At 68.1% G+C, this 51,294-nt stretch carries 50 protein-coding genes and 1 pseudogene (1 of these 51 cut by a window edge); 18 read left to right on the top strand and 33 right to left on the bottom strand.

All coding sequences use genetic code 11. The annotated features are described in order from the left end of the window. Positions 1–44: 44 nt before the first annotated feature. Together ABIB25_RS21505 and ABIB25_RS21500 are read right to left on the bottom strand one after the other, a co-directional pair. Positions 45–251, bottom strand: coding sequence for a hypothetical protein (locus ABIB25_RS21505; protein WP_502919875.1), 207 nt, complete (start codon positions 249–251; stop codon positions 45–47). Positions 252–446: 195 nt separating this feature from the next. After that, positions 447–677 carry a hypothetical protein gene (locus tag ABIB25_RS21500; RefSeq protein WP_354530572.1) on the bottom strand — a complete coding sequence of 77 codons (231 nt, stop codon included), beginning with the start codon at positions 675–677 and terminating at the stop codon, positions 447–449. A 17-nt stretch (positions 678–694) separates the two neighbouring features. Here ABIB25_RS21500 and ABIB25_RS21495 point away from each other — a divergent pair. Continuing rightward, positions 695–790 (top strand): annotated as a pseudogene (locus tag ABIB25_RS21495) (ATP-binding protein); the annotation flags it as partial. A 772-nt stretch (positions 791–1,562) separates the two neighbouring features. On the opposite strand, the gene ABIB25_RS21490 reads toward ABIB25_RS21495, so the two are convergent. The 3 genes from ABIB25_RS21490 to ABIB25_RS21480 all read right to left on the bottom strand — a co-directional run bounded on the left by ABIB25_RS21490 (position 1,563) and on the right by ABIB25_RS21480 (position 5,228). Further along, entirely contained in the window at positions 1,563–2,165 is a 603-nt protein-coding gene (locus tag ABIB25_RS21490; protein WP_354530564.1) for a DedA family protein, read from the bottom strand. Between the two features lie 168 nt (positions 2,166–2,333). Beyond that, positions 2,334–4,565 (bottom strand): beta-glucosidase BglX, encoded by a 2,232-nt coding sequence (gene bglX / locus ABIB25_RS21485; RefSeq protein ID WP_354530563.1) that lies wholly within the window; start codon positions 4,563–4,565, stop codon positions 2,334–2,336. Between the two features lie 81 nt (positions 4,566–4,646). Continuing rightward, positions 4,647–5,228 carry an ArsR/SmtB family transcription factor gene (locus ABIB25_RS21480; RefSeq protein WP_354530562.1) on the bottom strand — a complete coding sequence of 194 codons (582 nt, stop codon included), beginning with the start codon at positions 5,226–5,228 and terminating at the stop codon, positions 4,647–4,649. A 58-nt stretch (positions 5,229–5,286) separates the two neighbouring features. Here ABIB25_RS21480 and ABIB25_RS21475 point away from each other — a divergent pair, with 58 nt between their 5' ends. Continuing rightward, positions 5,287–5,868: a dienelactone hydrolase family protein gene (locus ABIB25_RS21475; RefSeq protein WP_354530561.1), complete on the top strand. Its 582-nt coding sequence runs from the start codon at positions 5,287–5,289 to the stop codon at positions 5,866–5,868. Positions 5,869–5,962: 94 nt separating this feature from the next. On the opposite strand, the gene ABIB25_RS21470 is transcribed toward ABIB25_RS21475, so the two are convergent. Together ABIB25_RS21470 and ABIB25_RS21465 are read right to left on the bottom strand one after the other, a co-directional pair. Beyond that, positions 5,963–6,577, bottom strand: a complete 615-nt coding sequence (locus ABIB25_RS21470; protein ID WP_354530560.1) for an HD domain-containing protein — start codon at positions 6,575–6,577, stop codon at positions 5,963–5,965. Between the two features lie 63 nt (positions 6,578–6,640). Next, positions 6,641–6,982, bottom strand: a complete 342-nt coding sequence (locus ABIB25_RS21465; protein ID WP_354530559.1) for a MarR family winged helix-turn-helix transcriptional regulator — start codon at positions 6,980–6,982, stop codon at positions 6,641–6,643. Here ABIB25_RS21465 and ABIB25_RS21460 point away from each other — a divergent pair. After that, a complete protein-coding gene (locus tag ABIB25_RS21460) occupies positions 6,968–7,366 on the top strand; it encodes a cupin domain-containing protein (RefSeq protein WP_354530558.1) in 399 nt (132 codons plus the stop codon). The genes ABIB25_RS21465 and ABIB25_RS21460 overlap by 15 nt on opposite strands. A 441-nt stretch (positions 7,367–7,807) precedes the next feature. Here the strand turns inward: ABIB25_RS21460 and ABIB25_RS21455 are convergent, their stop codons facing one another. Further along, positions 7,808–8,242, bottom strand: a complete 435-nt coding sequence (locus ABIB25_RS21455; protein WP_354530557.1) for a hypothetical protein — start codon at positions 8,240–8,242, stop codon at positions 7,808–7,810. A 213-nt stretch (positions 8,243–8,455) separates the two neighbouring features. Between ABIB25_RS21455 and ABIB25_RS21450 the strand changes: the two genes are divergently transcribed. Then, positions 8,456–9,010 carry a hypothetical protein gene (locus tag ABIB25_RS21450; protein ID WP_354530556.1) on the top strand — a complete coding sequence of 185 codons (555 nt, stop codon included), beginning with the start codon at positions 8,456–8,458 and terminating at the stop codon, positions 9,008–9,010. 50 nt (positions 9,011–9,060) lie between these two features. Then, the gene (locus ABIB25_RS21445) at positions 9,061–9,465 is read left to right on the top strand and encodes a secondary thiamine-phosphate synthase enzyme YjbQ (RefSeq protein ID WP_354530555.1); all 405 of its coding nucleotides are present in this window, start codon (positions 9,061–9,063) and stop codon (positions 9,463–9,465) included. 59 nt (positions 9,466–9,524) lie between these two features. On the opposite strand, the gene ABIB25_RS21440 is transcribed toward ABIB25_RS21445, so the two are convergent. The 4 genes from ABIB25_RS21440 to ABIB25_RS21425 all read right to left on the bottom strand — a co-directional run bounded on the left by ABIB25_RS21440 (position 9,525) and on the right by ABIB25_RS21425 (position 13,809). Next, on the bottom strand, positions 9,525–9,839 hold the full coding sequence (locus ABIB25_RS21440; RefSeq protein ID WP_354530554.1) for an MmcQ/YjbR family DNA-binding protein: 315 nt from the start codon (positions 9,837–9,839) through the stop codon (positions 9,525–9,527). Between the two features lie 81 nt (positions 9,840–9,920). Then, positions 9,921–12,902 carry a helix-turn-helix transcriptional regulator gene (locus tag ABIB25_RS21435; protein WP_354530553.1) on the bottom strand — a complete coding sequence of 994 codons (2,982 nt, stop codon included), beginning with the start codon at positions 12,900–12,902 and terminating at the stop codon, positions 9,921–9,923. A gap of 103 nt (positions 12,903–13,005) precedes the next feature. Next, positions 13,006–13,197 (bottom strand): hypothetical protein, encoded by a 192-nt coding sequence (locus tag ABIB25_RS21430; protein ID WP_354530552.1) that lies wholly within the window; start codon positions 13,195–13,197, stop codon positions 13,006–13,008. Positions 13,198–13,209: 12 nt separating this feature from the next. Then, on the bottom strand, positions 13,210–13,809 hold the full coding sequence (locus ABIB25_RS21425; protein WP_354530551.1) for a TetR/AcrR family transcriptional regulator: 600 nt from the start codon (positions 13,807–13,809) through the stop codon (positions 13,210–13,212). 102 nt (positions 13,810–13,911) lie between these two features. On the opposite strand from ABIB25_RS21425, the gene ABIB25_RS21420 reads away from it, so the two are divergent. Together ABIB25_RS21420 and ABIB25_RS21415 are read left to right on the top strand one after the other, a co-directional pair. Further along, a complete protein-coding gene (locus ABIB25_RS21420) occupies positions 13,912–14,811 on the top strand; it encodes an alpha/beta hydrolase family protein (protein ID WP_354530550.1) in 900 nt (299 codons plus the stop codon). A gap of 105 nt (positions 14,812–14,916) precedes the next feature. Beyond that, positions 14,917–15,642 carry a PIG-L deacetylase family protein gene (locus ABIB25_RS21415; protein WP_354530549.1) on the top strand — a complete coding sequence of 242 codons (726 nt, stop codon included), beginning with the start codon at positions 14,917–14,919 and terminating at the stop codon, positions 15,640–15,642. 34 nt (positions 15,643–15,676) lie between these two features. On the opposite strand, the gene ABIB25_RS21410 is transcribed toward ABIB25_RS21415, so the two are convergent. Further along, entirely contained in the window at positions 15,677–16,498 is an 822-nt protein-coding gene (locus tag ABIB25_RS21410) for a trypsin-like serine peptidase (protein ID WP_354530548.1), read from the bottom strand. A 94-nt stretch (positions 16,499–16,592) separates the two neighbouring features. Continuing rightward, entirely contained in the window at positions 16,593–17,081 is a 489-nt protein-coding gene (locus ABIB25_RS21405; RefSeq protein ID WP_354530547.1) for an anthrone oxygenase family protein, read from the bottom strand. A 139-nt stretch (positions 17,082–17,220) separates the two neighbouring features. Between ABIB25_RS21405 and ABIB25_RS21400 the strand changes: the two genes are divergently transcribed. After that, positions 17,221–18,198 (top strand): AraC family transcriptional regulator, encoded by a 978-nt coding sequence (locus tag ABIB25_RS21400; protein ID WP_354530546.1) that lies wholly within the window; start codon positions 17,221–17,223, stop codon positions 18,196–18,198. A 66-nt stretch (positions 18,199–18,264) separates the two neighbouring features. On the opposite strand, the gene ABIB25_RS21395 is transcribed toward ABIB25_RS21400, so the two are convergent. The 8 genes from ABIB25_RS21395 to ABIB25_RS21360 form a co-directional block, all read right to left on the bottom strand. Further along, positions 18,265–20,928: a GH116 family glycosyl-hydrolase gene (locus tag ABIB25_RS21395; protein WP_354530545.1), complete on the bottom strand. Its 2,664-nt coding sequence runs from the start codon at positions 20,926–20,928 to the stop codon at positions 18,265–18,267. Then, positions 20,925–21,710 (bottom strand): hypothetical protein, encoded by a 786-nt coding sequence (locus ABIB25_RS21390; RefSeq protein WP_354530544.1) that lies wholly within the window; start codon positions 21,708–21,710, stop codon positions 20,925–20,927. Before ABIB25_RS21390 ends, ABIB25_RS21395 begins: the two co-directional genes overlap by 4 nt. A 4-nt stretch (positions 21,711–21,714) precedes the next feature. Continuing rightward, positions 21,715–22,569 (bottom strand): carbohydrate ABC transporter permease, encoded by an 855-nt coding sequence (locus tag ABIB25_RS21385; protein WP_354530543.1) that lies wholly within the window; start codon positions 22,567–22,569, stop codon positions 21,715–21,717. Positions 22,570–22,583: 14 nt separating this feature from the next. Further along, positions 22,584–23,471: a carbohydrate ABC transporter permease gene (locus ABIB25_RS21380; protein WP_354530542.1), complete on the bottom strand. Its 888-nt coding sequence runs from the start codon at positions 23,469–23,471 to the stop codon at positions 22,584–22,586. Between the two features lie 68 nt (positions 23,472–23,539). Continuing rightward, positions 23,540–24,967 carry an ABC transporter substrate-binding protein gene (locus ABIB25_RS21375; protein WP_354530541.1) on the bottom strand — a complete coding sequence of 476 codons (1,428 nt, stop codon included), beginning with the start codon at positions 24,965–24,967 and terminating at the stop codon, positions 23,540–23,542. Positions 24,968–25,028: 61 nt separating this feature from the next. Further along, positions 25,029–26,108: a glycoside hydrolase family 172 protein gene (locus tag ABIB25_RS21370; RefSeq protein ID WP_354530540.1), complete on the bottom strand. Its 1,080-nt coding sequence runs from the start codon at positions 26,106–26,108 to the stop codon at positions 25,029–25,031. A gap of 1 nt (position 26,109) precedes the next feature. Continuing rightward, on the bottom strand, positions 26,110–27,783 hold the full coding sequence (locus ABIB25_RS21365) for a fucose isomerase (RefSeq protein ID WP_354530539.1): 1,674 nt from the start codon (positions 27,781–27,783) through the stop codon (positions 26,110–26,112). Continuing rightward, on the bottom strand, positions 27,780–29,303 hold the full coding sequence (locus tag ABIB25_RS21360) for an FGGY-family carbohydrate kinase (protein ID WP_354530538.1): 1,524 nt from the start codon (positions 29,301–29,303) through the stop codon (positions 27,780–27,782). Before ABIB25_RS21360 ends, ABIB25_RS21365 begins: the two co-directional genes overlap by 4 nt. A 334-nt stretch (positions 29,304–29,637) precedes the next feature. Between ABIB25_RS21360 and ABIB25_RS21355 the strand changes: the two genes are divergently transcribed. Together ABIB25_RS21355 and ABIB25_RS21350 are read left to right on the top strand one after the other, a co-directional pair. Further along, entirely contained in the window at positions 29,638–30,642 is a 1,005-nt protein-coding gene (locus tag ABIB25_RS21355; RefSeq protein ID WP_354530537.1) for a LacI family DNA-binding transcriptional regulator, read from the top strand. Between the two features lie 103 nt (positions 30,643–30,745). Further along, positions 30,746–31,906, top strand: coding sequence for a glycoside hydrolase family 183 protein (locus ABIB25_RS21350; protein WP_354530536.1), 1,161 nt, complete (start codon positions 30,746–30,748; stop codon positions 31,904–31,906). A gap of 16 nt (positions 31,907–31,922) precedes the next feature. On the opposite strand, the gene ABIB25_RS21345 is transcribed toward ABIB25_RS21350, so the two are convergent. Next, positions 31,923–32,891, bottom strand: coding sequence for a patatin-like phospholipase family protein (locus tag ABIB25_RS21345; protein ID WP_354530535.1), 969 nt, complete (start codon positions 32,889–32,891; stop codon positions 31,923–31,925). 202 nt (positions 32,892–33,093) lie between these two features. Here ABIB25_RS21345 and ABIB25_RS21340 point away from each other — a divergent pair, with 202 nt between their 5' ends. Next, on the top strand, positions 33,094–34,833 hold the full coding sequence (locus ABIB25_RS21340; protein ID WP_354530534.1) for a transglycosylase SLT domain-containing protein: 1,740 nt from the start codon (positions 33,094–33,096) through the stop codon (positions 34,831–34,833). A gap of 106 nt (positions 34,834–34,939) precedes the next feature. Here the strand turns inward: ABIB25_RS21340 and ABIB25_RS21335 are convergent, their stop codons facing one another. Both ABIB25_RS21335 and ABIB25_RS21330 read right to left on the bottom strand, forming a co-directional pair. Further along, a complete protein-coding gene (locus ABIB25_RS21335) occupies positions 34,940–35,221 on the bottom strand; it encodes an isoamylase early set domain-containing protein (RefSeq protein WP_354530533.1) in 282 nt (93 codons plus the stop codon). A 185-nt stretch (positions 35,222–35,406) separates the two neighbouring features. Then, entirely contained in the window at positions 35,407–36,306 is a 900-nt protein-coding gene (locus tag ABIB25_RS21330; protein WP_354530532.1) for an LURP-one-related family protein, read from the bottom strand. A gap of 181 nt (positions 36,307–36,487) precedes the next feature. Between ABIB25_RS21330 and ABIB25_RS21325 the strand changes: the two genes are divergently transcribed. Then, positions 36,488–38,416, top strand: a complete 1,929-nt coding sequence (locus ABIB25_RS21325; protein ID WP_354530531.1) for a S9 family peptidase — start codon at positions 36,488–36,490, stop codon at positions 38,414–38,416. A gap of 90 nt (positions 38,417–38,506) precedes the next feature. Here the strand turns inward: ABIB25_RS21325 and ABIB25_RS21320 are convergent, their stop codons facing one another. From ABIB25_RS21320 to ABIB25_RS21310, 3 genes are all read right to left on the bottom strand, one after another. Beyond that, positions 38,507–40,246, bottom strand: coding sequence for an AMP-binding protein (locus tag ABIB25_RS21320; RefSeq protein WP_354530530.1), 1,740 nt, complete (start codon positions 40,244–40,246; stop codon positions 38,507–38,509). Positions 40,247–40,352: 106 nt separating this feature from the next. Continuing rightward, positions 40,353–40,922 carry an NADPH-dependent FMN reductase gene (locus ABIB25_RS21315; protein ID WP_354530529.1) on the bottom strand — a complete coding sequence of 190 codons (570 nt, stop codon included), beginning with the start codon at positions 40,920–40,922 and terminating at the stop codon, positions 40,353–40,355. Positions 40,923–41,022: 100 nt separating this feature from the next. After that, positions 41,023–42,195 (bottom strand): WD40 repeat domain-containing protein, encoded by a 1,173-nt coding sequence (locus ABIB25_RS21310; RefSeq protein ID WP_354530528.1) that lies wholly within the window; start codon positions 42,193–42,195, stop codon positions 41,023–41,025. A gap of 97 nt (positions 42,196–42,292) precedes the next feature. On the opposite strand from ABIB25_RS21310, the gene ABIB25_RS21305 reads away from it, so the two are divergent. The 4 genes from ABIB25_RS21305 to ABIB25_RS21290 are packed head-to-tail and all read left to right on the top strand — an operon-like array spanning position 42,293 to position 44,454. Continuing rightward, positions 42,293–42,922: a hypothetical protein gene (locus tag ABIB25_RS21305; protein ID WP_354530527.1), complete on the top strand. Its 630-nt coding sequence runs from the start codon at positions 42,293–42,295 to the stop codon at positions 42,920–42,922. Further along, a complete protein-coding gene (locus ABIB25_RS21300; RefSeq protein WP_354530526.1) occupies positions 42,880–43,041 on the top strand; it encodes a hypothetical protein in 162 nt (53 codons plus the stop codon). Before ABIB25_RS21305 ends, ABIB25_RS21300 begins: the two co-directional genes overlap by 43 nt. Positions 43,042–43,099: 58 nt before the next feature. Then, entirely contained in the window at positions 43,100–43,546 is a 447-nt protein-coding gene (locus ABIB25_RS21295; protein WP_354530525.1) for a universal stress protein, read from the top strand. After that, entirely contained in the window at positions 43,543–44,454 is a 912-nt protein-coding gene (locus ABIB25_RS21290; protein ID WP_354530524.1) for a septum formation family protein, read from the top strand. The genes ABIB25_RS21295 and ABIB25_RS21290 overlap by 4 nt, the downstream gene beginning before the upstream one ends. 56 nt (positions 44,455–44,510) lie before the next feature. Here ABIB25_RS21290 and ABIB25_RS21285 read toward each other — a convergent pair whose 3' ends face one another. Beyond that, on the bottom strand, positions 44,511–44,870 hold the full coding sequence (locus tag ABIB25_RS21285) for a hypothetical protein (protein WP_354530523.1): 360 nt from the start codon (positions 44,868–44,870) through the stop codon (positions 44,511–44,513). 79 nt (positions 44,871–44,949) lie between these two features. Here ABIB25_RS21285 and ABIB25_RS21280 point away from each other — a divergent pair, with 79 nt between their 5' ends. Then, a complete protein-coding gene (locus ABIB25_RS21280) occupies positions 44,950–45,723 on the top strand; it encodes a hypothetical protein (protein WP_354530522.1) in 774 nt (257 codons plus the stop codon). 143 nt (positions 45,724–45,866) lie between these two features. Here the strand turns inward: ABIB25_RS21280 and ABIB25_RS21275 are convergent, their stop codons facing one another. From ABIB25_RS21275 to ABIB25_RS21260, 4 genes are all read right to left on the bottom strand, one after another. After that, positions 45,867–46,601, bottom strand: a complete 735-nt coding sequence (locus tag ABIB25_RS21275; protein WP_354530521.1) for a DUF429 domain-containing protein — start codon at positions 46,599–46,601, stop codon at positions 45,867–45,869. Positions 46,602–46,642: 41 nt separating this feature from the next. Continuing rightward, the gene (locus ABIB25_RS21270; RefSeq protein WP_354530520.1) at positions 46,643–47,713 is read right to left on the bottom strand and encodes an aspartate-semialdehyde dehydrogenase; all 1,071 of its coding nucleotides are present in this window, start codon (positions 47,711–47,713) and stop codon (positions 46,643–46,645) included. Beyond that, entirely contained in the window at positions 47,710–48,975 is a 1,266-nt protein-coding gene (locus ABIB25_RS21265; RefSeq protein ID WP_354530519.1) for an aspartate kinase, read from the bottom strand. Before ABIB25_RS21265 ends, ABIB25_RS21270 begins: the two co-directional genes overlap by 4 nt. A 960-nt stretch (positions 48,976–49,935) precedes the next feature. Next, positions 49,936–50,841: a hypothetical protein gene (locus ABIB25_RS21260; protein ID WP_354530518.1), complete on the bottom strand. Its 906-nt coding sequence runs from the start codon at positions 50,839–50,841 to the stop codon at positions 49,936–49,938. 147 nt (positions 50,842–50,988) lie between these two features. Between ABIB25_RS21260 and ABIB25_RS21255 the strand changes: the two genes are divergently transcribed. Beyond that, positions 50,989–51,294 carry the 5' portion of a nucleoside deaminase gene (locus ABIB25_RS21255; RefSeq protein ID WP_354530517.1) on the top strand. Its footprint extends 291 nt past the window's final position, so only the first 306 of its 597 coding nucleotides appear in the window; it begins with the start codon at positions 50,989–50,991; its stop codon lies off the right edge, out of view.

The raw sequence follows: 51,294 nt of genomic DNA, 5'->3' as shown, positions 1-51,294 counted from the left end.
GTGAAGCTCCTCCGGGTCGAACCCATCAGTCAGTCTCCTATGCCTCAGGAGCTGCAGCAACCTCGCAGGGTGTCCACCGAAGCGGGAACGGTCCAAACCATCGCTTCCGCGACCCGCAGCAACAGCGCAGGCTGTGACTCGAACAGGTACTTGTCGAAGTATTCGTTGGAGGTCTGCCCTGAGCGGAGCACAAAAGTGCCCTCGAGTCGGCAGGCTTGATTGATGTCGTGGGCGAGTTCGGTGAGATCCACGATTCTGATCCTTCGCACCTGCTATCGGCCGCAGCCTGGCGCTGGCCGGTCGGGGATCCGTGACCGGCCGACGATCGACCTGGACTTATGGCTTGAACCCGGGAGTCACTGTGCTTCCGCGCCGACTCCTTGACATTTACGCACAGGGATCCCGGACCTTCGGTTGTAGGCCGCTGTGCCGTGGCGTCCGGGCCTCTACTGCGCGAGCAGGTCGTCGGTCGGGATCATGGTCAGATTGAGCTCGACGTTTGGGTCGTCGCAGATGATGGTGATCTGGGTGTCGCCGATTTGGCTGACCGCGAGCATGGCGGGCCCGGTGATCCCGGCGGGCAGGGCGTCGCTGTCCAGGTCCAGGACGAGGATCTCGTGGCGTGCTCCGTCTACATCACGGGGCCGTACTTGCCAGGGCGCCGACCGATCAGCCATCGCCGCCAGCAGTTGATCTGCTGCACCACGCCCACATCTGCCAAACCAGCGGCGACTCCATCCGCCTGTCCCAAGCCCTCACCGGCCGCGGCGTCACACCGCTCACCCGATGACCACGTTCGGCCGGCGGTGTGGTCAGATCTTCGTGGCCGCCAGCGGTCAGAAACCGTGGCCATCAGCGGTCAGGTTTCGTGGCCGCCAGTGGTCAGATTCCCGTGGCCCTTGACAGCCCCGTTCATCAGTGGCACCGAACTGCAGGTCACAGCAGGCACGGCCACCGGCAGCAGGACCACTGATCCCTCACTGTTCAGTGTCGCGCCGATCAAGGCTCGGTCACACGTCCTGATCATTGACGACACCTGGGCCAGCGGCGCACACACCCAGTCGCTGGCTCTGACCTTGCGCACCGCGGGCGCCATGCAGATCTCTGCTCTGATCTTGGCCCGCTGGCTCAGACCTGGCTTCGCCCAGAACAAGCAGTTCATCTCCGATCGACTTACCTCCCGCTACGACCCCCGGCTATGCCCATGGACTGCAGCCGGCGCGTGTCGTACGGCCACTTAACCAGTGCAGAATCTGCTTCATTTTTGCCCCAAAGCATCTGAGATTCGCCATGATCGGGGGTGATTGTCGATGATGTATAGCATCAGTTCAGACCAGATTATTCGAACATAAGCGCACGTCAGCGGGGTAGCTCGGTGTCGTTCGGGACGAAGAGGTCGCAGGTTCAAATCCTGTCACCCCGACCAGTGTCACCGCAGGGCAGGCCCGGTTTCCTCAGTCAGGAAGCCGGGCCTTCTTCTTGGGCTTGCGGGACCCGGCCGGGGCCCGTCCTTGGTCTTGGAGTCGAGCAATCGGATGGACCCTTGCTCGGAGTGAAGTTCTTCAGATCCGAGTGAGTGCCTTCGTCGTCGCCGGCGGGGCCGGCACGCGTCGGACGCGCGCAGGCGATACAACCAACCGGCGCGCGATCGGGATGCCGGACGCCAGGAACACAACGGCGATCGCGACCAACGACGCGACGATGGGCTGGCCCACCAGACCACCGGCGAGGTAGCCGATCCCGACCATCCACGTCGACCAGGCGACGGCGCCCAGCATCGAGACCCCGACAAATCTGCGAAGTGGAAAGCGCAGGCTGCCGGTGATCAGCGCGCCCATGGTTCGACCGCCGGGCAGGAACCGCAGTGCGATGAGTTTGAGCATTGCCCTCTTCCTCAGTACCTGCTCCACTCTGGCAGCCATCCCGGCCGACGACGGACGTCCGGCGAACCATCGGAACGCTCGCGCACCGAGAAGTCGACCGACGCCGTAGACCAGGAAGTCTCCGGCGACGGCGCCGCCGACCACGCAGAGCCAGACGACCGTCAGGTCGAGTCGGCCGGACGCCGCGAATGCGCCCGCACCCGCAGTCGTGACCTCACTGGGAACGACGGGCAGGATGGCATCGCAGATGACCAGCAGGGCAAGCGTCAGATATTCGACCATGACCCGAACGTAGGCAGGGAGAACGCCGTCCACAGGGGGTTCAGGCCCCCTGCGGTGGGTGCCAGGTCCCGGTGAGCAACCAACGCCACCGCCCAACCGGCGCCGCAATCCGCGGATGGCACCATTTCGGCTGGGCACTTTTTCTGGCCGGGGTCACCGAGATGCGCGCTATTCCTGGCCGACCTGCAGCGTGGTGGTCAGCGACGCCGTGGAGTCGGTGCCGACCCACAGGTCGAAGATCGAACTGTCGGTGACCCAATCCCGGGCGGCCGCGTTCCAGTAGCGCCGTTCGTCGGGGCCGACGGGGAATGCGATCGTCCGGGTTTCACCCGCGGCGAGAGTAATCCGTTGGAACCCCTTCAGTTCTCGGACGGGCCGTGAGGCGGTACCGCTCCGCTGGTGCAGGTACAGCTGGACGACCTCGTCGGCCTCGCGGTCCGAGGTGTTGGTGACCTCGACCGACACGGTGACGGTCCCGGACACGATGCTCGTGGTGGGCTCGACGGCGAGATCCCGATAGTCGAACCGGCCGTAGCTCAGTCCATGGCCGAACGGGAACAGGGGCGTGCTGGCTTCGTCCCAGTAACGGCGAGCCTGGTTCTCCGGTTCGTGAGATCGGGTGTGGCCGTAAATCATCGGGATCTGGCCGACGGACCGGGGCCAGGTGAAGGGGAGTTTGCCGCCCGGCGAGACGTGCCCGAAAACCAGGTTGGCCACCGCCGCGCCGCCCTGGGTTCCCGGGTACCAGATGTCCAGGATCGCCGGCACGTTGTCAGCGGCCCACCGCAGGTCGAGCGGACGGCCGTTCATCACCAGGAGCACGACCGGCGTGCCGGTCGCAACGATCGCCTGCAGCAACTCGAGTTGGCGTCCGGGCAGCTCGAGCGAGGACCGAGAAGCCATCTCGCCGATCATGTTCTGCCACTCACCGACGACCATCACCGCGACGTCGGCCTCGCGGGAAAGGTCCACCGCCCGTCGAAACTCGGCCGCCTCGTCGAAACCGTCCGGATCGCTCGGTGTATTTCCGCCGAACATGTCGAACAACGACGGGAATTCGCGTTGAACCACGGTGACGCCCGGCGCGTAGTCGACCCGGACGTCGCCGCCCACCGCTCCCCGGATGCCCTCCAGTACCGTGATCGTCTCGGTCAGATCGAAGTCGAAGACCCACGGCCCGATGGTGTCTCGCCGCGAGTCGGCCAGCGGCCCGACGACGGCGACGGACGTCAGGGCTCCGGCATCGAGCGGGAGCAGGTTGCCGTCGTTCCGCAGCAGCACGGCGGATCGCTCGGCGGCGATCCGGGACACCTCGCGGTGCGCGGGATCGGCCAGCACCTCCCGCGCCCGATCCTCGTCGACGTAGGGGTGATCCATCAGGCCGAGCCTGAACTTCGCTTCGAGGACGCGCCGCACACTGGCGTCGATCGTCTGGATGTCGATGTGGCCGGCATCGAGTGCCGCGGGAAGTGTCGCGTAGGCGGCGTCGGAGATGACCATCTCCATGTCGACTCCAGCGTTGACCCCGCGGGCCCCCGCCTCGGTCAGATCGGCGGCGAAGCCGTGGGTCAGCAGGTTCCGAACAGCGTTGGCATCGCTGACGACAAATCCCTCGAACCCCCAGGTCTCACGCAGGACCTCGGTGAACAGCCATCGGTTTCCGGTCGCCGGAATCCCGTTTAGGTCCATGTATCCGGTCATGATGTTGCCGGCGCCGGCCGCGATGGCGGCTTGGAAGGGAGGGAACACCACATTCCACAATTCGGAGTCGGAGAGGTTGACCTCGTCGTAGTCCCGGCCGCCGAGAGCGTAGCCGTAGCCGGCGAAGTGCTTGGGTCCGGCGATGACGCGGTCCGGTGTACCCACCTCACCACCTTGGAACCCGCGGACCTGGGCTGACGCGACTGCTGCACCGAGGTATGGGTCCTCGCCGGCACCCTCGATGATCCGGCCCCAACGGGGATCCCGGGCGATGTCGACCATGGGGGCGAAGGTCCAATGGATTCCGGCCGCCCGGGCCTCGCGTCCGGCGACTGCTTGGGCCCGCTCGATCACCGCCGGGTCCCAGGAGGCGGCCATCGCGATGGGCACCGGGAAAATGGTGCGCAGCCCGTGGATGACGTCGAAACCGAACAGTAGAGGAATACCGAAGCGGTTGCCCTGCACTGCAAGTCGTTGGAGCCGGTTGATCTCGGCCGGGTCGGTGACGAACAACAGCGAGCCGACTTCGCCCTGCTGCAGCTTCGACTCCACCATCCGCGGCTGCTCGTCGGCGTCGAAATCCAGGACCGGTTGGGCTCCGGCGGGCAGCCGGAAGTAGAAGTACTGCGTCAGCTGACCGGCCTTCTCGGCCGGTGTCATCCGAGCGAGCAGGTCGTCCACCTGCGCCTGGATCGTCATACCGTTGTTCTCCTTCAGGTCTTCGCGTCTCAGGGGCCTGCAACGTACACCTCGAGCCGCCGAGTGGGGCCCGCGTCGTCGTCACCCCTCGGGCGCAGGTTCGGCAAGCGTCGGGTGCTCGGCCGGATAGAGACTCGTCACCAGCGCGTACATCTCTTCGCCGTCGCGAGGTAGTTGGGAGAAGTCGTCGACCAGAGCGGCGACGCGTTCCCAGAATTCCGCGGCCCGCCCGGGTGAGATGCGAACGTGGCGGCGTAGGGACCGCATTCGATCGGCGAGGTACGCAGCGTGGGACTCCTGCGCCGAGGTGGCGAGGTCATTCGGCCACGGCGGCGGTGACACATCCTCCGGCCGCACCCTTCCCACCTGGAAGATGCGGGCCGTCCGTCCGTAGAAGCGCTCCTCGATGGCCCGGACGCGCCGGGTCCGTACGACGCGCATCAGCCCGGCGTCGACCAGAACGTGGACGTGGTGGGCGATCGAACTCTTGGGCCGGTGGACCGCCGCCGCAAGTTCCTGCACCGTCGCCGCCCGCTCGAGCACCAGTTCAAGCAGGGTGTCCCGCAGCGGCTCGGCCATCGCCTTCAACTGGGACGGCGCCGTCACGACCATCCGGTCCGCCAGGTCGTAATCCGGCAACCCGGAGGTATTGATCGAATTCATTCGATCAATCTATACTTCCGGTTCAATAGATCCATCCACGACTCGCAGGGGGCTCCAGATGACCGAAATTGTGCTGTTCCACCATGCGCTCGGCTTGACGGGGGGCGTGGATGAGTTCGCCGAGGTGCTTCGTCAGGCCGGATACACCGTGCACACACCGGACCTGTTCCAGGGCAATACTTTCGACTCGATCGAGGAGGGTATGGGCTACGTCGAGCAGGTCGGTTTCGGCGAGATGATCGGCCAGGGTGGCGCTGCGGTCCAGGACCTGCCGAACGACCTGGTCTACGCCGGGTTCTCACTCGGGGTATTGCCGGCCCAGATGTTGGCCCAGACCCGACCGGCCGCGAGGGGCGCCCTGCTGTTCTATGCGTGCGTACCGTTCTCGGAGTTCGGAGCCGCCTGGCCGGCGGGAGTGCCAGTGCAGATCCACGGCATGGACGCCGATCCGATCTTCGTCGGCGAGGGCGACATCGACGCTGCCCGCGAGATCGTCGCGTCCACCGGCGATGCCGAGTTGTTCCTGTACCCGGGTGATCAGCACTACTTCGCCGACAGCAGGCTGCCCAGCTTCGATCCCGCCGCTGCTGCCCTCCTCCAGGAACGGACGCTGGCGTTCCTGGACCGGGTCGGCCGGTGACCGCGTCGGGGTGACCGCATCGCGCCGAACAGGCGGCGCCGACCTTGTCATCACCGGCACGCCACAGCATCAGAATCGCCGTGCTGCAATCTGTTCAGAAGCCCGCATTCAGCCCGGGGGCGCTCGGGTCGGCCAGGTGGGCGCGTAGCAATCCGCCCGGCCAGGAGGACCCCGGCGCCTTCGCCGGGTGGCGGAGTGCCTGCGCAACGACCCGACCGGCGAGCACGCGTTCGACCTCCAGTCGCGGATAGCGCTTCTCGACGTCTGCCTTGAGACCGGACGCCGCTGCGGTGGCCCTGCCGAAGTCCGTCAGGACACCGGATCGCGTCAGGCGCGTGAGCGGACCCCGCCGCTCGGCGATTCCGGGAGAGGTGTGCAGCGCGATCGCCTCCCAGACCGCATCGATCTGGACGTCGGGCAACCCGAGCGGCCGGAGGTAGGCCGCAGCCGCGTCTGCGCCTTCCACCTCGAAACGCTGCGCACCGTCGAAGGTGTCGGAGGTGCCGACATCGTGCAGGACGCAAGCGACGAAGAGCAGTTCTTCGTCGTACCCGTTCTGCCGCTCCGCTTTCCCGGTACGGGCGTCGTGGCGGGCGTACAGGAACGTGCGGATGCTGTGATGCAGGATCGCTGGGTGCTCCGCCTCCGTCGCCAGGGCAAGGGCGCCGGCCACGATCACGGAGCCCGGAAGATCGACCGCAATGTCCATGGCCGTCGACCCTAGTCCGCGATGACCGCGAGGCGCCGGCGACTTGTCCGAGGTGACCTGCGCTCACCAGGCCGGGCGGAGTCGGCCCGGTCGGGCGATGCCGTGCAGGACGTCGACGAAGACCGGAAAAGCCTGCGCGGGAACACTCTCGCGCCACGACTGCACCACCTCGGCCGCGGACTGCTCAGCGGCCGCGGTGCACGCGTGTCCCCGTGCGGTCACCACCAGCAGCTGGGCCCGCCGGTCACGAGCGTCGGACTCCCGCGTGAGATAGCCGTGCTGCACGAGGTGGTCCACCAACTGGGCGGCCGCCTGCTTGCTGGTCCCCAGGGCGGCCGCCAGGCCAGAGGTGGTGGTCGGCCCCTCGGACAGGACACCGAAGGCGAACCCGTGGACGGGGCGCACGTCGTCGAATCCCCTGCGCACCGTGCCGTCCTGGATTCCGTCGACTTCGTCGTGCACGGCAGTACTTTCCGGTCCTTCGCCAGTACGGCGCGAGGCAGCTCGACCCTGTCCGCCTGGCAGCTGGCGGTCCCGCCGGGCCTGACGGGAACCGCCCATCGGCCGGGCCACGAGGAGGTCATCCTGCTGCTCGACGGCAGCGTGCGGATCACCTTGGACGACGTGACGTCTGATCTGGAACCCGGTGCGGTGGTGGTGATCCCGGCCGGCTCGGAACTGCGGGTCGACGGCGGGCCGGCCGGCGCGACGGCCTGGGTGACCACGACTTCGGGCCTGCGGGCGACCACCGCCGACGGCACCGTCCTGTCACCGCCCTGGGCGCAGTGAGGCTGGATCCTCGATGGTGCCGACGGCGATGACGGCTGACCAGCCAAGCCAGCGGGCCGTCGACCGTCGACGTACCGAGCAGGAGGGTGACGTCGCGGACGATGGACGATCCCGACGACATCTCGCAACGGGAGGGTGAGGACGAAGCCGCTGAGCACGAAGAAGACCAGCACCGCTTCGGGTCCGGCCCACAGCACCCGCAGCGGTGTTCGAAACATCCACCACACCAACGAGAAGGTGCCGGCGGACGCCGCCTGCGACGACGACGTGCCGTCCGCGGGAATCGACAGTGCAGGGATCACCAGCAGGCAGTGGTACAGCACCACGACCAGCGCGGCCACCCCGCGGAGCCCGTCGAGCGCCCGATCCCTGTGCTTTTCGGCCACTCCCCTTGCTCACCGGTCCACCTGTGGAAACCCGTTGAACGGGAGGACCATCCGGTCAACGCTCGAGGTGTCCAGGCGGATCGTCGCCCGCAACAGGTCCTCCGAGTTCGCCAACCCCGTAGCGATCCAAGACCTCCAGCACTCGACTGCCCCACCGTTCGTGCGCGGCCTGACGCGAGCTCCCGGCGGCAGCGCTGATCTGGGCCCAGGTCGCTCCGGCCCGGCGGAGCATCAACACCTCCTCGAAGCCATCGAGACCGGCCGCCAATTCGATGCGCAGACACAGGAGCTGCAGGGCTCGCTGCCTCTCGAGGGACGCACCGGATTCGTCTTCCTGCAACCACTCCGGCGTTCCCGGACGCGGCGCGGCCCCGAGAATCGTTTCAGCCTGACGTTGCGCCTCTTCGACGGCAGCATCACTGGCTGCGACCGCGCTCCGGCGAATATCAACCGCGAGGGCTAGCTTGATCATCAACCCGTTTTCGGTCATGGTTTCCTCCGCTCCTGACGCTGCGTCAAGTAAACCTTGACGCCCCAAGCGTGTCAAGCTGACCTTGACGGCCGTGGGCTTTCGCGTAGACGTCGTCGACGTGTCCCGGTGGTGGGTAGGGTCGGACGCGAATGCCGGGGGTGTCCGGCCATCGGCGGTCGGACCGGAGACGGGGGAACTGGAATGGGCCAGGACCGAGCTGTAGGCCGACGGATGGTGGATCGCGGTGCCCTTGCCGGTTCGGGTGTCGCGGGGATGTTCGGGACGGCCTGGAGCCTCTGGGGCGCATCGGGACTGACCGGCACCGCAGCGACCGTCGTCCGCGTCGTCGGGATCGCCATCGGCGTGCTCATACTGGTGGCCGTCGTCATCCTCGGCCGATCACTCGCCGGGGGCCGGCCGAGATCGGGACCGGGGTCCATGTTTGCGTCGCGGGCGTACCAAATGACCGTTGCTGTGGAGGTTCTCGCCTTCTTCGGCGGGAACCTGTTGCTCAGGGCCATCGGGCACTCCGAATACGTACCCGTCTGGGTCGCGACCGTCGTCGGCTTCCACTTCCTGGTCTTCGGCCGCAAGTTCTGGGCCGGCTTCTACCTCGTCGGTGCTGCGCTCCTCGTCGCGGCTGCGGCCGGTCTGGTCGTCGGGCTGTCCGGTGGCGGGCAGCACAGCATCACCGCTGTGTGCGGCCTGCTCGCCGCCCTGAGCCTGTTCGCTGCGGGGGCGGTGACGATCGCCCGAAGTCTGACCCAGCGTGCCGCTGCGGTCTGAGAACAGCTTTTCGTTCTCTCCAACCCGTCCCACGAGGCAGGATCGACGGCATGCGCAGCGAACTGATCACCGTCCGTACCGGCCGGCAGGCAACGGTCCACGACCTGACCGGCGAGTGCGCCGCCTTCCTGGACGGCGAAGGCGACGGCCTCCTGAGTGTCTTCGTCCCCCACGCGACCGCCGGGATCGCGATCCTGGAGACGGGTGCCGGGAGCGACGACGACCTCCTGACGGCTCTCGAGGATCTCCTGCCCCGCGACGGACGGTGGAGCCACCGACATGGCGCGGCCGGGCACGGCCGTGATCACGTCCTGCCGGCGTTCATCGCCCCGTCGGTCACCGTCCCGGTGGTCGGCGGCGCGCTGCAACTCGGCGTGTGGCAGTCGATCTGTCTGGTCGACACGAACATCGACAACCCCGAACGCGAGGTCAGACTCAGCTTCCTGGCGGGGTGAACCCTGCGGCCCCCGCGAACTCCTCGATCAGGCTGATGGTCGGCCGGGCGGCTCGTCGGCTACACCTCAGGTCGCTGTTGACGCAGCCGCACCGGGGCACGGACGTCCCAGGCGTCGATGAGCAACTCACGGAGCTCGACCACATCAACCGCCGGCAGGCGCAGGAGCACGGTCGGGTGTCCGTCGTAGTGCGGCGTGGTGAAGAACCGGTCCGGTGCGGCGGCGATCAGCTCGTCCCGGTCCCGGACGGACGGGCGCCACAGGACCAATACGCCCGGCTCCTCGTGCACACGAGCGAAAAGCTTGTCCTGCACCCGGAATCCGGGCGTGCCGTACGACGAACGTTCCGTCACCGATGGAAGCGACAGTGCCATCCTCCGAACATCGTCCTCATCAGCCATCGCCACAGAATGCCATCTCGTCCGAACTCCCGCCCGAGTCGCGCAGGAACGGCCTCAGTCCGCCAACAACCCGCGGCGGCGGGCGAGTGACACGGCTTCGGTGCTAGTGGTGGCACCGAGTTTGGCCATGATGTGGCTCAGGTGGACGCCGGCCGTCTTGTCGGAGATGAAGAGCGTCTCACCGACCGCCCGATTGGACAATCCCTGCTCCACCAGTGCGAGAACCTCTGCCTCCCTTGCCGTCAGGGGAGAATTGCCACGCCGCACCACCCGGTCGCCGGCCAACGCCAACCGGGCTCGCGCAGCCATCTGCTGGATCACCGCGATCGACGGCGAGCTGCCGAGTGCGGTCGCCTGGGCGAGCGCGCTGCGGAGCAGCTCTGCCGCGCCCTGTCTGGTCCTCTCGTCCAGCAGTCGGTGGGCGGCGCGGATGCGCGCGTACATCTGATCCTGCACCCTGCCAGCCGAGATCGCCTCCACCAGAACCTTTTTCCACTGGTCGGCGGTATCGAGCCCGTGCGCTCGATCTGCCTCGGCCCGGACACGGAGGCGCCAGCTCCGGCCGTATGGTCCCTGCAGAGCCGGAGTTCGCGGCAGAGCGTCCGAACCGGACGCAACCGCATCGGCTCTCGCCAGCAGCACGGTGTCGTCGTTCCCCTCCCGTCGTGCCAGCTCGGCGAGATCGGCGACGGCCGCTGCCTCCCGCGCCGCGAGCAGCAGCTTCTCCATGCTCCAGCCGTCGTCGGACAGCAGAGCGAGTCGCTTCTCGGCCATCAGGGCCGCCTCGGCCGGGCGGCCCTGATCGAGACGGAGGTCGATCTCCGTCAGGTCCAACTGCAGCTCCGCGTACTGATCCCCGGTACCGCGCAACCTGGCGAGCAGCGGCTCGGCCTCGGGATCACCCCGACCGACCAGCACGGCGACCGCCTGGGTCGCGAGCACCCGGCCGGGCTCGGTCGGGGCGTAGACCGCCACCAGGCTGTCCGTCAGGACCTCGTCCCACCGACCCTTTGCGGCGAGCACCCACCCGCGCATCAGTCGGAGGTCGAGACCGTAGGAACTCCAGCTCAACCCGGCCTCCGAGGTCAACGCGACCCCCTCGTCGGCTGCGGCCAACGCCCCGTCCAGATCGCCGTCCTCCATGAGTTGGGCAGCCTGGAACCGCAGGGCCCGATGACGGACATCCAGCGCGTCGGGACCGGTGAGGCGAGCGAGCGTCGCGCCCAGCGTCGGGGGTTCGCGGTCGGCAAGAAATCCTCTGCGCACCATCAGTTTCAGGGTGATCAACGCGTCCGCCGCGATGCCGTGGGCACCCGTCTCGTCGGCGATCAGGATGGACTCGTCCAGCATGGCCGCGGTGGACGCGGCGTCCTGCTGGCGGAACATCGCCCGTGCTCTGGTGGCAAGCGCTCTGGCCAGCAGAGCAGATCGCGGACCGGCGACCAGCAGCTCGAGCGCCTGGCGTGACGGTCCGTCGTCGTCGACGTCGGCCTCGAACTGCAAGCGGGCCAACCGTTCCAGGGTCATCGCCCGGATCTCCACCTCGCCGGACGGGAGCTCGTCGGTGGCCATCACCGCTGCGGTTCCGAGCGCGACGGCCCGATGCGAATCCCCGCTGGCCGCGGCCGCCTCTGCGGCCCGGACGAGCAGGTCCAATCGGTCCGGATCGCCGCCGTCGACACGGTCGACACCGTCGACACGGTCGACACGGTCCACACGGTCGAGCAGAGAGATCGCCTGCTCGAGGTGGCGGAGAGCCTCGGCCGGGGCGGCCATCTGTTCGGCAGCAGCGGCCGCCAGGACGGACGCGGCAAGGGCACCCGTCAGGTCATGGCTCGCCAACAGATGATGTGCCAGCTCGGCCGGCCCACCCAGCAGGTCGGCCTCCAGGAGTTCGGCGAAGCGGGCGTGCAGCCGGACCCGTTCGCCGGGCAGCAGATCGCCGTAGATCGCCTCCTGGAACAGGGCGTGCCGGAAGGCATACGTCTCTCCGTCGGTGGTCAGCAGGCCGGTTTCCACCGCGTCGCGCAGACCCTCCTCGGTCTCGGAGGCATCGGCCGCCGCGACCAGGAGATCGTGCGAAACCCGCCGGCCGGCCACGGCCGCGGCGCGAACGGCCTGCCGTCCGGCCGGCCCGAGCTCCTCGACTCGGCTGAGCAGCACATCGACGAGTTCGTCCGGCAACCTGGCGTTGCCACCCGCAGACCGACCCGCCCTGACGAGTTCCTCGGCGAAGAATGCGTTCCCCTCGCTCCTGGCGAAGACCCGATCCACCAGCTGCACGTCGACCGGGGAGCCGGTCAGCTCGTCGAGCAGCTGGGCCAGCTCCGACCGGGTGAAAGGACTCAGCGCGATCCTCCGGACGTGCGGCAGCCGTGCCATCTCGGCCAGCAACGGCCGAAGGGGATGACGACGGTGCAGATCGTCGGTCCGATAGCTGGCTACCACCGAGATCCAGCCCTCGCGAAGGGTTCTCACGAGAAACGCGATCAGGTCCCTGGTGCTGCGGTCGGCCCAGTGGATGTCCTCGATCACCAGCAGGACCTGCCGCTGACCGGCCAGGACGGTCAGCACCCGATGGAGAGCTTCGAACAACTGCCCCTGCGCCAACGCGTCCATGGAGCCGGACATCGCTCCGGACGCGGGGTCGGCGGTTGCGCCGATCGCCACCTCCGACCTCGTGCCGGCCGATGGGCGGGACAGACCCTCCAGCTGAGGCAGCAGGCGTCCCAGCGCCGGCCGCACGGTCGACTCCTCCTGCAGCACTCTCGCACCGACCGGGTCGGATTCCACCGCTCGGAGGGCGTCGATGATCGGCAGGTAGGGCAGCCCGAACCCACCGACCTCCACACACGACCCGACCAGGACCAGGGCCCCGACCCCGCCCAACCGCTCGACGAGTTCCTCCAGCAGCCGGGTCTTCCCGGTGCCGGCATCACCGCTGAGCAGGGTGAAGGTCGGCCCCGCCGCGGCCGCGGCCGCGGCCAGCAACTCGGCGAGTTCGGTCTGACGACCGACGAACGCGTGAGCGAGCATCGAAGCGAGCATCGAAGCGAGGAACGAGCGAGGAGCGGAACGAAGAGTCGATGAGCGCTCGCGCGAAGAGCCAGGATCGGAATTGGGCGGGCGGGGCATCTGCCTATCGTCGCGCACGTGGGTCGTCGGCCAGCGGGGCGCGGGCCTTCAGCACTCTCCGGGCGTGGGCCACGTCGGGCCAACGGCGTCCATCGTGGCGCACCAGGTCACGGGTGCGCTCGGCCAGCACGGTCTCTGCTTCGAACCAGTTCATCGTCATGACAGCGACGTTCGTCGTGAGCAGGGATTCCCACATGAGGCGAACGCCTTATCTTCGGGAACGCGGTGCCGTCATTCCGGTGAGCAACCAGTCCAGACTTCGCAGGAACGCGCGTGGCGGGTCGGCCGACCGGCCGACCGGGGTATCGACAGCCGTACTGAAAGCCGCGAACCCGATGGTGTGCACGATCAACACCCGGCGGGCCTCCGCGACGGCGGACTCCTCCACCCCTGCTCGCCGGAGCATCGCGTCCATCAGTACGCCGAGACGGACGGCGTTGACCCCCCGTGCCCCTTGCCGCACCAGGAAGACGGGTACCAGCACGGCATGCTCGATCAGCACGGAGTAGGTCGACGTCATGATGGTCCTGATGCCGTCCAACGGATCCGCCAGGCCCGGCGACGGCACACCGACCAGGCCGAGCACGTCGTCGAGCAGTGCGTCCAGGAGATCATCCCTGCTGGACACGTGGCTGTAGAGCGCGTTCGGGGCCACCTCGAGGCGGCGGGCGAGCCCGCGCATCGTCAGTGTCCCGGCACCGCCTTCGGACAGCACGGTCCGGGCGGCATCGAGGACTGCGCCCCGGGTGAGTCCGGCCCGCTGCCCCGGGCCCCTGGGGCCTGTCGCATCGAAGTCCTCGGCGTTCATGTTGACAACTGTACAGTGTCCATTTAAGTTGGACACTGTACAGCTTGTTGCAGCGTCCCCGAGGCCGAACCACCACGGCCCTCTCGACACGAGGAGAACTCCATGACCATGCACACCGAGACCACCGACCCCGCCGCAATGACCGCAGAGTCGACGGCGGCGATCACCGGAAAGGCCGCCGGGGTGCCTTTCCTCGCCATCCCGCCGCGGGTGGTCCACCAGCAGTCGCCGGTCGTGGTGGCCTGGCACCTGATGGATCCGCCCCGCACCGAGGCGGCCTTCGCAGCCGCCCTCCCGCTGGCCGGCTTCGACGGATGGCGCATCTACCTCGGACTGCCGCTGTGCGGAGCGCGGTTGCCAACCGGGGGGTTCGACGCTCTGATGCAACTCGGGTTCGAGGATGCGGTCCTCAAGTTGCAGGGGCCGATCGCCAGTCAGGGTGCCGCGGAGTTCCCGGCCGCGTGGGAGGACCTGAAAGCACAACTTGATCTCCACGACGCGCCACTCGCCCTGGTCGGAGGATCGATGGGATCGGCTGTCGCGCAGCTGGTCCTGGCCGAGACCGGTCCCGCAGCAGGGCTTGTCGCTTCAGCAGCCGTTCTGATCAGCCCGATCAGCCAACTGCGGCCGGCGGTGGACGCCACCGGGCGCCTCTACGGCGTCGAGTATCCATGGGGGCCCGAATCTCTCGACGTGGCACGCCGGCTGGACTTCGTCAGACGCGCGAAGGAGACCGCCGCGGCGAACGAGCCCGCCATTCGCTTGATCGTCGGCGCCGACGATGACGAGGTCGGCTTCGTCCAGCCCGCACAGGCACTCCGGAATGCTCTGGCCGAACACTACTCCGACCAGACGAGGGTCGACTTCCGCCTGGTTGCCGGCATGGGCCATGCCGTCGCCGAAGAACCTGGCATCGATCCGGCCCCACAAACCGATCAGGCCAGGGAGGTCGACCGACTCACCACGGAATGGCTCAATCGGCACCTCGGCGATCACGGTTGAGCCGTCGGCTCCTCCCGACGGTCGGACAGGGCTTCGGCCTCGACTGCCACCACCTCGTACGATGGCACCGCCCGCCCTGCCCACACCATGCCGAGGTCCCGCCCCATGAGCCTGATCGTCTTCTCACCGCACCTGGACGACGGCGTGCTGTCCGTCTCCGCACAGCTCGCGAGGCCGGATGCTTTGCTGCTCACGGTGTTCGGCGGAGTCCCTCCGGTCGAGACGGCCCGTGGATCCTGGGACCACCTGACCGGAGCGAGCGGCTGCGACCGGCGACAGCGGGAGCGACTGGCCGAGAACGATGCCGCAGCCGCAGCTCTCGGATGCGGCGTCGAGAACTGGAACGAGTTGGAACTGCAGTACCGCGTCGAGGAACTCGACCGGGGCGGGCTGACCGCGAGAATCGTTTCGGTCCTGACGGATTTCGACGAGATCTGGGTGCCGGCGGCTGTCGGCGGCCACCCCGACCACGCCGTGGTCCGCGATCTGGTGCTCGATGCGGCCCAGAAGACCGCGACCCGGGCGCAGGTACGGCTGCACGCCGACCTGCCGTACTCGATCCAGTTCGGGTGGCCGTCGTGGGTGACCGGCTCGACACCGGATCCATATCTCGATGTCGACCACTGGCTCTCGGCAGAGCTGGTCGAAGGTGGATTCGACCGGGATCTGCTGGTACCGCACGTGCACGCGCTCACCGGTCACGAGCAGGACATCAAACGGCGGGCCTGCGATCAGTACCGCAGCCAGTTGCCGGCGTTGCTGCTGGATCCCCGGGCGACCTCCCGGTGGGACGCCCTCCTGCGTTTCGAGGTGTTCTGGACCTTCGCCTGACGATCGGGTGCGCCGGGTGCGTCCGACGGCCTCGTCAGCAGCCGTCGCTACCGGCCAGCGGAACGACGTCCGGCTTGCCTCGCAGCGTTGCCCGCACCCACAGCTTGACGATGTCGATGCCGAACGCCGAACTGTAGGACGTGTAGTCCTCGCAGCCGCCCTGGTGGAGGCCACCGATCAGGCCGACCACGGCTTTCACCCTCGGATTGCCGGTTGCGACCAGGAACGGCGAGCCGCTGGTTCCACCGAAGTAGCCGTGGCAGTTGAACGCCGTGTACCCGGTCAGCAGGTAGCTCTGGTTGGTGCAGCTGATCGGCGCATCATCGACCCCGGCCGGGTAGGCGGGAATGGTCACCGTGGTGCCGGGCCGGGGCGTGAAGCCAAGCACATTGGCGCCGGTGACGCTCTGGAGATACGTCTCGTGCCCGCCTCGCATCTGCGGGGCCACCCGCAGGATCGCGAAATCGTGTTGCGTGTCGCCGCCGGTCTTCCAGGCCGTGTCGACGTAGGCGCTGATGACGGTCCAGACCCCGTAGGGCGTCTGGTCGTTCAGATAGCCGGGAGCGAAGAGCACACCCGCACCGGTTCCGGAGATGCAGTGGGCAGCAGTGAGAACGAGGTCCCGGCTCGGACTCGCGATGACGCTCGCACTGCACCCGTGCCCGTCGGCGAGCCCCCCGTAGAACAACGGACCGACCGTCGGCACACTTCCTACGGACGTGGCCGTCGGGTAGTCATCAGCAGCTGAGGCGGCACCGGCGCCCACCAGCATCGCCGCGGCGCTCAGCACGACCGCCAGCACGGCGGCGCCCCATCGGTAGATGTGTGGACGCTGCGAAAAGGATGCCTGCATCATGAGAGCATCCCACGCCTCCCTGTGAAGATGCTTCACAGCGGCTAAGTCTCCGCCCTGATCCTGTGCAAGGCTCCAATGCGCGGAGGATGCCCGGTCACGGTGCGGTCGACACCCATGGGCGACTCAGCAGCAGCAGTCCTGCTGACACCAGGCCGGCCACGGAGCGCACGTGGTTCCACGCCGTCCAACCCGGATCGTAGGCGGCCCAGGCTGCGGTGATCCCGGTGGACGACGGGTCGAGGATCGCAAAGGCGTTGTTGCGCGGCACGTGGTAGATCGCCGTGATCAGCATGACGAGCAGGCCGGTGGCGGCGCCGGTCAGCAGCAACGGCCGGTTCGGCACGTCGGAGCGCAGGACCGCCTGCAGACCGACCGCGACGCAGCCCACTGCCGAGCCGATGAGCGGGAGCATGAAGATGCTGCGGGGTGCTGCCACGTTGATGGCCTGCATGGTGGCCGTTGCGGCCGCCGCCGTCTGGGTACGCAGCGCCGGCATCACCATCGTGGAGAAGGCGAACAGTACGCCCCCTGAAATTCCGCAGGCGGCTGCGGTCAAGGCAGTGGTCAGGCGCAACGCGTTCATGACAACTCACCTGTGGCGAATTCGGATGATCGGCCCGGTTGGATCTCGGAAATGTTCATGTCCCCATTGGATCCGACCATTGTGAGCAGATCCATGGTCCAGAGGGTCAAGAACCTTCGTCAGCGTCTAGTCTGGGTGGATGGACAACCTCTCTGCCGTTCTCGCCGAGCACCAGGCCCGCGGTGCCTTCGCCCTGCACTGCGAGATGGATTCGCCCTGGTCGATGCAGGTCGCCGACCGGGCCACCGTGGGCATGGTGGTGATGCTCCGGGGATCCTGCGTGCTGCAGGCCGAAGGCCGAGAGCCGGCCTCGGTGACCGCCGGCGATGTCGCGATCATCAAGGGACCGAAACCTTATGTGCTGTCTGATGAACCGGGCGCGCCGTTCTCCGTCGTCGTCGAGCCCGGGCAGGTCTGCCGCGGGGTGCCGGGTCGGGAGGCGGCGATCCCGATGACGTTCGGACCGCGCTCGTGGGGCAACAGCCGGGACGGCGAGTGCGCCTTCCTGGCCGTGGCCTACGAACTGCCGGGACAGATCCGGGGACGGCTGCTGCCGGCCATCCCGGAGTTCGTCGTCGTTCGAGCGGGCGACTCCGGGGCCGCCGCGGATAGCGCTGCACCGTCCGGGCTCGCCGACGCCGGGCTCGTGCAGATGCTGACGGCCGAGATGGCGACCGCGCAACCGGGGCAGGACGCGATGGTCGACCGCTTCGTGGATCTGGTCCTGATCTCCACGCTGCGCCGGTGGTTCTCCTCGCCCGACGCCGACCCGCCGCGGTGGTGGTCGGCCCAGGACGACCCGATGATCGGCGAGGTGCTGTCCCTCATGCACCACCACCCCGAGCAGCCGTGGTCCCTCGAGTCCCTCGCCGACCGCGTCGGGTACTCACGGGCCACCGTGTCCCGCCGCTTCTGCGAGAGCGTCGGTCAGCCCCCGATGTCCTACCTCGCCGACTGGCGGCTCGCCCTGGCCGCGGATCTGCTCCGCGGCACCGATCGGTCCGTGGAGGCCATCGCCCACTCCGTCGGCTACCGCAACGCCTTCGCCTTCAGCAGTGCCTTCAAGCGGCAGCACGGTGTCTCGCCCCGTGCGTTCCGACTCGCCGACGCCGCCTGACCGGCCTGCGGCACCCGGAATTCCGATTGCCCCAGACGGTGATGGTCAGTCACACCCGGAGTGTGATCAGTGCCAGGAGTCGTCGAGGAAGGCGATTTCCTGACCGGCTTCGAGGACGAGTGCGACCGCAGGCACCACTCTTGTCCCGCGGCCGGTGGTCTCGCAGGAGACCGCCAGCGCTGTGCCGTCCCAGGTCACGGTGGGCGCGGGGACCTGCGAGCCCTCGATTTCCACGGCGCCGAGCCGAATTCGACCGCCGGTGCACTTCAGCTTCACCGACTCGGCGGTGGTGACCAGCAGACCCCAGCCGCCGCCGACGAGCACCGGGATCGACGCCGGTGACGGAGCCGGACGAACCGTCAACGTCGCGCTGACTCCGTCGTAGCGCAGCCCTGACATCGCCTCCAGCACGGACCATCCAGCCATCGCCCTGGCGTAGTGGTCCCCGCACTCGATCTCGTTGTACGGGTTGCGCCGGCGGCCGTCGTGGCGGGTCCACAACGACCGCAGGATCTGCTGGCTCTCCTTCTCAAGGCCCTCCCAGAGACAGTGCGCGGCCACCTGGTACTCGATGCCGGTCCAGACCTCGTCGGCGTACCGCGTGGGAACGGCCGGGCGGCCACCGGTCGGCCAACTGCACATCAGGAGCCCGGCATCGTCACCGTCGGCGTAGATCCGATAGGGGTGGACGAAGTCCGTGAAGTCGGACCGAAGGTTGTAGCGGACCACCGAGCTCAGCGCCGTCCGGACGTGGTCCTGGGGCAGCAGGTAGCCGAGATCGAGTTGGTGGGCCCACCACTGGCCGATCAACTGGTCGGACAGGCAGCCGTCCACCCACTGGAACTCCGCCGGATCGCCCGGCTGCAGCCGCTGCACGTAGTACTCACCGTTGAACAGCGCCTCGTCGTAGTTCGTGCTGGCCAGCTCGAAGGTCTCGCGATAGGACGACGCGCGGCCGGTCTCGCCGACGAGCAGCGCCATCTCCTCCGCGGCGCGCAGCGCGGCCAGCCACAGCGTGCCCATGAACGTGTTGAGGCCGGCCAGGTCGATGTCGTGGGTGCTGGGCTGGGTGCCGGTGAGCATGCCCGTCCCGGTGACGTCCCACTTCGCCCCGATATGGTCCATCAGCCGGGAGATGTTGGGCCAGTAGTGCTCCAGCCATTCCAGACCGCCCCCGGTGCGGACTTCGCGGTAGGTCTTCAGGACGGCGCCGAGCATGCCGTCCAGGGCCGGCTCCTCGGGACCGCCGATCGGTTCGTCCCAGAGTTGACGGAGGTAGACGGGAGCGATCACCCGGTGCGGCAGATAGCCCTCCGGCGCCTGCATGACGTCGAACTCGGTCTCGCGCATGCTCCGCTCGAGCTCTGGAAAGGTCTTCGACAGGGTCTGCTCGTAGTTCCAGACGTGGGTGCAGTTGAGCGGACACGAGCCTCCGAACTGACCGGACCACATGCTGGTCGAGGCCCCCAGCACGCCCTCGAAACCGAAGAACCGACCGTCGGCCGTGCGGAAGCAGGTTGGGCTGCGGACCAGCGAGAGCTGGGCCGCGAGATGGGCAACGGTCTGGTCGTCCAGGCTCGACGCGGCGAGGGTGCCCGACCAGGCGGCCGTCGCATCGCGCAGGCGGTGCCAGTCCGTTGCCACCCGGCGGAATACCTGCTGGGCGTCGGGGAACACCGTGGCGTAGTGGTTGCCGAGCCAGAAGCGGGAGCTCCCCCACTCCGGCCGCTGCGGGCCGAACTGCTCGAAATTGACGATCCGGTTCGGGAAGTGCCACGCCATCACGAATCTGACGATCTTCTCCTGTCCCGGTTCGAGCTCGAACGGCACGCCGATCCCGGTGTTCCAGGTGCGGCCGCTCGCACTGGCACCGACCGACGATCGCGGCGCGTGGCGCTGGGGGTCGCCGGTGGCGCGGTCGGATCGGAGCCGGCTGGTGCCGCTGTTCAGGGCGCGGGCGTCGAGAAAGGCGATGTACTCGTCGAGCCGCTGCCACTGGGTCAGCACCGGCGCGGCCGAATCGTCTGCGGCCAGCACCATCTGGCCGGCGCCGGGGGCATCCGCAGGCAGCGATCCGTTCTCCAGGACGACCGAGGTCCAGCCGTCGTCGCGGACCACCCGGTTGGTGTTGCCGCCGTAGCCGGCGCCGTTCACGCCGTCGATCGGGCTGACCCCGTCCCAGCCGACCGCGTTCTGCAGCGTGGCGCCGAGGGTGCCGTGGATGGCAACCGGATCGGTGTTGACGATGCGAAACGTGAACATGGCAGCCGGGATGGAGCTGCTCTCCGCATCCAGCGGCACCAGCGGCGTGAAGGCCTCGAGCGTCAGCGACAGCGGCAGATCGTCGTCATCGTAGGAGATCTCGGCAAACGGGTAGGTACCGGCGAAACTCGTCGAGGCGACGCCGCCGAACCTTTCCAATGCCTCGCGCTGCCAGGACGGCACCTCGTCATCGGTGACCAACGGGGTTCGCGTCGACGGTGGGACGGGATCGGCCTGCAGGATCTTCACGGTGTTCTGCGGAGGCTCGGTCCGGCTGGCCCTGATCGCGAACATCGACCACGGCAGCGATCCGCCGTGGTTCCCGATGTTGTGCAGCTGCCACTGCCGCAGGCTGCCGTCGGCGCAGATCGCCACGTTTCCGGTGCCGATGCCGCCGAGCGGCATGGCGATGTGCGGCCGCTGGGCCGCGCCGACGCGGTTCTGGCGGAAGGCGGAGGGGGACGTCACCATTGGCTCCCTGGAGCGGTTGTCGAATTCTCTGGAGCGATGTCGTCGGGACCAGTGGTGGCGAGCAGGCTCTGCCCCTCGCCGGAGGTCCACACCGCCGCGACGAGGACGAAGGCTGCGGGCAGTGGAACCACCAGCACCAGGGACGCGGTCAGGTGCAGGCAGGCCCACAGGCCGGCAGCGGGCAGCACCACCGTACTGGCCGACGGGATCGGTTGGCGCGCCATCAGAGTCAGCGCGGTGGTCCAGAGCTGCACCGTCGTCAGCCGGCGATCGGCCTCCCGCAGGGTGAGCGCGAGAACCGCGGCCACGGTGGATACCACCGTCACCGCTACGCAGACCGCCAGCGGACCGAGCGCCCACCACTGCCCGGTCTGCGCCCACATCTGCCAGGCGACCAGGGCCAGGCAGCCGGCGACGACGGGCACACCGGTGATGCGCAGGGTGGGCAGCCAGAATCCGGCCCAGCAGGCCCGGGGCGACCAGCGCCGCGCCGACCCGGGTAGACCGGCCGTGTGACCGGCCGGAGCGCCGAACAGGGCTCGATGGTAGGTCCGGAGGAGCAGCGTGAACGCCGGGATCACGAGCACGCCCATGACCACCACACCGGCCGGTGTCGGACCCGGCCCGCAGAGCAGCACCAGGGTGAATCCAAGGCAACAACACACACTTGCGCCCAGCAGTACCGGCAGCGAGGACCAGCTCACGGCCAGCAGGCGGCGCAGCAGCACCGTCTGGAGGTCGGCGGACGGTCGTGTCGGCGGACGGAAGCTCGCCGTCATCTCCTCATCCCTTCAGTCCGGCCGTCGCGATGCTGGCGACGAAGTAGCGTTGGAAGATCAGGAAGACGATCAGCACGGGCAGCACGACCATGGTGATCGCGGCGAACACGATCACCGCTGGTCCGCCGCCGTAGCCGCCCTGCAGGGTGACGAGGCCGAGCGGGAGCGTCATCTTCTCCGGGCTGGTGAGGAAGATCAACGGGCCGAAGTAGTTGTTCCACGATGCCTCGAAACCCAGCACCGTCAGCGCCGAGATAGCCGGCCCCGACAGCGGAACGATCATCCGGAACAGGATCCAGAAATGGCCGGCACCGTCGATCCTGGCCGCCTCGTCCAATTCGCGGGGAATGGACTTGAAGTACTGGCGAAGGAAGAAGATGGCGAACACATTGATCAGGGCGGGCAACCAGAGCGCGGCGAGCGTGTTGTACAGACCGAGCTTGTTCATCAGGATGAAGACCGGGATGATCGTCAGCTGGCCGGGGATCATCAGGGCGCCGAGCATCACCAGGAAGATGGCCTGGTTGCCGCGGAACCTGACCCGCGAGAAGCCGTACGCCGCAGGGATGCTGACCAGCAGCGAACCGCCGGTGCTCAACACCGCGACGTACAGGCTGTTCAGTGCCATCCGCCCGAACGGGATCATGTCCGGCACGGCGCGGAAGTTCTCCGTGGTGAACGGACGCGGAATCCAGGTCGGCGGGACGGAGAATGCGTTCTCCGTGCCGGTGAGCGAGGTGGTGATCAGCCACACCAACGGTGTCACCATCAGGACGGCGATCACCACCAGGACGAGGGTGATCAGCGCCGAGCCGATCCGGATCCGCCGCCTGGCGCGGGGGACGGTGGTGGTGGTCATTCCCGAAACATCCGTCATTCCTCGTACACCCATTTCCTGGCGCCGATGAACTGCAGCAGCGTGACCGACATGATGACGAGGAAGACCAGCAGCGCCATCGCGCACGCATAACCGATCTGGAAACTCTGGAACCCCGTCTGGTACAGGTACATCACGATGCTCATCGTCGAGTCGTCCGGACCGCCGTTGCTGATGATCTGCATCGGTTCGAAGATCTGGAACGCCCCGATGAAGGTGATGACCGTGGCGAAGAAGATGGTCGGTGACATCAGCGGCAGGGTCACGTTGAAGAACACCTGACGGCTGTTCGCCCCGTCGGTGCGTGCGGCCTCGATCAGCGTCTTCGGGACGGTCTGCAAACCGGCCAGCATGATGATGAAGGTGAAGCCGATCGTGTGCCAGAAGTCGATGCCGATGATGCCGACCAGGGCCCAGTGCGGGTCGGTGAACCATTGCGGCGAGGTGATCCCGATCTCGGCCAGGTAGTAGGTCACGAGACCGAAAGTCGGGTCGAGCACGTACTTCCAGATCAGCGCGACCGCCGCCCAGGAAATGATGAACGGGAAGAAGATCGCCGTGCGGACGAGGTAGGACAGCACCTTGTTCATCGCGCGGTTGACCGCCAACGCGAGCAGCAACCCGCCGATGATGTGGGTGACCACCGACGCGAAGGCGAACAGGAACGTCGTCCCCATCACCTTCCACAGCAGCGGGTCCGAGAACAACGCACGGAAGTTGTCGGTCCCGGAGAAGACCGCCGGGGTCAACAGGTCCCAGTGGTAGAAGCTGAGCACGATCGCGGCGACGAACGGCCCGGCGATGAAGATCAGGAAGAGCAGGACCGCGGGACTGATGAACAGATACCCCCGCCAGTCGTTGGTACGCGCCCGCACCCGTGCCATCGGCCGGAGTGCGCCCGATGGCCCGGCCGATGACCCGATGGATGAGCCGGCGGGGATCTGGTCGAGAGTCACAGCAGCGTCTTCAACTTCGTGTTCGCGGCCTCCAGGGTGCTCTGCGCGTCTCCGTTCCCGGAGATGACCTTCAACCAGGCGTCCTCGATGGTCTTCTGGATCTCGGCTCCCCGGTCCGGCGAGGGAATGGGGGTCGCGTACGCGATGGCATCCGACAGCAGGCCGCTACCCTTCGGGGCGTTGGTGGTGAACGACGCGCTCTTGGCCACCGAGAGGCGGGCCGGGACGATCGTTCCTCCGATGGTGGCGAAGTAGTCGCCGGCCGGCTTGGAGATCAGGAACTTGATGAACTCCCAGGCCGCGTCCTTGTTCTTGGACGCCTTGGTGATCGGCCACGCGTCCCAGCCGACCGGGGAGCCGTCCGCGATCTTCTTGGGCCACTTGACGATCTGCACCTTGTCGACGATCTTCAGTCGCCGCATGTCGATCGTGGGCCACCGGCCACCGGCCAGACCTGCGAGTTTGCCGTTGCTCATGTTGGTCGCCGCGTCGAACGCGCCGCCGGGTTTCGGGGCCAACCCCGCATCGATCAGACTCTTGGCGAAGGTCACGGCCTCGACGGCAGCCGCGGTGTTGAAGGTCGGGACGTTCCAGTCTGCATTGAACGTGGCAGCGCCGTTGGTGGTCAGCCACGGCATGACGTCGGTGAAGTACCCGGATCCGACGGGCAGCATGAACGCGCCGGTCTTGTCCTTGACCTGCTGGGCGGCTGCTTTGAAGTCATCCCAGGACCAGTCGCCGGTCGGGACCGTGGCGCCGGCCTTGGCGAGGATTTCGGTATTGAGGTACATGCAGACCGTGTTGTAACCGCCTGGCATGTAATAGGTCTTGCCGTCCGTCGAGCCGTACTTCGTGGTCCAGGCCTTGAGATTCGGATCGATGTCCGCGTAGTAGTTGTCCACGAGCGCCTTGTCCCTCGCGATGTAGGGGTCAAGGGGTTCCAGCAGACCTTTGGAGGCGAAGATCCGCTGGCCCTCGGTGGCGATCTGGATGATGTCGGGGATCTGGCCACCGGCGATCCTGGTGGCCACCGTGTTGGAGAAGGTCGCCCACGATGCGGAGGCGATCCCCTGTGCCTGCAACGTGATCGCCGGATTGATCTTGTTGAACTCGGCGAACAGGGACTTGAACTGGGCCTGCTGGTTGGCGTCACCGTAGTAGACGAAGCTCAGCGATCCGGAGGCCGTCGAGGACGTGGTCGCGCCGCCGACCGCGGTCGCTCCGGCAGCACCCCCGGTGGCGGCCGCTCCTGACGACGTGGTCGCGACCGGCCCGGCCGCGGTGCTCGTGCCGCTGCATGCGGCCAGCCCTGACAGGAGCGGGAGCGTGGCCGCCGCGCCCAGCACCCTGAGCATCTGACGACGGTTGAAGGCGTTGCCGGCGACGCCGGCGGCAGTGCTGGTGAAGCTGGGATCGCGTTTCATTGCAGGTCCTTTCGGTTGACTTCGCTGTCAATTGATTTGTGCGGGTGCGGGGCAGCGGCCTTCACTCCAGGGGTGCCCCGCCGACCTCCAACTCGTCGGCTCCGGGCAGTACCGGGCGGGTCGCGGTCGGCCGGTCGAGGTAGAAGTACGCGACCGAGGAGATGTCGTCGGTGAGCAGCTGGTAGCGGTGACGCGACTTCCAGCCCAGCGCCTGGATGTCGGCGCGGAGATCGGTCCGGAAGTTGATGGGATCGGCCAGGTGCCAGCGATACATCCCGAATCGTTGCTGGCTCTGGTAGAGGCCGTCCGGCGCGAGGATCTGGTGTAGACCGAGATACGGTGTGGTATAGGCGGTATAGCCCTGGCCGGGCACGTCGAAGTTCCAGGCGCCGCCGAAGTAGTCCTCGGTACCGGTGCCGCAGATGGTCGGGTACTCCTGGTCCCCGTCGAGGTAGAACTTGACCTCGCCCTCCCCCCACCAGCCGGGCCGGTTGACTCCCCACGCCAGGTAGGTGCCCACGTACTTGCCATGCCCGAGCACCCCGGTCACGAGAGGGTGGGTGGTGCCGGACGGCAACGGGTTGCTCCGCCGGAACTGCGCGTGCAGGTAGCCGCCGTCCGTGGCCTGCGTGTCGCTCTCGTAGGTCACCTGGTAGTAGACGGTCGCAGCGTCAGGCGCCAGGTTCTCGATGGTCAGCCGGGCGGACGCCGAGAAGGGCATCGGCCAGTACGAGTTGAACCCACCGTGGGGATTGGCCGCGATCACCAACGAACTCAGCTGCGCGAAACTGCACCAGCCCTGACCGAAGAAGTCACCGAGGGGCACTTCGATGGCCGGCTCTTCCGCGCCGTCCCAGTAGGCCCGCAGGATCAGGCTGCGCCAACGGCTCCGGTGGGTGGTGATCCACAGGTGGGTGATCACCGCCGGCCCCTCGATCTCGGACATGGTCAACGTCTCGCCCGGAGCGATGTCGACGCTCGGGGAGATCTTCCACCCCACGCCGAGACCCTCCGCGCAGGCGGCCCCGGTGCCTTCGGTGGCCCGGCCACCGCCCCCCTTGGCCCCGTCGAAGTTCTCCGGCGAGATCGACCGCGTACGACCGGAACCGAGCCGGGCGATGTCGAACACTGCCTCCGCCATCTCAGTTCTCGCCCTCCGGTCCGACCAGCCGGACGTCGCCGCACAGGTGCACCGTGACGCCGAGCGCGTCGAACGCGGCCGCCTTCGCGGTGAGCGCACGGTCCGCGGATTCGGCGTCCGGGGCATACACCACCTGCACGTGATTGGCCTTGTGACGTGCCATCAACGCATCCCGTCCCACCCCGTGGAGCACGGCATGCATGATCGGCCATTCCGGGCTGGTCATGGACAGCCTGCGCTGCGTCTCGGCCGCCGGCAGATCCGCGACATGTCCACGGCCCAGATCGATCTGGAGGCTGCCGTTCTCGATGTACACCCGGGACCAGACGATCTCGCCGGGCTTCGAGCAGCCGCTCAGCGTCCCGCCGCCCAGCGGGAAGAACATCTTCGGCTGGCGCCTGCTGTAGGAGTTCCGGTAGCCACCGTTGTGGGAGGCGGGCACCGCGCCGGAGATCATGAAGGTCCAGACGAACTCTCCGTCGTACTCCTCACCCCAGCGGACGTCGTGCAAGGTGTTGGCGGGGTCGAATCCCATCGCCGTCCACAGCCGATTGGTGACCAGGGCATCGATCGCCACCCCTTCGTCGACCTCGTTGAAGTGCGGAAGGGCCTGCCCCGCATACAGTTCCCTGGCCCCGTCACGGCTGTACACGGGGGGCCGGTCGACATTGTTGAGCAGACCCTCCACCAGGTCACTGGCCGGCACGGTGTCCTTGAGCCCCTGCTGGTACTGGATCCCCACGGCGTCGAGTCCGAAATCGTCGGACATCCGGACCGCGGCGATGTACATCTTCATCTGGCTGTGCACCTGGGCCGGGGTCAGTTCGCTGGCCTCGTCGGTCCCGAACTCGAACGTCAGGCCCGCGGCGTCCAACCAGGCCTTCGCCGCGGCGGCCTCCTCTTCGCCGACCCGGCCCATCTCGGCCACCAGGGCACTCTGCGACAGCCGCTCCTTGTAGATGCCGGTCGGATTCAGCAGCTCGTCGTCGAAGATCGCGTTGTACATCCCCATGCAGCCTTCGTCGAAGATGCCGATGATGGCCTTGTCGGTGATCAGCTGCCGGGCCAGCGCCTGTCCGAGGGCGATCTCGGGCACGGCCGGATCCAACGGAGGCAGCGAGCGCACGTGGTCGACGGAATGGACGAGTTTGCCGGTCTCCAACCAGCTCCGGAGCCCGTCCCGCGCCCACTGGTCGGTGAAGTCCAGGCTCCACAGCGAGGAATAGTCGATGCCGGCCTTGGTGAGGCTGCCGGCGAGGTTGAGCATCCCGACCAACCCCGGGAAGGTGCCGTTCCAGTTGGCCACCAGCAGGATCGGCCCGCGGTGCGACCGCAGACCGGCCATCAGGTGGTGGCTGTACTGCCACACCGCCTCCACCACCACCACCGGTGCGTCGGGCGGGATGTCCCGGAAGACCTCGATCCCCCGGCGCTGGCTGTCGATGAAGCCATGCCCGGCCACCTCGTCGACGGCGTGCGCCCTGACCACCTGCCAGCCGAGATCGTTGACGGCGACGGTGACGTCGGATTCCAGCTGCTGCTGGACGGGCCAGCACTGCAGGTTCGCGGAGAGCCGCAGGTCGCCGTTGGCCACCGTGTAGACGGTGGCCGGAGGCGTCGTCGGCTCGGCACGCAACTCGGGGAACAGGTAGGCGGGGCGCGAATGATCTGTCATACGTGAACACCTCTCGGGTCTGATGTCCGTCGAGCGGCAGCAGTTTCGATCTGCCGGCGGGACAGGGAATGGCCGAGCTCGAGGGTTGCGCCCCGGGCCTCGGTGTACAGGTGGTAGAGATCGTCGTAGCCGGGCCGCATCTCGGCGTTCGGCCGGATGACCGAGGCCACCGGGTTCCAGTGGTCGATGGTCGGGTCCACGACGGCGCCGGCCGCCAGGAAGGCCGCGCCGTAGCTCGCCCCGACGCTGGTCTCCCGCAGCTCCTGCGGGAGACCGGTGACGTCGCAGACGATCTGGGCCCAGAGGCCGCCCTGGGTGCCGCCGCCGACCGCCACTGCGCGATCGATCCGCCCGCCGGCCGCCGCCATCACATCGACGTTGTGCCGGACACCCATCGCGGTGGCCTCCAATGCCGCCCGGTAGAGATCACCCCTGGTGTGGGAGAGGGTGAGGCCCGCGATCAGCCCACGGGCCATCGGATCGGCGATCGGGGTGCGCTCCCCGGCGAAGTACGGCAGCATCAGCAGACCGTTCGCTCCGGCCGGGGACCGGCCGGCCTCGGACAGCAGGTGGGCATAGTCGACGCGGCCGAACAGCTCTCGAAGCCAAGCGGTGATCGAGCCGGAGGTCGCCATACCGGCAGCCAGGTTGCGGCTGCCCTGCGTGACGCCGACCGTCGCCCACAGCGGGGGCGCCGACACCGGCCGGTCGACCGTGTTGATCAGGAACATCGTCGAGCCGTACATCAGCATCAGATCGCCGATCCCCAGTGCACCGACGCTGACCGCCTCGGCCCACGCATCGATGGTTCCCGCGATGACGGGGATCCCGGCGGGCAGGCCGGTTGCCGCTGCGGCCGCTGCCGAGATCCGCCCGCCGACCTGATCGGACCAGAGCAGCTCCGGCGCCCGCAGTTGCGGACAGATCTGCTGCCACCACGGCTCGAACCACCGCGCCGCGCCCGCGTCGTAGAGGGGCGTCGACTGGCTGGCCGAGTGGTGGTCGAGGACGTACCGACCGGTCAGCCGGCGGACCAGCCAGGAACTCGGCATGAACAGCCGCCGGGCCCTGGCGAAGTCGGCCGGCTCGTGCCGGGCCAGCCAGGCCAGTTTCGGGCCGACCGCCTGGGTCGACAGGGCGGACCCGCAGCGGGCCACGATGGCCGCTTCGCCGAAATCGTCGGTCAGTCCTGTGATCTCGTCCAGGGCCCGGGTGTCAACGCCGTACAGGATCGCCGGCCGGACCGGGACGTCGTCGTCATCGACGAGCAGCACGCACGGCCCCATCCCGCTCACGCCGACGGCGATGACTTCGATGGGGTGGCGGGCCAGCAGTTCGGCCGTCATCGAGGTGAACTCGGCCCACCAGATCTGCGCATCCATCTCGACGTGGCCGGGCACCGGGCGATCCAGGTCGTGGTCGCGCTGGACCTGCGCGAGCACGGCGCCGTCGAGGGAGACCAGTACACCCTTGCTGCTCGAGCTGCCGATGTCGACGCCCAGAACGGCCGCGGCGGTCATGTTCCCCCTCGGGTCCTTGCTGACTCGACAGCGTCGTCGGCCAGGTTCACGCCGACACTGATCACGCAGCCGACCTGGAGATCCAGGCCGGGGCGGGAGGAGCACCGGCGCTCTGGTGGCCGAGCATAGGGCTGAGAAACCGATTACACAAGAGGGTCTCGCACCCTGCCGGGCCTCGGCAGGTTCGGCAGAGAGTGCGATGCCGCGGCGTCCGGTGGCCAGCGCTGCGGTGAACAACCGTCACGGTTGTCGTAAGATCTGCGCTGTCCTGGCCGATCCAGGGGCGACAGCCGACCGCGCGCAGACCGGCGAAACGAAATCGGAGGTGCCCCTGATGCCGACCATCGCTGATGTGGCCAGGGCCGCCGGAGTCTCGACGGCAACGGTCTCGCGGGTCCTGAATGGCAACAACGAGGTCGATCCGTTGTTGGCGGCCAGGGTCCGTATCGCGGTCAAGGATCTCGCCTACCGGCCGAGTCGGATCGCCCGCAGCCTGCGGACCAGGCGCACCATGGTGTGGGCCCTGATCATCTCCGACATCCGCAATCCATTCTTCACCGACATGGTGCGCGGCGTGGAGGACGTTGCCTACGCGAATGGTTACTCGCTGGTGCTGTGCAATTCGGAGGAGAACGTTGCGAAGGAACTCGACTATCTCCAGCTGGCCCTCGCGGAGAACATGGCGGGCGTGATCCTGGCGCCGGCCTCGTTGACCCAGACCAACTTCGACCAGCTGCTCGAACAAGGTATTCCGGTCGTCACCGTCGACCGAAAACTGAGTGGCGACAGGGTAGATCGGGTACTCATCGACAATTCCGGTGGTGCGGAGATGGCGGTGTCCCATCTCGTGGCGGCGGGATATCGTCGCATCGGATGCGTCAGTGGTCCGATCACCGTCTCCACCGGGGCCGACCGCCTCGGCGGTTACCGCAACGGCCTGATCCGCAACGGCTTGAAGCCGTCGGCCGAATTGATCCGCTTCGGCGATTTCCACGAGGAGAGCGGGTTGGCAGCGATGAAACAGCTGCTCGGCCTCCGCCGCCCGATCGATGCCGTCTTCGTCGCGAACAACCTGATGACACTGGGCGCGCTCGAGGCGATCGCCGAGGCCGGCCTGACCATTCCTGACGAGATGGCTGTCGTCGGATTCGACGACATGTCGTGGTCGCGGCTCCTCCGCCCACCTTTGACGACGGTCGCGCAACCCACCTACGACCTCGGAGCCGAGACCGCCCGGATGCTGCTGAGCCGGATCGGTGGCTACGACGGCGCGCCGCGGGAACTGATCCTCTCTCCCACCCTCCGGGCCAGGGCCAGTTCGGCCCGGGCCGGGAACTGACCCCGGTCCAAGCCTTGACAACCCGCCACTGGATGGTCAGTCTGAGTGAGAAATCGTTATCTCGGGTGGTCATCGATCCGCCCCGGCAGAGCGGGAGCGCTACGTGTTCGCCCAACGACGGGTCGGAGTCCGGCGCGGCCAACGGCCGTCCCGGTGGATCGGTGCGCTCGCCGGCGTCCTTCTCGTGCTGAGCGGATGTTCTGCTTCGCCACCGATCGAGCCGGACCGTCTGCCGACGGACACCGCCAGCCTCCCGATGGTGCTCGCCGGAGTGGACGGCGTGCACAAGGTGTCGGCGCTGACGGGTCCGGATTCACCGAACCGCACCGACCGTTTCGAGGTGGCCGGCCAGGATCTGGGTTCCATGTTCGAGGCCGACGGCAGGATCTGGTTCGTCTTCGGCGATACCTTCGGCCAACGGGATCCCGGCATGACCGGTGGCGGTGGCGACGAGTGGCGATCCAACGCCCTGGCCTACTCGACCGACCGGAACCCGGCCGACGGCATCACGCTTGACGGATACACGCTGGACAGCAATGGTTCTGCCGCCGAGCCGATCCCGGGCAAGAAGATCGACGACGACGAGATGACGATCATCCCGACGTACGGTTTTGCCGTCGGGGCCACCTTGTACCTGGCCTTCATGTCGGTCCGGCACTGGGGCGATGCCGGCGAGTGGGAGACCAACTACGCCGGACTGGCGCGATCGAAGGACAAGGGCGCGACCTGGCAGAAACTGGATACCCCCCGGTGGGGAGGGAACAGCAATTTTGTCCAGGTCAGCGTCACCGACCTGAATGGTGAGCTGTACTTCTGGGGTGTCACCCACGGTCGTTTCGGTGGCGTGCAGCTGATGAAGGTGGCCTCCGCACAGGTCGAGCAGCAGGGCGCCTACCAGTACTTCACCGGGACCGATACGTCAGGAAAACCGTTGTACAGCAACGAGATCACGAAGGCGAAGACGATCGTCGCCGGCACCGTGGGTGAGTTGTCGGTGGTATGGAACGACTACCTCGACCGCTGGTTGATGACATCGACGGACGGCGGCGGCGCGGGCTCGACGATCCGCGAGGCAGCGGCCCCGTGGGGGCCGTGGTCCGCGCCGATCACCCTCGTCTCGGCCACCGACGTCCCCGGGGTCTACGCGCCCTACATGCTGGCGGACTACGTCGGCGACGGCGGACGCACGATCTACTTCACGCTGTCGGTGTGGGATCCGTACAACGTCTTCGTCTACCGGGCAGATCTGAGGAAGACCGGCTGAACAGGCCCCGAATCGGTCAGGAGACGCGACGCAACGCGGAGGTGAGCGAGTCGTAGCCCATGTCCGCCGCCAACCTGACCCTCGCCGGATCGGTGGTGAGACCGCGCACGCCGACATCGCGAGCCGGTGTGATGGCCAGCAGGTGGATGCCCTGCCGCGAGTCGTGGGCGGCATCGTCCAGCAGCGCGAGGACGGGGCCGAGCCGCTGACTCTCCTGGGCCATCGAACCGAGCCCCGGAGCGATCCGATCCAGACTCCTGGCCCACCGTGCGGGACGCGGCGCAGCGTCCTTCTGCCGCAGGCCGGCCACCGTCCGGTTCAGCAGGGCCAGCACGTGCGTCGCGCCGTCGCGCAGCGCGCGGTGGACCGGCAGCGGCTCGGACACCGAGCCGTCGATCCATCGTCGGCCGTGCAACCGGACCGGTCGGCCCGCCAGGAACGGGATCGAGGCCGTCGCCCGCATGGCGAGCTTCCACTCGAGTTCGTTGCGTGGTTCCAGCACGTGCGCGCTCAGATCGTCGACATCGGTGGCGATCACCTTCAGCGGCACCGTCAGGTTGTTGAGCAGATGCCAGGGCATGGGCTTGGACTCCACCATGATGCGGTCGAGCAGGTGATCGAGGGAGACCATCGGCCGCCACAGCCCGAGCCGACGAGGGTCGATGAACGCCCGGCTGGCCATGTCCTCGAAGAAGATGTGCGCCGATCCGCGGCCATCCCCCATCAGCAGCGCCGCACCGATGAAGGCGCCCGCCGAGCTGCCGTAGACGACGTCGAAACATCCGCCGAGCCCGGCATCGTCGAGGGCGTGCGCCATGCCACCGGCATAGGCGGCCCGCATCCCACCACCGTTCACCACGAGCGCGACCCGATGTCCGTCGTCCAGCCGACCGGTGTTCCTCCGGTGCAGCAGCACCCGCAGCACCTCGTCGTCGCCGGGAAGTTCCGGCGGGCCGGCGAGCAGCGGCTCCGAGGGCGATGTCACCGCTCGATCATGCCGCCTCAGTGCTTTCTGAGCACATTTCCGAGCTTTCTGAGCACATTCCCACTGCTGCGATGGGCGGACCGATGGATCTCAGCCAGGAACACCCTTCACTTTTAGTCACTTCTTGTGACAGAGTGCTCACTGTTAGCGGGTCCGCCGGTGTACCCGACCTCGCAAGCCGGGCGGCACGGAAGGACCCGACATGTCGATGTTCCAACGTCGCAGCTCCACCCTCGCAGCCTGTCTGCTCGCGCTCGTCGCCCTGGTGACGCCACCCCCGGCGCTCGCTTCGACGGCCCCACCGCGGGCAGCCGTTCCTGCCAAGGCATGGGCAGCAGCGGCAGGCACCATGACCGCAGCTGCGGCCCCGACGGTGGCCGGCTCGTTCACCGCGGTCGCCCCGTCCCGAATTCTCGACACACGCACCGGTCTCGGCGCGGCCGGCCCGGTTCCGGCCACCGGCTCGGTCGCGGTCACCGTGCTGGGTGCCGGCGGGATTCCGGCGACCGGAGTGTCGGCGGTGGCGCTGAACGTGACGGTCACCCGCGCGCTGGCCCCGGGCTACATCACCGTGTACCCCGACGACTCCATCCGCCCCGTCGCCTCCAGTCTGTCCTTCTGGGCGGGGCAGACCATCCCCAACCTGGTGGTCGTACCGGTGGGCGACAACGGCAAGGTTCGGGTGTTCAACGGCTCCGCCGGCACCGCAGCGCTGGTCGCCGACGTGGCCGGCTTCTTCCTGACCGGGGCTCCCGGGATCACGCCGGTGGGCGGCTCGTTCCAGCCCGTTGCGCCGAAACGCCTGCTGGACACCCGGATCGGGCTCGGCGCCGCGGCAAGTCCGGTGGCCGGCAACAGCTCCCTGTCGCTCCAGATCTCCGGGGCAGCGGGTCTACCGACGTCGGGGATCGCCGCGGTGGCGCTGACGGTCACGGTCACCCGGCCCACCGCTTCGGGCTACCTGACGGTCTATCCGGAAGCGACCGCACGACCGGGCGTGTCCAGCCTGGACTTCACGGTCTCCCGCACGGTGCCCAACCTGGTCGTGGTACCGCTCGGCAGCCTCGGACGGATCCGCCTGTTCAACGGTTCGCCCGGATCCGTGGCGCTGATCGCCGATGTCGCCGGCTACTTCCGGGCCGGAACACCGGGAGTGGCCGGTGCTTTCCAGCCGGTCACACCGACACGCCTGCTGGACACCCGGATCGGGCTCGGCGCTCCGGCAGGTGCGGTGCCGGGCAACAGTTCGATCACCGTCAAGCTCGCCGGCACTGGCGCGCTCCCCGTACCGGGTGTGGCAGGCGCCGTGGTCAACGTGACCGCCGTCGCCCCCTACGCCGCAGGGGTCGTCACGGTCTACGCCAATGGCACAGCGCAGCCCAAGACGTCGAACCTGAACTTCGTCGGGGGCCAGACCGTCGCCAACCTGGTGATGGTGCCGCTCGGATCGGACGGGCGGATCCGGATCTACAACAGCAGCGGCGGCAGCGTTCAACTGCTCGCCGACGTGGTGGGTTTCTACCTCGACGGAAGCGGCGCCGCCCAGTGCAACGCCATCGCCTCGGACCCGAACGGCACCTCGGTGACGCGGTGGAATCCGGTGGTGCAGTGCATCCTGAACGCCCTGCACCAGTCGACCGGTAACGTCGCCGACGTGGACACGATCATCCGTTACGAGTCGGGTGGCGACCCGAACGCGATCAACCTCACCGACATCAACGCGCAGAATGGGCATCCGTCGATCGGGCTGGTCCAGGTCATCAAGTCGACCTTCGAGACCTACCGGTCACCGCAACTCCCGGACAACCAGTACAACCCGGCCGCCAACCTCTACGCCGGGATGAACTACGCGATCCAGACCTACGGCTCGATCCACGACGTCCCGGGCCTGGTGTCACTGCGCAACGGCGGAGGCTACGTGGGATACGTCGTCCACCGTTGACCGCTGTGCTGTGTCGACCGGCCGCGGGCCGGGCGGCAGCTTGCCGGGTGGCAGCTTGCCGGGTGGCAGCTTGCCGGGTGGCAGCTTGCAAGGCGTGCGGCGACGGTCAGGCGCGGACCAGCGAACCCTGGGGGGTGATCTCGTGCGCATCGGGGTCGTCGAACCAGACACCGCCCACCCCGAGATAGCGGAAACTGACTTCCTGGCCGCGCGGCACCGCGATGCTGACACTCCGAGTTCCGTTGCTGCGCTTGATGAGTCGATGCGCACCGGGCCGCCAGTCGTTGAACGATCCGACGACGGACACCGCGCCGTCATGGATGTCGTCGGGCAGGACGAACTGGATCTTCGTAGCGGTCTTGTCGCGCTGTTGGATGCGGATCGTCATCGGGCGTCTCCATCGTTCATGGGCTCATCACCAGTGGGCGTCCATCTCTTGGACCTCTCCCACGCTAGGGCCGTCGGCGACACGCCGACGGGAGGCCTCGCCGCGATGGGACGAGCTGTGACCGGGTTGTAACAACGCGCATCCCACCGGTCACATCGGGACCATTCCCGCCATGATCGATCAGCTCAGTTGAAGCCGCCGGCGTCCTGCTTGAGAGCGGTGTCGACGGTTAGTGCCGACGCGACGACCAACGACAGCAACGGATCGGTGAGCGGCCGGTGGATCTGCACCATGTACTTGTCGGCCGAGGTGAACAGCGTCGTCATCAGGCCCTCCCAGGTCTTGGTGATCCGGGCGATCTCGGCGCCGGTGTGATCCTGGATGGAGAAGTTCCAGGCCCGCCAGTTCTCGGCGTTCAGCGAGCCGATCTCCTGCCCGTTCGCCTCCAGCCCGAAGCGGATCTTGCCGAACACGTTCCGCTGGACCAGCCGGCCGACCTCCGCGCCGTCCGCCCGCTGCACGATGAGCGTCGACTTGAAGACCTTGGCCGGCCGGGTGAGCTGGATCAGCACCTGGCCGTTCATGTCGCGGACCTCGAGGCGGTGAGTCATGAACTGGTCGAAGCTGGTCAGCACCCGCAGGGCCTTCTTGGCCGTGCTCTGCCCGACCTCGGTGACGCTGCCGATCTGCCCGCCGTCCTGGGCGAAGACCGCGTACTCGTTCGTCACCTCGATGATCTTTCGCTTCTGGCTGACGAAGATGTTCGCCTCCGTCATCGGCGAGCGGTATCCGGACGCCACCGGCCCACCGGCCTGCATGTGACCGCCGAAGCTCTGGTCGCCGTAGGTGTGCCCGGCCGCCGTCGACGCCTGCTGCTGGTACCCGGCCTGCTGCTGGTACGGCTGCTGGTAGGCCGCCTGTTGCGGGTTCTGGGGCTGCGCCTGATAATTTTGCGCCGGGCCGGGCGGAACCTGCGACGGAGTCGGCTGGGTGTGCCCGCTCCAGGTCGTGCCGTCCCACCATCTCAGGGTGTCCTGCGCGCCGGAGGGGTCGGGATACCAGCCAGCGGGAACAGATGCAGTCATGGACAAGAGTTTGACATCTCCGATGGACGAATTGGGACCTTTCCGGGGCATTCCCCGCCCGCCGACCGGGCCGGGCCACGCGCCGGCGGGGCGAGCGGAAGGGCGTCGTATTGATGACCGGAATGCCGACCGGGGCGGCCCACGGGTGAACGAAACGGACAACACGAGGCAGGATGACGGCATGAACAGCAACACCGACGATCCAGCAGCCACCGAGACCGACGATCCCGGGGTCCATCACGTCGTGCACCCTGTCGCCGCGGTCCCGGACCGGCTGTTCGAAGACGAAGGGGCGGAACGACGCTGGCAGCAGCGGTTCTCGGCGACGCGTCTGAGCCTGGCCGATCCCGCGAGGGACGTCCCCGCCCGCGCGGTCTACCTCTCCAACGAGAACGGTCGCTACGAGCTCTACTACTGGGACATCGCCACCGACAGCCGCACCGTTGCCACCGATCGGCCGGATGGGACGGCCCACGGCACGCTGTCGGCCGACGGCGCCGATCTGCTGTGGTTCGAGGACAACGACGGCGACGAGTTCGGGCGCTGGCAGCGGCAGCCGTTCGGCAGTGGACCGGGTTCGGCGACCGCCTCGATGCCATCGGTGGAGCCGGGTTACCCGGCCGGACTCGAAGCTGGACGGAACGTCGTCATCGCCGGTTTCGCAGATGACGACGGCACCCGCATCCACCTGTCGGTGGCTGGTGCCGACCCGACGGTGGTGTACCGGAACACCAACGACGGCAGCGTCGACGGACTCTCCTACGACGAAACCATCTGGTTGCTGGCCCATTCCGAGCACGGCGACTCCAGGTATCCCGCCCTCCGGGCGATCTCGGTCGCGGACGGCCGGGTTCTGGGCGAGTTGGACGACACCCCCGGAAAAGGTCTGGGCGCCATCGGTTTCGCTCCGATCCCGGGCGACACCCGGGTACTGGTCGGACACGAGCGCCAGGGTCGGGACCAACTGCTGATCTGGGACATCACCACCGGTGGGGTCACCGAGCTGGACATCGATCTGCCGGGTGACATCTCCGGCGACTTCTATCCCGACGCGCGGTCGCTGCTGATTCTGCACACCAGCGCCGGCCGAACCAGCATGCACCGGTACGACCTGGCCACCGGCGAACTCACCGACCTGCCGGCCGCAACGGGCGTCATCTCCGGTGCGGTCGTCCGGCCGGACGGAGCGATCTGGTACCGCTGGTCGAGCTCGTCCGCACCGGGACAACTGCGGGTGCTGGCCACCGATGGCACCGACTGCACCCTGCTGCTGCCACCGGGCGGAGCCGCCCCTGGTTCGGAACCGGTGACCGAGGTCTGGGTGCCGGGCGCCGGCGGCCGGATCCACGCTTTCCTCGCCCGCCCGGCCGGTTGGGGGCCCCCCGCCGGCGCCGAGCACTCGAACACCGCATTGCCGACCGTCTTCTTCGTGCACGGCGGACCGGCGGCAGCAGACGAGGACGCCTACGACGCCACCCGGGCGGCCTGGCTGGACGCTGGTTTCGCCGTGGTGAACGTCAACTACCGCGGGTCGACAGGTTACGGCTCGGCCTGGCGCGACGCGCTGACCCAGCGGGTGGGCCACACCGAGCTGGCTGACATCGCAGCGGTACACGACCACCTGGTGGGCGCAGGGGTGGTCGATCCGGGGCGATCGGTCCTGGCCGGCTACTCATGGGGCGGATTCCTCACGCTGCTCGGGGTCGGCACGCAACCGTCCCGGTGGGCCGTGGGCATCGGCGGTGTGCCGGTCGCCGATTACCTGCAGGCCTACGAGGACGAGATGGAACCGCTTCGCGCCTACGACCGTGCGCTGTTCGGGGGCTCACCGGAGGAGGTTCCGCTGGCCTATGCCGACTCGTCGCCGCTCACCTACGTCGACCACGTGGTGGCTCCGGTGTTGATCCTGGCCGGCGAGAACGACCCGCGCTGCCCGATCCGGCAGATCGACACCTACCTCGACGCCCTCGCGGCCCGCGGGGCGACCTACGCCCAGTACCGGTACGACGCCGGGCACGGGTCGATGGTGGTGCAGGAGCGCATCCGTCAGGTGGCCTGCGAGATCCTCTACGCCCGAACCGCTCTCGGCCTGCCCGCCCTCGTCAGCTGACGCCCGCCGCGGCTTGCGTCCTGCACAGTGCTCGCTATAGCGATCACTGTGCAGGACGTAGGGCCATAGCGGGAGGCGCGGAGGCGGGGGTCAGGCGCGGAGTTCCGGGAAGTCCTCCAGGCGGAACTCGGTGCCGGTGGGTGCGGCGCCGACGGCGTGGATCAGGTCCTCGCGGCTGCGCAACTCCACCCGGCGGATCTTGCCGGAGATCGTCTTCGGCAGGTCGGCGAACTCCAGCCGGCGGATGCGCTTGTACGGCGACAGGTGGTCCATGGCGTACCGGAAGATGCGGGCGGCCGTCTCCCGGTCCGGCTCGAACCCGGCCGCCAGCACCACATATGCCTTCGGGACGGCCAGCCGGAGCGCGTCGGGGGACGGCACCACGGCGGCCTCGGCGACCGACTCGTCCTCCAGCAGCACGGATTCCAGCTCGAACGGCGAGATCCGGTAGTCGCTGGCCTTGAAGACGTCATCCGCGCGGCCGACGTAGGTGATGTACCCGTCCTGGTCCACGGAACCGACATCGCCGGTGTGGTAATGCCCGCCGGCCATCGCCTCCTCGGTGCGCTCGTCGTCGCCGTGGTAGGCCGTCATCAGAGACACCGGCCGGCGGCCCAGATCCAGGCAGATCTCGCCCTCGCCGACCGCACCGGAACCGTCGACCGGCGTCAGGGCGCCGGTGGTGACGTCCACCAGCGTGACCGCAAAGCCGGGCATGGGCCGGCCCATCGACCCCTCTTTCACCGGCTGGCCGGGCGAATTACCCACGGCCAGCGTGGTTTCGGTCTGCCCGAAGCCGTCGCGGATGGTCACTCCCCACGCCTGACGGACCTGCTCGATCACCTCGGGATTCAGCGGCTCGCCGGCGCCGACCACCTCGCGCGGTGGGGTCGCGAGGGCCGAGAGGTCGGCCTGGATCAACATTCTCCAGACCGTCGGCGGCGCACAGAAGGTGGTGACGCCGTACTGCGCCATCACCCGCATCAACTCACCGGCGTTGAAGCGGTGATAGTTGTAGAGGAACACCGTGGCGCCGGCGATCCAGGGCGCGAACACGTTCGACCACGCATGCTTCGCCCAGCCCGGCGAGGAGATGTTCAGGTGCACGTCACCAGGCTGCAGACCGAGCCAGAACATGGTCGTCAGATGTCCGATCGGATACGAGACATGGCTGTGCTCCACCAGTTTCGGCAGCGCGGTGGTGCCGGAGGTGAAGTACAGCAGCAGCGTGTCGTTCGCCGGCGTCGGGCCGTTGGCCTCGAAAACGCCGTCCGCAGAGAGGCTCTCGCCATAGGAGATCCAGCCCTCCGTCGGACTACCAACTGCGATCCTGACGAAATCCCCTGGCACGTCGTCGAACTTGGCCGCTTCGGTGTCCTTGACGATCACGAAGCCGGCATGCCCACGCTCGACGCGGTCGCGCAGATCCGCGGTGGCCAGCAGGGTCGACGCCGGGATCAGCACCGCGCCGAGTTTGATCGCGCCGAGGATCACCTCCCACAGTTCGACCTGGTTGCCGAGCATCAGGATGATGCGGTCGCCGCGCCGGACGCCCCGACTCTGCAACCAGACGGCAACCTGGTCCGAACGGGCCGAGAGTGCCCGGTAGGACCAGGATTCCGAGGCACCGTCCTCCTCGACGATGGTCAGCGCCGGTCGGTCAGGATGCTCACCGGCGATGACGTCGAACCAGTCGAGACCGAAGTTGAAGTGCTCCGGCCGCGGCCAGACGAACCCCTCGACGGCGCCGGCGTAGTCGGTGCGGTGGGCCACCAGGAACTCCCGGGCCTCGCGGAGCATCTCGGTACCGGATCCTGACGTCGTCGTCATGAGGTCCTCTCCTTCAGTTCAGTTCAATTCAATTCAATTCAGGGCTGGTGCCGTGCGGGGCCGCCCGTCGTGATCAGGTTCCTGGGTCTCGATTGTGCCCCGGGAATCAGAGCTCGGCAGTACCGGCGGTCCAGCCGGCGAACTGGATCAGCTGACCGGCCAGCATCTCTGCCGACCCGGCGACGGCGGGATCGTCGGCCAGATCGTTCTCGTCGAAGGTGGTCGTCGCGCTGTTGATGGTGAGGCCCAGCGGAGTCGGCCAGCCGCGCAGCGCGTGGATGACCTGACGAAGCGTCCCGAGCGTGCCCATGGCCGCCTGCCACCCGCGGGCCACGGCGATGGCGCCCACCGCGCGGCCGTCCAGGTATGGACGGCTGTCGGTGCGGAGCTCCTCCAGATAGTCGAGCGCGTTCTTCACCAGGCCGGAGACGGTGCCGTGATATCCCGGCGACGAGATCACCACCGCATCGGCCGACCGGACGGCCTCGACGTAGTCGCGGGCGGCTCCCGGCAACACCGCCCCGGAGTGGTAAGGCTCGAAATCCAGCGCCCGCCCCGTGAAGGACTGCGTGGTCGCCCCCTGATGGCGGGCGGCGGCCAGTACTGCCCTGAGGGCTCTTTCGGACTGGGAGTCCGGGTCGACCGAACCGCCGATGCCCACGATCTTGATGCTCACCGTTCGATCCTGCCCGCTGGGTCCATGTGGCAGGACGGCGGGTCGCCTGGATCACGGCCGCAGAGATGTCACCACCGGGCGCGGCAGCGATGAGCGGAGGTCATCCCGACAGGTGCCATCCGACGATCGACCCGACCACCGATGCCGCCGAGGTCGGCGAGATCGGCGCCTCCATACCGACGACGTCCCGTCCCGACCAGGTGAGACGTCCGGCCGCCGACGGCCGGGTGGGGATCTCCACCAGCGTCCTGGCCGGTCCTCCTGCCACCGGGGCGACAGCGATCCGCGACGACGCGGTGCCCACCGTCGACACCACCGCCACCTGAGCGCCATTCGGCGAGAAGCTCGCCAGCACGAAATCCCCGGTCGGGCCAGGGATCTCGGTCAGCCGACCGGTCGCAAGGTCGAGAAGCCGCGGAGCTCCCGCGTGCTGGTAGGTCGCCGATCCGACGACCGCCGTTCTGCCGTCGGGAGAGACTGCCAGCGGAATCAGCCGGGTGCCGTTCGCGCCGAGTGGGCCGAACTCCTTGCGATCGCCGGAGTCGAGATCGACCACCACCAGATTCGGCGCAAGTTGATCACCCCGGAACACCGTGAAGATCACCTTCGGGCCACCGGCGGCCAGATAGCCCGACTGGAACTCGTAGGGGCCGGTGGCCTGGGCGACCACCCGGGGAATCAGCGACGTCGGGTCGACGTCGACGATCCGGGTCCGGGGTCCGTCCTTCTGGATGGAATTGCTGATCAGCAGCAGATGGTCGGCGCCGGTCGCTGCCTGATCGTCATCCCCGGCCATTGCGTGATCCCACACCATCCCCAGGTAGACGGGCGCGGAACCCGCTTCCTTCACGGCCGGTACCGCCTGGGCCCTCCCGGTCACGGTGTCCAGCAGCCAGACGGCGCCGGCGCCGCTCGCCGCGACATCCCGCCCGACCGCCAGCGTCAGCCCGTCCGACGAGAACGCGGCCGAAATCGTGTGCCGCCCGGTGATGGGAAGCGCGACACAGACCGGCGCCCGACCGCCCGCCAACGGTCGGAGGCAGATTCCGCGGCCGTCGTCGACGGTGGCGACCAGCACACCGTCCGGAGACAGCGCGAGCACACCCGGTGCACCGGAGCGGAGCAGCGCCGAAGCGAGCGAGCCCAGTGGCGGGCTGCGGTACGGCGCGATCACCGCAGTGCCGCCCACCGTCGTACAGCCGGCGACGAGCAGGGCGACGGCAGCGAGCCACCACCTACCGCTGCGGCGGGCCCGTCTGCGCTGATCTCCCATGGCTCCTGCCAATGTACGAGATTGCACGAGACTGCCCGTGGGAGCGTCTGTGCAGGCGGAAGCATCTCGAGGGCACAGCCGGGCGTACTCTTCGTCGATGGGCCGCAGGGTCGGCGGAGTCGCTGTGCTGCTCGTCGTCATGACGGGCGTCGTGGTGGCCTCGGCCCTGTCGGCGACTGTCATCGGCGGCTCGGCGACCGCCCTGCTGGTACCGGGTCCGCCTTCGGTGGGTGACTGCCTCCTGGAACCGGTCTATCTGTCGCCGGTCAGCATGGACGGCAAGATGTACTTCCCGCGTGGCAGGATCGGGGCCTGCACGGGGCGCCACGTCGGCGAGGTGATCCAGGTCAAGCTCGATTTTCCGGTGATTCCCTGGGCACCGTCCGAGGATTATCGGACGGCGACCTCCGATCCGGATGTCCAGGCGGCGCTGACCTGCCCGACCGGTGCGGCCTATCTCGGTCTGGCGGGCACCGGCGAGACGGGTTGGTCTCCGATGATCAAGCTCGAGTCGGGGAATGTGTCACCGACCGTCCGCCAGCAGGCCGCCGGCCAGCGGTGGGTCGCCTGCGTCCTGCTGAACCCGTCATCTTCGTCAACCGCCGGGTCGGGCCTCACCGGCAACTACTACACCGGTCGCCTGAAGGGTGGGTCCGCCGGCACCCTGCCCGACCAATACGGATTGTGCTCGAACGAACCGACCGACTCGGTCAGCTGCTCGGTCTGACCAGGGACCAGGCCACCGAGGCGCAACGCCTGGTGACCTGCCGCGAACTTGCGTCCGGACTGACCAGGATGCCGGACCTGACGGCCGGCGGGCGATTGACGCTTCCCATCGTCGACTGACGCGGCCTTTGGGTCGGTCGGTGCCAGGACGCAACCCACTCGGTGGAACAGTGGGCGCATGGCAACGGCATTCGAGCGAGGTACCGACGGCCCACGGGTGATCGTGGTCGCCGTCGACGGATCCACCACGTCGATGCGCGCCGCGTTCTATGCCGCCGGGCTGGCCCGCCGCCAGTCGGCCGAACTCGTGGTCGTCTTCGTCGTCGAAGGCTCGACCATGGCCAATCTGGTCCCGTCGGCGGGACCGGCAGTGGATCAGGCCCAGCACGAGGTCGCCGCCGAACTGCGGCAGCAGATCAAGGACGGGACCACCAGAACCGGCGCCCGAGCCCGCTTCCTCGAGACGAAAGGTGATCCCTACCAGGAGATCTCGAAAGCAGCCAAGGCGGTGATGGCGGACGCTGTCATCGTCGGGGCGTCCATGTCCGCCGGCCATCGCCTGGTCGGCTCACTCGGTGTCCGCCTCGTTCGGGCGGGTCTATGGCCGGTGACGGTCGTCCCGTGAACCTCACGGATCGCCGGGTCCGGGGCGCGCTGATGCTTGCCCTGGTCATGCTCGCCGCGATCGTCGTACCGAATGCGGTCGGCCGGACCGTCAGCGGCACTGCTGTGCTGGGGCGCATCCCGGCCGAGCCCCGCGTGGGGCAGTGCCTGCTGCAGACCCCACCCGAACCTGGTGTCGCCGCCGGGCGGTCGTGGTCCTTCCGGCTGGGCGGCTGCTCCGGAGCGCACTACGGCGAAGTGTCGGAGGTCCTCCTGGATCCGGCGTCGACCGGCACCGGGCCGGCAACTGCCGACCAGCCGACCTACTCGCTGAAACCCTGCGGTGACGGCAGCGCCTATCTGGGCTGGTCACCGCCGGTCAAGTCGTCCGATGCGGTGCGGTGGAGATCCATCGAACTGACCGTCATCACCCTCAATCCCACGAAGTTGCAGGTGGCCTTCGGGCAGCACTGGATCGTCTGCGTCGTCACCCCCTCGACCGAGGGCGCGAGCTACACCGGCTCCGTTCGAGGCGCCCTGTCCACCGGGCGGCTGCCGGCGCTGTTCGGGCAGTGCCTGACGACCGTGGCAGTGCTCTCCGCCACCATCGACTGCGCCCAAGCCCACCGGTACGAGGTCTTCGCCCTCGCCGATGTGTCGACGGCCTTTCGTGATCAGCCGGCGCTGGACTCGGACTGCCGCGCCTTCGTCGCCTCGGCTACCCACCTGGCCGACCTCACCGCAGGCGGCGCGCTGCGGGTGGCTGCCGTGCCGTTCCACTTCGATGCCACCGGCAACCCCCGGCCGGGCCTGTCGAGCAATCCGCCGGACATGGCCGTCGAGGCGATGTGCACGATCGGGGTCACCGGAACCCGTCTCCTCGCAGGCACACTCTTCGGAATCGGGTCAGGCCCACTGCCCTGGGCCTGACGGGGTGCTGGGCGGTCGCCCGGACCGGCTTCACCCCGTGACAACCGGTGTGTCGGCTACCGTGCTGCGGTGCCCTCGTCCCGTTCCGCTCCTTTCGGTCCGGCGCGCTCCGGTCGGCAACGGCCGGGACTGGCGCGCTCCGGTGGGCTGCGTTCCGGTCGGCAACGGCCGGGACTGATCGCTGTGGCCGTTGCGCTGATCATGCTGGCGGGCTGCACTTCTGGAAGCTCGACCATCGCCTCGACACCGGTACCCGGCAGCAGTTCGCCCGACGCGCCGGCGTCGGCCGCGTCCTCCGTCGGCGCACCATCGCCGACGCGGACAACCGCTGCTCCCCAGGCCAGCTCGTCGCCTACCACCAGAACCTCCATCGCGGCCTCGAGTTCGTCCACTGCGAGTTCCGCTCCGGGCAACACCTGCGCGAGCGGGCATTGCTACTCGGTGGGCGAGATTCATTCGCTCCCAGTCGGTGTCGCGTCCGAGTCCAGTGGCATCGTGGCTTCGCAGAAGTCCAAGGGCGTCTTCTTCGTGGTGGACGACGGCACGGGCGCTGACCGGATCGTCGCGGTTCGATCCAACGGCTCTCTGGTCGGAAACGTGCGAGTGCAAGGCATGTCGACCGGGAACGCCGAGGCACTCACGGCCGGCGCCTGCGGCGACCGCGCCGGGCGGTGCTTCTACGTCGGCGATATCGGCGACAACGACCGGGAACGAGACCACATCAGCGTCTATCGCATCGACGAGCCCGCGGTGGCACCCCTCCCGACGGCTCCGGTAGCGGCCGACAGGTGGGACTTCACCTACCCCGACGGCCCTCGGAACGCGGAGTCGATGGTCGTCGACGGCAAGGGATCGGTCATCGTCATCACGAAGTCCGCTGCCGATGGCACCACCGGAACCGTTCCACCGCATCGTATCTACCGGGGTGAACCCGGCGGCGGTGAGCTGCGCTTGGTCGCCTCGTTCAGCCCGCCCGAACCGGCGCGGCGGGTCCAGTCGATGTTCACCGGGAACGTGATCACCGACGCGGCGTTCACGCCCGGACGGATGTTGCTGCTCACCTACGACCAGGTGATCGAATATCTCGCGCCGACGAAGAATGCCGATCCAGCAGGGTTTTCCAGCTGGCCGCATCACGAACTACCGGACCCACCGATGATCCAGACCGAAGGCATCGCCGGCGACATGACCGGCTGCGGCTACGAAGTCACCTCCGAGGAGGGACCGGGCGGCACCCAGGCCGGCCTCGCCGCCGTCACCTGCCGCTGACCCTCCTACCGCGCATACCGTTCTCCCCGGCGCATACCGAAGTGACCGAAATCCGCGAAACACGCCCCAAACGGACGCTTTCGTATGCGCAGCGCACTTCTGTATGCGCGGGACACGTGCGCATTGGCGATCCGCTGCGCGCGTCAGGCCCAGGGGTCGCGCAGGAAATCCTTGTCGGGCAGGTGCACCCAGCCTTCCTCTTCGGCGAGCACCAGATCCTCGGGAGCCGGGCCGCGGGTTCGGCCGAGTTGCACCGCCCCGGCCACTACCCCGGCCACGACGGCATCGAACGCGTCATCCGACCGGGCGCAGAGCTCCTCGCCGTCGCCCAGGTCGAGCCAGGGCGCCAGCGAACCCAACCGGTCGATCACCGTGCGACGGAGATCCGGATCGGCCTTGTAGCCACGGGACGTCAGGCCCCAGCGGGACAGTGCGGCCGCCGGGTACACCTCCGCCACACAGGAGTTCACCCCGCTACGGCGCAACGGCTTTCCACCAGGAGTCCACCCCGCCAGCAATCCGGCGGCGCGCATTGCCGGGTAGCCGATGAGATCTGCCGAGACACTGAGCGGCCAACGGCCGGTTTCGGAGTGGACGTGGAAGTCGGTGCGGCGGAAGGCCAGAATCCGGCGGGCCTCGATGTCGCGCCCCGTCTCCGGGCCGGCCGCATGGGCGCGGTGGGCCAGCAGGAGATCGGTGAACGCCGCCGGCCAGCCGAGCGGACAGTCGATCCCCGTCACCGCCGCGTCGGCACCGGCGCTGCGGATCTCGATGTTCCCGGCCTCCACCTGCAGGTGCTCGAGGACCACCGAGCCGACACTCCACCGCAGCACAGCCAGACCGGTTTTCTTGTCCTGAGCCGCGAGATCGACGCCCACCGTGCGGAACCCGCCGACAGGCAGCGGGTGGCCCGACAACATCACAATGCGGCGGCGACCACTTCGGCGATCTGGACCGCGTTGAGCGCGGCCCCCTTGCGGAGGTTGTCGTTGCTGATGAACAGCGCGAGTCCGCGGCCGTCCGGCACACCCTCGTCCACCCGGATCCGTCCGACGAACGACGGATCGGACCCGGCCGCCTGCAACGGGTTCGGTACGTCGGAGAGTTCGACCCCCGGCGCCTCGGCGAGCAGCTCGGTGGCCCGCGAAACGGACAACGGCCGGGCGAACTCGACGTTGATCGACAGGGAGTGCCCACTGAAGACCGGTACCCGGACGCAGGTCCCGGAGACGAGCAGCCCGGGGATGCCCAGGATCTTGCGGGATTCGTTGCGCAGCTTCTGTTCCTCGTCGGTCTCGAAGCTGCCGTCGTCGACAAGGTTGCCTGCCAGTGGGATCACGTTGAACGCGATGGGTCGCACATACTTCTTCGGGGCCGGGAACTCGACCGCGCTGCCGTCGTGGGTCAACTCGGCGGCATGGTCGACGACCGCCTTGATCTGGCCGTCCAACTCGCTGACGCCGTCCAGACCGCTGCCGGAAACCGCCTGGTAGGTCGCGGCGATCATCCGCTGGAGGCAGGCTTCGGCGTGCAGTGGCCGCAGCACCGGCATCGCCGCCATGGTGGTGCAGTTCGGGTTGGCGATGATGGCACCGACCTTGGTACCGGAACCGTCCACCCGGCCGACGACGGCAAGGGCTGCCTCCGGGTTCACTTCCGAAACCACCAGGGGCACAGCAGGATCCATCCGCCAGGCCGAGGAGTTGTCGATCACGACGACACCCGCCGCGGCGAACTTCGGCGCCAGCGCCCTCGAGGTCGAGCCACCGGCGGAGAACAGTGCGATGTCCAGGCCCGACGGGTCGGCCGTCGAGGCATCCTCCACCACGACGTCGGAACCCTTCCACGGCAACGTCGATCCGGCCGACCGGGCCGAGGCGAAGAACCGGATGGAGGCGACGGGGAAGTCACGCTGCAGCAGGATGCGCCGCATCACGCCGCCGACCTGTCCGGTCGCCCCGACCACGCCGATGTTCAACCCCCTGCTCATCGCCCGGTCCCTCCGTACACGGTCGCCGGGTCGTCGCTGCCGAGGTCGAAGGCGTCGTGGATGGCCCGGACGGCAGCGTCCAGGTCGACATCCCGCACCAGGACGGAGATCCGGATCTCCGAGGTCGAGATGATGTCGATGTTGACGTCGGCCTTGGCCAGCGCCTCGCAGAACGTCGCGGTGACACCGGGGTGCGAGCGCATCCCGGCACCGATCAGCGACACCTTGCCGACGTGGTCGTTGTAGACGATCGCGTCGAAGCCGATATCCGCCTTCCTGGCGTCAAGAGCTGCAACAGCTCTCGGTCCGTCAGCCTTGGGAAGCGTGAAGGTGATGTCGGTCTTGCCCTCGGCGGCGCGGGAGATGTTCTGCACCACCATGTCGATGTCGATCTCGGCGTCGGCGATGGTGCGGAAGATCCGGGCGGCAACGCCCGGCAGGTCGGGCACGGCCGCAACCGTGACCTTGGCCTCGCCACGCTCGTGCGCGACGCCGGTGATCAATGCCTGTTCCACGCTCAGTTCCTCCATGCTGCCGGTGACGATGGTGCCTGCCTTGTCCGAGTACGAAGACCGGACGTGCACCGGGACGTGGTAGCGACGGGCGTACTCCACGCAGCGGAGCATCAGCACCTTCGCGCCGGCCGCTGCCATCTCGAGCATTTCCTCATAGGTGATGGTGTCGAGCTTCGACGCGTTCGGGACGATGCGCGGATCGGCACTGAAGACGCCGTCGACGTCGGTGTAGATCTCGCAGACGTCGGCGTGCAGGGCCGCGGCCAGCGCGACGGCCGTGGTATCCGACCCGCCCCGCCCGAGGGTGGTGATGTCCTTGGTGTCCTGCGAGACGCCCTGGAATCCGGCGACCAGCGCGATGGCGCCGTCGTCCAGCGCGGCGCGGATCCGGCCCGGAGTGACGTCGATGATCCTCGCCCGACCGTGGGTGGAATCGGTGATCACGCCGGCCTGCGAGCCGGTGAACGACCTGGCCTCGGCGCCGAGGGAGTCGATCGCCATCGCCACCAGCGCATTGGAGATGCGCTCGCCGGAGGTCAGCAGCATGTCGAGTTCACGACCCGGCGGGACCGGTGAGACCTGGAGGGCGAGGTCCATCAGGTCGTCCGTCGTGTCCCCCATCGCCGAGACGACGACGACCACGTCATGGCCGGCCTTGCGCGTGGCGACGATCCGCTCGGCGACGCGCTTGATGCGCTCCGCTGTGGCCACCGACGAACCGCCGTACTTCTGGACGACCAGACTCACTGCCAACCCTCTCGCACGATCAACGTCGAAGGTCACCCACCTGCCCTGGAGTGCGGCGTGGAGACTTTTCGCCCTGAAGACTACCCGGGTCGACCAGGCCATTCCTCCCGATCAGACCACCGGCCGTACCGGCGTTCGGCCTGCGGAAGAAGTCCTGCTGACCTTCGCCACCATCGACGAAAGATCCTTGCGCCACCGCATTCCGGCAGCACAGAAACGTCCGGTGCCGCCCGCCGATTCCCGATTTTCCCGCGGTCCGCGCCGAGCATCGTGAGCCTGGCTGATATGAGGTTCGGGGGGCGGGTCGAGTTGTGCCGTGCGTCGCGCCGGTCTGTCCGCACGGCCGGAAAGTCGTCCCGGCGATCGTTGCGGCCGTGCTCCTGACGGCCTGCACGACCTCGGGCCGGGCCACTTCCGTCCCGGCCGACGAACGGCCGGGCTCGATGGCGGCCGGCCCCACTCTCGCCTCACTGGGTGCAGCACCCAGGACGACCTGCCCGCTCGCTGCGCTGCCCACAGCTGTCCGGGCCGCCGGCCTGACCAGCGACGGCGCAGTCAGCGGAACCGTCGAGGCGATCGATCCGGAAATACGGATGACCGGGTTCGCCGTCGACTGCAAGATGGACCTCAGCGGCGGTGGATCCGTGTCGGTCCTGTTCATCGCAGGACGAAGCGGGTCGGCTGTCCTTGCGCTCGTCCCAGCGCTGCCGACCTGCCCGTCTCGTCCCTGCAGGCCGTCATCGACGGCTCCGCCCACCAGCAGTCGGGAGATCTGGTCAGCATCCCCGGAAGCCAACCGGTCGCGGTGCGAATCGTGTCCGTCACCGGCGCCTCGACCGCCGCCCTGCTGGTCGACGGTAGCCAGGGTCCCACACGGAGACAGATCGAGGCCGTGGCGGGAGCGCTCGCACACCGCTGACGGACCGACTGGCCTTGCGGGAGCGGAGCGCGACGCCCGGGTTACCCCAGCGGCACCGGTTTCGTGCCCAACCCGATGACGGACCCGGTCAGTTTCTTCGATCCGGTCGCCGATACCGCGCACTGCACGTATGGAGCTCCGGATCGGGAGACCACCACCCGGACGTCCAGGGAGCCGCCCCTGGTCGGGTCGGCCGCGTCCATCACCGAGGCAGCCAGCGTCCGGCAGCCCGCGAGGATCGCGTCGTAGCCGACCGCGGAGACGATGGACGTGCCCGAGTCCGTCGGCGAACTGACCAGGCCGTATCCCAGCTGCTGGGTCCTGTGCGGGGAGGTGCAGGCGACCGGCTCCCCCAGCTGCACCACGTCGTCGAACCAGCAGAGTCCGTAGGCGTCCGGAAGCGAGCGGGTGGTCCAGCTCGACTTCAGCGAGGCCGTGACTGGATAGGTCTGGTCGACCGCCGTCATCACGCAGGCGGTCCAGGTACGGCCGGCCGCCCGATCGTGACCGTCCGGACCGACGGTGGCGACATCCACGTAGATGCTCCTGCTCCACTGCACTCCGGACAACGTGGTGGTGGCCGTGGTCCCGAGATAGGTCTCCACCTGGCTCCGGCAGCTCGGGTGCACCTCGTCGTACTCCTGCAGCGTGACGACCTGCCGCGGATTCGCAACCGTCACCGAGATGATCTCCCCCATCACACGGCCGGTGCAGGGGACCACGGTGGCGACCGGTTGCGATCCCGTGACGGAAGGGCGGGCATCGGCGCCCGTCCGGGCCGGACCCGATCCGGTGATGGCACCGACGCACGAACCGACCGCCGGCGGGGCAGCGATCTGCTCCGGCGAGGGGGCGCCGGCCAGGCTCCGTCCGACGACGTCGGGCACGGCCAGCGTGGCCACCAGGGCCACGACCAGCAGCAGTACTCCAGCGATGCGGCGATCCACCGTGTCGAGGTTAAACCGAGATGCTGTGAGCAGGGTCCGGCTGCTCCGGCGCGGCCGCCGTCATTAAGCTGGCGGCACCGTCGCCGAGCCCAGGAGCCGCCCCGTGGTCAAGACCCCCGTGATCAATGCCCTCGTTGTCGTCGAAGCATGATCGACACCGCCGCCCTCGCCATCGGCTTCTCCGCAGCCCTGCCGGAATGGGTGCTGCCGTTCGTTGCCGGGTACGACGCTCCGACCACCACCTCGGAGGAGCGGATGGCCCTGGTGCACGCCCTGGCCGACCGCAACCACGTCGCCGGAAACGGTGGCCCGTTCGCCGCCGTGGTGGCCGATTCCTCGACCGGCGAGATCGTCTCCGTCGGCGTCAATGTGGTTCTCTCCAGCGGTCTCTCGAGCGCGCACGCCGAGGTGACGGCCATCTCGCTGGCCCAGGCGGCGCTGGGTTCCTGGGAT

It is taken from the genome of Nakamurella sp. UYEF19, assembly GCF_040546275.1.
Lineage (GTDB): Bacteria > Actinomycetota > Actinomycetes > Mycobacteriales > Nakamurellaceae > Nakamurella.
Note: the sequence above shows the minus strand (reverse complement) of the source record. Positions and strands in the feature narration are given on the sequence as shown.

What these genes read in the sequence shown, in the direction of transcription:
- ABIB25_RS21400 (WP_354530546.1), top strand. Translation starts at nt 17,221, where the DNA reads ATGGACAACCTCTCTGCCGTTCTCGCCGAGCACCAGGCCCGCGGTGCC.
- ABIB25_RS21420 (WP_354530550.1), top strand. Translation starts at nt 13,912, where the DNA reads ATGACCATGCACACCGAGACCACCGACCCCGCCGCAATGACCGCAGAG.
- ABIB25_RS21295 (WP_354530525.1), top strand. Translation starts at nt 43,100, where the DNA reads ATGGCAACGGCATTCGAGCGAGGTACCGACGGCCCACGGGTGATCGTG.
- ABIB25_RS21445 (WP_354530555.1), top strand. Translation starts at nt 9,061, where the DNA reads ATGCGCAGCGAACTGATCACCGTCCGTACCGGCCGGCAGGCAACGGTC.
- ABIB25_RS21340 (WP_354530534.1), top strand. Translation starts at nt 33,094, where the DNA reads ATGTCGATGTTCCAACGTCGCAGCTCCACCCTCGCAGCCTGTCTGCTC.
- ABIB25_RS21470 (WP_354530560.1), bottom strand. Translation starts at nt 6,577, where the DNA reads ATGGACATTGCGGTCGATCTTCCGGGCTCCGTGATCGTGGCCGGCGCC.
- ABIB25_RS21435 (WP_354530553.1), bottom strand. Translation starts at nt 12,902, where the DNA reads ATGCTCGCTCACGCGTTCGTCGGTCGTCAGACCGAACTCGCCGAGTTG.
- ABIB25_RS21325 (WP_354530531.1), top strand. Translation starts at nt 36,488, where the DNA reads ATGAACAGCAACACCGACGATCCAGCAGCCACCGAGACCGACGATCCC.
- ABIB25_RS21305 (WP_354530527.1), top strand. Translation starts at nt 42,293, where the DNA reads ATGGGCCGCAGGGTCGGCGGAGTCGCTGTGCTGCTCGTCGTCATGACG.
- ABIB25_RS21410 (WP_354530548.1), bottom strand. Translation starts at nt 16,498, where the DNA reads ATGATGCAGGCATCCTTTTCGCAGCGTCCACACATCTACCGATGGGGC.
- ABIB25_RS21455 (WP_354530557.1), bottom strand. Translation starts at nt 8,242, where the DNA reads ATGACCGAAAACGGGTTGATGATCAAGCTAGCCCTCGCGGTTGATATT.
- ABIB25_RS21440 (WP_354530554.1), bottom strand. Translation starts at nt 9,839, where the DNA reads ATGGCACTGTCGCTTCCATCGGTGACGGAACGTTCGTCGTACGGCACG.
- ABIB25_RS21430 (WP_354530552.1), bottom strand. Translation starts at nt 13,197, where the DNA reads ATGTGGGAATCCCTGCTCACGACGAACGTCGCTGTCATGACGATGAAC.
- ABIB25_RS21415 (WP_354530549.1), top strand. Translation starts at nt 14,917, where the DNA reads ATGAGCCTGATCGTCTTCTCACCGCACCTGGACGACGGCGTGCTGTCC.
- ABIB25_RS21405 (WP_354530547.1), bottom strand. Translation starts at nt 17,081, where the DNA reads ATGAACGCGTTGCGCCTGACCACTGCCTTGACCGCAGCCGCCTGCGGA.
- ABIB25_RS21375 (WP_354530541.1), bottom strand. Translation starts at nt 24,967, where the DNA reads ATGAAACGCGATCCCAGCTTCACCAGCACTGCCGCCGGCGTCGCCGGC.
- ABIB25_RS21380 (WP_354530542.1), bottom strand. Translation starts at nt 23,471, where the DNA reads ATGGCACGGGTGCGGGCGCGTACCAACGACTGGCGGGGGTATCTGTTC.
- ABIB25_RS21390 (WP_354530544.1), bottom strand. Translation starts at nt 21,710, where the DNA reads ATGACGGCGAGCTTCCGTCCGCCGACACGACCGTCCGCCGACCTCCAG.
- ABIB25_RS21360 (WP_354530538.1), bottom strand. Translation starts at nt 29,303, where the DNA reads ATGACCGCCGCGGCCGTTCTGGGCGTCGACATCGGCAGCTCGAGCAGC.
- ABIB25_RS21335 (WP_354530533.1), bottom strand. Translation starts at nt 35,221, where the DNA reads ATGACGATCCGCATCCAACAGCGCGACAAGACCGCTACGAAGATCCAG.
- ABIB25_RS21385 (WP_354530543.1), bottom strand. Translation starts at nt 22,569, where the DNA reads ATGACCACCACCACCGTCCCCCGCGCCAGGCGGCGGATCCGGATCGGC.
- bglX (WP_354530563.1), bottom strand. Translation starts at nt 4,565, where the DNA reads ATGACGATCCAGGCGCAGGTGGACGACCTGCTCGCTCGGATGACACCG.
- ABIB25_RS21270 (WP_354530520.1), bottom strand. Translation starts at nt 47,713, where the DNA reads ATGAGCAGGGGGTTGAACATCGGCGTGGTCGGGGCGACCGGACAGGTC.
- ABIB25_RS21355 (WP_354530537.1), top strand. Translation starts at nt 29,638, where the DNA reads ATGCCGACCATCGCTGATGTGGCCAGGGCCGCCGGAGTCTCGACGGCA.
- ABIB25_RS21310 (WP_354530528.1), bottom strand. Translation starts at nt 42,195, where the DNA reads ATGGGAGATCAGCGCAGACGGGCCCGCCGCAGCGGTAGGTGGTGGCTC.
- ABIB25_RS21320 (WP_354530530.1), bottom strand. Translation starts at nt 40,246, where the DNA reads ATGACGACGACGTCAGGATCCGGTACCGAGATGCTCCGCGAGGCCCGG.
- ABIB25_RS21425 (WP_354530551.1), bottom strand. Translation starts at nt 13,809, where the DNA reads ATGAACGCCGAGGACTTCGATGCGACAGGCCCCAGGGGCCCGGGGCAG.
- ABIB25_RS21330 (WP_354530532.1), bottom strand. Translation starts at nt 36,306, where the DNA reads ATGACTGCATCTGTTCCCGCTGGCTGGTATCCCGACCCCTCCGGCGCG.
- ABIB25_RS21480 (WP_354530562.1), bottom strand. Translation starts at nt 5,228, where the DNA reads ATGAATTCGATCAATACCTCCGGGTTGCCGGATTACGACCTGGCGGAC.
- ABIB25_RS21365 (WP_354530539.1), bottom strand. Translation starts at nt 27,783, where the DNA reads ATGACAGATCATTCGCGCCCCGCCTACCTGTTCCCCGAGTTGCGTGCC.
- ABIB25_RS21490 (WP_354530564.1), bottom strand. Translation starts at nt 2,165, where the DNA reads ATGGTCGAATATCTGACGCTTGCCCTGCTGGTCATCTGCGATGCCATC.
- ABIB25_RS21500 (WP_354530572.1), bottom strand. Translation starts at nt 677, where the DNA reads ATGGCTGATCGGTCGGCGCCCTGGCAAGTACGGCCCCGTGATGTAGAC.
- ABIB25_RS21475 (WP_354530561.1), top strand. Translation starts at nt 5,287, where the DNA reads ATGACCGAAATTGTGCTGTTCCACCATGCGCTCGGCTTGACGGGGGGC.
- ABIB25_RS21370 (WP_354530540.1), bottom strand. Translation starts at nt 26,108, where the DNA reads ATGGCGGAGGCAGTGTTCGACATCGCCCGGCTCGGTTCCGGTCGTACG.
- ABIB25_RS21450 (WP_354530556.1), top strand. Translation starts at nt 8,456, where the DNA reads ATGGTGGATCGCGGTGCCCTTGCCGGTTCGGGTGTCGCGGGGATGTTC.